The organism is Peribacillus sp. YIM B13481 (assembly GCF_042787985.1).
Lineage (GTDB): Bacteria > Bacillota > Bacilli > Bacillales > DSM-1321 > Peribacillus > Peribacillus simplex_A.
The window spans coordinates 1-57671 of the sequence record NZ_JBHZPE010000017.1 but is presented as its reverse complement, the minus strand read 5'-3'; the positions used below and the strand labels follow the sequence as shown (position 1 = coordinate 57671).

Sequence of the window (57671 nt, the reverse complement as noted above, 5' to 3'; positions counted from 1 at the left end):
GCCCTGTTCTGGTTGATATAATCCGAAAAGCACATTCATGAGCGTGGATTTACCAGCTCCATTTTCACCTAGCAATGCGTGAATTTCCCCTTTTTTCACTTGAAGGGTTATATTATCATTTGCAATAATACCAGGAAATTCTTTGCGTATATTAAGCATCTCAATTACATGTTCCACGTATAATCAACTCCTATAGAAATGAGGATTCTGATACCTAACTAGGAGATATGATAAATTCCTAATAGTTCTCATTAATTGGTTTTTTTTTACAAAAAACCAAATGAAAAACTACAAATTTTTTCATAGTCTTTCATTCGGCTTTTTTTCAGTATGAAAAGGATTTGAAGGCCTTTGACAGGCCTTCTTCTCTCCTTATCATGTTATGCTTGAATTATTTAAATCCTAATTCCTTCAACTCTTTTTCTGTTCCAGGAGTTTTTTGTTCACCAGATTTAATTTTTTCAACATATTCTTCAACCGCTTTTAATGATTCCTTGGTTACATTTTCTTGAGATTTTGAAATCATGATTCCGTTTTCTTCAAGACCATATTCAATGGTTTCTCCACCAGGGAAGTTACCCTCTTTTGTCTTTTTCGCTAAATCTTGTACTGCTACATCCACTCGTTTTACCATGGAAGTCAAAGTGACATTGTAGTCCTTGCCATTGACTTTCAATGCGCCTTCTTCTTTTTGGTCACGGTCTACCCCGATAACCCAAATGTCTTTTTTAGGATCTTTTTTCTTCAATTCCTTAGCAGATGTGAAGACGCCGTTTCCAGTTCCGCCAGCTGCTTGGTAAATGATATCAATTCCTGAAGAATACATGTTGTTGGCCATTTGTTGTCCTTTTGCCGCATCACCAAACGATCCTGCATATTGTGCTGTAATTTTTGCATTAGGATTAACAGAGAGAACACCAGCTTTAAAGCCTACTTCAAATTTCTTAATTAGTTTAGAATCCACACCACCGATGAAGCCAACTTTATCCGATTTTGTCTGCAAGCCAGCAATAACACCTACTAGGAATGAACCTTGCTGTTCTTTAAAAACGATGCTTGCTACGTTATCTTGTTTAACAACACTATCAACGATCGCAAAATGAGATTTAGGACGCTGTGTTGCTACTTCATCAACAGATTCGGCTAATGCATAGCCGATAGCGTAGATAAGATTGTAATCTTCTTTAACAAGAGTATTTAGGTTCGTCGTATACTCGGAATCTGATTTTGACTGAAGGTAATTATAGCCGTCTTTTCCTTTTTCCAATCCATTGTCTTTTCCAAACGCCTGAAGGCCTTCCCAAGCAGATTGGTTGAAGGATTTGTCATCGATACCACCAATATCGGTTACCATCGATACTGTGAAGTTATCTTTTTTGTCTTTTCCATTTGAAGATTTTTTATCATCATTCTCTGAATTACCACATGCTCCTAGTAGCGTTCCAGCTGCAAGAACAAGTGAAAGAGCTAGGCCTAATTTGCGCTTTTTCAAATTTTTATCCCCCTAAAATACATAGTTTTTTGAGCAGGAATGTTCTGAAAAGTCATTCATGTTGGCGTTTTCACTTCTCTTTAAATTTTTTTTTACAAGCGTTTGACCGACTTTTAAGGAATCGAACAAACGCTTGCATTCACCGTATGCAGACTAAAAGGACTACACCCGTTTACGAAGGACATGAAAACTGAACATATTGGCTTTAAAGTAGTTAACAGAATACAGGATAGGCTGGTCCCAATCATCCAGATGCATCTGCTTTAGAACGAGGAGTGCGGCTTCTGGCGAACATTTAAGGATAGGAGAAACTATCTCATGATATCCAATAGGCTCAATCTCTGCTACGGCATGCGTAATTTTTCGATTCGCATCTCTTTCCAAAATATCAAAAAGAGACTCATCATTACGGTCAAAATTTTCTGATAGTATTGATTCAGGAATTTTGTCAACACAGTAGACAACTGGTTCGCCATTCGCTGTCCTTACACGTTCAATGATGACGATGCGTTCATCTGGTGAACAAGAAAACCTTTGTATATCCTCTTCTGTAGCTTCTTGGGTCGTCGAGCTTAAGAAAATCGTACCCGGCTTCATTCCTGCCTCTTCAATCATGTTCGTGACACTTTTTAATTGCTCGATACCTGAAGTGAAGCGAGGTTTTGGATTGACAAAGGTCCCAACTCCATGGCGGCGAATGATGACGTTTTCTTCTTCTAAAATTCGCAGCGCTTCTCGAAGTGTCGCCCTACTCACTCCCAATTTTTTTGCAAGATCGAATTCTGAAGGGAATTTTTCATTTTCCTGATAGACTCCTGCTTCAATATCCTGCTTCAGGTAATCAATGACCTGCAAATATAAATGTCGACTATCTGATTTTATTGACATACAGTTTCCCCCAGCTAATTTCTTAAGACATCAGACCTCTGATGTTGAATCATTCCTACTAATCGAAAATAATATAACATTTTTTTTGATATAAATAAATAGTGTTTTACTATTTACTTTAAAAGAATTTAGGATAAATTACCCTCCTCTGTGTCTTTCCATCTAGGGATGGCCGCGAAAGTTGTACGATTATTCTCCTAAATCAGATATTTTTTTTTTTTGAAAATGCAAGATGAATGCAGCCAGCTTTCTTTTCAAGGCACCGTTTTCCTGTATAATAAGATTTATCTTCTTTGAAGGGATGTACACATGATGTTAAAGATTACAGAATACACGATTGAAAAATTGAATGATCCATTCGGAATTTTATCCGGGGAGCGTTACGAGTTGTTCTTGGATATTGAAGTGCCGGAAGAGGATGAGCTCTTTTCGGAAAATGGTTTATATATCCGGGTACTTTTTGTAGTGGAAGAACAAATAGGCAAGCTGATTAAATATGATATTTTTGAAAAAGGGAACGAAGCCGCACTCGAATTCGATTTAGAGGAAAATGAAGAAGTGATGATTTCCGACTTCTGTCTTAAACATTTAGATGAGGCGATGAAGAATTAAAAAACCGGGCAGCCGCCCGGTTTTTTTTTCCTATGATAAATGCGCTTCATCCTGTTCATCTTTAGTGACCAATACATTTCGTGGCTTACTGCCTTCATATGGCCCGACAATTCCCCTCGTTTCCATTTCATCAATCAATCTTGCTGCCCGCGTGTAGCCAATCCGGAAACGGCGCTGCAGCATGGAAACGGATGCGGTCTGCATTTCTATGATCAAGGACACGGCATCCCCGTATAAACTATCTTCGACTTCACCATTTGAAGTTTCTGCAATTTCATCCGGTATCATCTCTTCGTTATATTGGGCTTTTTGTTGTGAAATGACATATGTGACAACTTCCTCGACTTCATTGTCGGATAAAAAGGCCCCTTGGACGCGAACGGGTTTAGAAGCTCCTGCAGGCAGGAAGAGCATGTCACCCCGCCCTAACAGTTTTTCGGCACCGCCCATGTCCAGGATCGTTCTCGAATCGGTCATTGATGAGACACTAAAAGCAATCCGAGATGGGATGTTCGCTTTAATGACCCCTGTAATAACATCTACGGAAGGCCGCTGAGTGGCTATTATCAAATGGATGCCTGCAGCCCTTGCCATTTGCGCAAGCCGTGTTATGGCATCCTCAACATCATTCGAGGCGACCATCATCAAATCTGCCAGCTCATCGACAATGACTACGATATAGGGCAGGAGCGGTTGCTTTGCATCTTCTTCAATGTTATATCGGTTAATATAATCGTTGTAACCTTCAATATTACGCGTACCAGAATGTGAAAATAGCTCATAGCGCCTTTCCATTTCACTGACTACTTTTTGCAAGGCCTGTGCAGCTTTCTTTGGATTTGTCACTACAGGTGCGAGTAAGTGGGGAATTCCATTATAGACATTAAGCTCCACCATTTTTGGATCGATCATCATCATTTTCACTTCATGCGGTTTTGCCCTCATCAAGATACTCGTGATAATTCCGTTGATACAAACGGATTTTCCGCTGCCCGTAGCTCCAGCTACTAGTAAATGCGGCATTTTATTGAGCTCCGCCTTAACCGCTTCACCAGAAATATTCCGCCCTAGGCCTATTTGCAGTTTTGCATCAGGCTTGTCAACTTCTTTGGCCTCCAACACTTCCCTTAATGACACCATCGCCACTTCGGAGTTAGGAACTTCAATTCCTATAGCCGATTTACCGGGAATCGGCGCTTCGATCCTAATATCCTTCGCGGCCAGTGCAAGGGCTAAGTCATCGGAAAGGCTGACAATCTTACTTACCTTCACCCCTACATCCGGATGCACTTCATATTTGGTTACGGCTGGGCCTAAATGCACTTGAGTGACCCTCGCTTTCACTCCAAAGCTATGAAATGTGCGTTCAAGCTTTGCCGCATTTTCATGGATCAATTGGTACTCTCCGCTTTGGTCCGTTTTTTTGGGCTGTAATAATAATGAAAGCGGAGGTAAAAGATATTCTTTATTTTCCACTTCAGTAAAATTCATAGGCGGAACGGCATCTTCCTGCTCTTCTGCACTTTCAGCTGCAGGTTCCGTCGCAAAGGGAATTACTTCAGTTTCGTCGCTATAGGCTTTATCAGCAAAGCTGGAAATGATCCGTTCCGTCGCCATTTGCTGTGTCTCCTCTTCTTGATGAAGGGGCTGATCCGTTTCTTCCTCCGGATCTTTTTCTCGTTTCTTCTTTTTTACGGGATTTTTTTTCTTTTCTTTTTTGTCTTCATTCCACGTTTTCATATCAACACTGAATTCAGACCATTGCTTACTGAAAAAACCGCCAAGACCCATGAAAAACTTCCCGAGGGTTTCACCTAAAGTTTTCCCGGTCAATAATACAGCACCTACAATGATAAAAAGGAATGAGATGATTTTCGATCCAGCTTCGTCGAATAAAAAGTATGAGGAAGCGAATAATATCGCTCCAATCATACCGCCCCCGAGGTCCTTTGTGCTGGCCTTGCCGGTCACTTCCATCCAAAATAGTTCCCATGTATTCGAAATGACGCTGGGCTTCGTAAACGGGCCCCCATCTGCAAGCATGTTAAACAGCGTCACATGACTTAGTAAGAGCATGCTCGCGACAAGGAAGTACATCCCGATGAATTGCCGTTTCAACAGGAAAGGGACCTCCCTCCTTATCATCAAATAGAACCCAGCTGCAATCGCTCCCAACAAAAAGAGGATATACCATTCCCCCATGAAGAAGCGGATTAAAAAGACCGTCCCTTTTCCAACTGCTCCTAGCTTGGCAATGGCAATGATGGCCAACCCTATTAAAGTGAGGCCGATCAATTCATATTTAAGCGTTATTTTTAACTTCTCTGTACTTTTCTTTTTTCTGCGTTTCTTCTTTGCCATAATATCACCTGATTCTTCATGAAACTATTCTAACTTTCCTATTCAACATCACAACATGATTTCCCTTCACGAAACAAACGTTCGCTTATTGATTATACCAAATAAATATGTCCCTGTCCTTGATATATGTACCATTTCTTCTTAAGGCTGACAATTTGCCCGTATAATGAATAAAGCAGCCAAGCGGCTGCTGATTTTCATTCCAGTATATCATAATTTACCTCAGTTAGTCGTTTTTACTAGGTACTCATATGTTCGAACACATTGATGACAGCTCCCGGCTGAATGTGTACATTCATATAATCTTCTGGATCCGTGCTCACAATTCGATCAATGCGAAACGTGCGTCCACCGTCATGTTCAACCATAACATGTACACCATTATAAATCATTTCTATTAAGTTTGCCGTCTTTTCATGGTGATGAGGGAAAATGACATCATCAGGAACGATCGTATAAAGCGTCATTGCAGAAGCCCCTCCCCTTCCCCAGCTATTTTTGGCCTTCTTTCATCCATGAAGCTATTTAGTTTTCTCATGGCCTGGCCCACTCCTCCTACATCATCGATCATACCTATTTCAACTGCCTCGGCCCCGATTACATTCGTGCCTATATCACGGGTTAAATTTCCTTTAGCAAACATTAAATCCTTAAAACTTTCTTCCGTAACATTGGAATGCCGCGTAACAAACTTAATGACTCTTTCCTGCATTTTATCCAAGTATTCAAAGGTTTGAGGCACACCAATGACTAGACCGGTCAAACGAATGGGATGAATCGTCATCGTTGCTGTTTCTGCTATATAGGAATGATCACACGAAACTGCAATCGGCACACCGATTGAATGACCTCCCCCAAGCACAATCGAGACAGACGGCTTGGACAGTGAAGCCAGCATCTCTGCGATGGCCAGTCCCGCTTCGACATCTCCTCCAACTGTATTTAAAATGACAAGAAGCCCCTCAATATTGGGATTTTGTTCAATTGCCACAATTTGTGGAATAACATGTTCATATTTGGTCGTTTTATTTTGAGGCGGCAGCTGCATATGTCCTTCAATTTGTCCAATGATTGTTAAGCAATGGATTTTTGAGTCCTGAGATAGTTGCGGGACATTAGTAGCCCCCAGCTGCTGGATCTTTTCGACTAAAGTTGAATTCTTACCTTCCTGCCGGCCTTCGTTTTCATTTGGTAATGGTGCATTATCCACTATGCCAACCCCTTTCTTCTTAGCCTATAGCTTTATTATGTCTCGAGTCTCGGACTTCATTCTTCAAGATATAAGAGGTTTGAATCGAAAAAAAAGAACCCCTGTCAAATCAGGGGTTCTTTACTTAATATTCCATGATGATTGGTAAAATCATTGGACGGCGTTTCGTTTTTTCATAGAAGAATTGGTTCAATGCATCACGCATTTCCTGCTTCAAAGTGGACCAATCGAAGGGTTGGCGCGATCCATTTTTTTTCACGATTTCACTTACTATTTCAGTTGCTTCCCCAATCATTTTTTCTGATTCGCGTACATAAACGAATCCCCTTGTAATGATTTCAGGTCCTGCTGCAATGCTTTTATCCTGACGGTTCAATGTGACGACTACAATCAAAATGCCATCCTGGGATAACAAGCGACGATCACGAAGAACGATATTACCAACATCTCCAACACCACTGCCATCTATCAAGATATTTCCTGCAGAAACTTTGCCGGATAGACCCATTTTATTGCCCTTTAGTTCGATGACATCACCTTTTTCGGCAATTATGATGTTTTCCCGTTTAATCCCCGCGGCAATCCCAACTTTTTGATGGGCATATAATTGGCGGTATTCCCCATGTACTGGGATAAAGAATTTAGGATTCATCAAATTGATCATCATTTTCAGTTCTTCCTGGCTGCCGTGCCCGGTTACGTGCACTTTATATTTATTAGCAGATACCACTTCCGCACCTACCCTGTACAGCAAATCGACGGTTTTTGATAAGATAAGTTCGCCGCCCTGAAGTGGTGATGCACTGATTAGAACTGTGTCTCCCTTTTTGATCGTTACCTGCTTATGAGTCTGTTTTGCCATTTTTTGAAGGGCTGCAATTGGCTCCCCCTGATGACCTGTCGATAACACGACGATTTCACGGTCGTCATACTGGCTAATTTCATTAATTGGGATGATCAGCTCTTCTTCGACCTTCAGGTAGCCAAGATTCAAGGCTGTTTCATAAACGCGTTGCAGACTTTTTCCTACCACTGCAACTTTCCTGCGACTTGCAGACGCTGCATTGAAGACATGCTGAATCCGGTTGATGTTAGAAGCGAAGCACGCAACGATGATCCTTCCGGAGGCAGCAAGGAAAGCCTCTGTAATATCTCTGGCCACAACTGCTTCTGATGGCGTGTAACCTGGCCTCTCAGCACCCGTACTATCCGAAAGCAAGCATAGGACACCTTCTTCACCTATACTAGCCATTTTACCGATTTCGGGTTTATAAAGACCGGTCGCAGCTTGGTCAAATTTGAAGTCCCCTGTATATACGATTGCACCTTCACGCGTGTGGATCACGACTCCGACAGAATCAGGGATACTATGGTTAGTCCGGAAAAAAGACACGGCTGCTTGAGGGAAACTTAAAAGAGAATCGGAATCGATTTCAGTAAATGTTGCCCTGCCGTTAAAGCCATCTTCCTTTAATTTGGTTTTGATTAAAGCAAGTGTAAGCTTTGTTCCATAAACAGGAACCGGTAAGTATTTCAAAACATAAGCAAGAGCTCCCATATGGTCTTCATGACCATGTGTAATGAATATCCCCTGCACCCGTTCCTTATTATCCATCAAATATGATATATCAGGAATAACCGCATCGATTCCCAGCATTTCCTCTTCTGGCAGCATTAACCCTGCATCAAGAAGATAGATGTCCTCATTCACCTCAACGACGTACATATTTTTACCAAGTTCCCCTTGTCCTCCAAGAGAAATGACTTTTATCCCATTATTTTTATCTTTACCCAATCGAATATCCTCCTTAAAAAATCCCGTTCATAATTTCCCAATGATTTCATTATAACTGATGTTCAAAAAACATGACAACACTTACCATTTTCAGAGGGACTTTTTCTTTTATTCATTAATAAAACTTTGCATGTATGTATGGGACATTCATCCCATGTACTATTCGAATGGTTTTATCCTCTTTCGATCGAATTTTGGAGGAAATCACAATATACAACCAAAATGCGGAAAATATATCCTATTTCAAATACATCTTTATGTAAAAACAAGCCAATCTTCAACGATCAGCTTGTTCCGTGTATTTTTATTTTTTTAATATCGAAGTTAAGGCAAGACGCTCCTGCTCCGTCAATGGCACGATTGGAAGTCTGACCGATCCAACGTCTATTCCATATAACTGAAGAGCTGTTTTGACAGGTGCCGGGCTTGGCGCTGCAAACAAACCTTTAATAAGCGGTAACAGTTCCTGATGCAGCTGAGCCGCCTCTTTCAGGTTACCACTGATGAAAGCCTCCACTATTTTCTGCAACTCATTACCAGCAATATGTGAAGCAACCGAAACTACACCCACACCACCAATCGCTAGTACAGGGAGTGTTAAAGCGTCGTCTCCACTATATAATGCAAAATCATCATCCGTTCCTGCTATGATTTGAGACATAGCGTTTAAATCCCCGCTTGCTTCCTTTACGGCTACGATATTAGGAATTTGTGCAAGGCGGATGATCGTTTCCGGTTCAATGTTAACCGAAGCACGCCCAGGGATATTATATATCATTACAGGGAGAGTGGTGCTGGCTGCAATAGCTTTAAAATGCTGGTACAGACCTTCTTGATTCGTTTTACTATAATACGGGGCCACCAGCATAATTGCATCGGCGCCATTTTGTTCTGCTTTTTTTGTCAACTCAATGGAAGCATACGTATTGTTGCTCCCTGTACCCATGATGATGGGCACTCGTTTTTCAACCACCTTAGAAACATGACGCAATAATGCGATTTTCTCCTCCGAAGATAAAGTTGGAGATTCCCCTGTTGTTCCCGATAGCACAAGTGAATCCGTTCCATTCGTCAATAAGTAATTAACCAATGTAGTCGTTTTTTGAAAATCTACATTTCCCTTGCTATCAAAAGGGGTGACCATTGCGGTTGATACTCTACCAAATATCATCATCTAACACCTCTTTATTTTTTAAAACCTTTATTTATTAAAAAACCATGATTAGTGGACTTCATGCAGTTGAAATGCATCGTGCAGTGAATTAACAGCTTCAATTAAATCTTCTTCTTTTACGAGTACCCAAATAGTCGTATGGCTGTCTGCAGACTGAAGTATGGCAATTTCCTTCTCGGAAAGCGCTGTGACAATCTTCGCTGCAACGCCTGGTACTCCGTTGATGCCTGCACCGACTACGGAAACTTTGGCACAATTTCGTTCAATGACCGGTTCATGACCAAGCTCGGCCAAAATCGAGAGGGCCAGTTCTGTCATCTCTTCCGAAACTGTATAAACCACGCCACTTGGATAAATATTTATAAAATCCACTGAAATGGAGGCATTGGCCATTGCTTTAAAAACTTCTGCCTGTAGATTGTATTGATCTTTTTTTGCACGCACCTTGATTTGAGTGATTTTTGGAACATGGGCAATCCCGGTAACAAGCCTTTCACGTATGTCACTACCCTGGCTTTCCTTGTTCACACTTGTAACAAGTGTTCCCAAACCTTCGCTGTATGTTGACCTTATCCGAATCGGGACTTTGGCCTGCATGGCAATTTCAACAGCTCGCGGATGAATCACTTTCGCCCCTTGATATGCCATATTGCAAACTTCCGTATATGAAACGATTGATAATGGACGAGCTTGATCGGCAATACGTGGATCTGCCGTCATGATTCCTTCCACATCCGTATAAATATCGACCCGCTCAGCTTGCAAAGCCGCACCTAATGCAGCAGCTGAAGTGTCACTTCCACCACGACCAATGGTGGTGATATCCCCATTTTTAGCTGCTCCCTGGAATCCTGCTACAACGACAACATCCTTCACTTCCAGTTCTTTCATGAGACGGTCACATTTCATTTCGATTATTTTCGCACTGGAATAGTCGGAATTCGTCAAGAACCCCGCTTGAGCTCCAGTATAGGCGACGGCTTCAATACCGTGTTCCAATAGCATGTTCGTAAACACGACAGAAGATATCGTTTCCCCTACTGACATAAGTAAATCCTGTTCTCGTTTTGAAAGGCTGGCTTTTGCTCCATTTACTAAAGAAAGTAAGGTATCCGTTGCATAGGGATCGCCTTTTCTTCCCATTGCTGAAACCACAACCACCACTTTATACCCTTCTTTGATCGCATTTTCAATATGCCCTTTTGCAAATGAACGGCTTTTCTCATCACGAACGGATGTCCCACCGTATTTCTGGACGATAATTTTCATAATATGCACCCCAAATATAAGCCAGCTTCCCGATTAGGGAAGCTGACAAAAACTCTCTATCCTATAGGAAATTAATTTTCAAGTTCGTTAAGAATAAATTAATCCTTAACTGTAACTAAACCTAATTTCAAAAGGCTTTCTGCAATTTGAACAGAATTCCAAGCTGCTCCTTTTAATAGATTATCGGAAACCACCCATAAATGGAAGCCTTTATCTTCATCCAAATCTTTGCGGATCCGACCGACGAATACATCATTCTTGCCGACGGATGAAGCAGGCGTTGGGTAAATTTGTTGTTCCGGTTCATCTTCTAACACTATTCCAGGTGCCATCCTCATTAAATCTTTGATTTGAGAAGCCGCTACGCCTTCTTTTTCAACTTCAATGTAAACAGATTCTGAATGACCTGTTACAACAGGAAGCCTTACGCATGTTGCAGCTACTGGAAGGTCATGCATATGCATGATTTTCTTTGTTTCATTGATCATTTTCATCTCTTCGAATGTGTACCCATTTTCTTGGAATTTATCGATTTGGGGAATGACGTTAAAAGCGATTTGATAATGCTTTTCGTCCCCTTTTACCGGTAAAATTTTCGGATCTATTTCTTTTTCATCAAGCAAGTCGCGAGCTTGTTCTTTTAATTCATTTATCGCTGCAGCCCCTGCACCCGAAACAGCCTGATAGGTAGAGACGACAACTTTTGATAATCCGTATGTCTGACGGATAGGTTCTAATGCCACAACCATTTGGATAGTTGAACAATTCGGGTTCGCAATGATCCCATTATGCAGTTTCAAGTCTTCAGCGTTTACTTCAGGCACGACTAGCGGCACATTTTCATCCATGCGGAACGCGCTGGTGTTATCCACTACTATTGCTCCGCGTTTCACTGCTTCTGGAGCCAATTCCTTAGACACGCTTCCTCCAGCACTGAATAATGCGATATCAATGCCTTCAAAGCTTTCAGGTTTTGCTTCCTGCACTTCGATTTCTTCGCCCTTAAACTTAAGTTTGATTCCAGCGGAACGAGCCGATGATAAAAAGATGATTTTCTTAATCGGTAAGTTCCTTTGTTCGAGTGTTGAAATCATTTGTTGTCCTACTGCTCCAGTTGCTCCCACAACTGCAATACGCAATCCCTGTGTCTCAGTCATTTATACATACTCCTTTTCTATCTCTTAAAATTAGTTTATAGTTGGATTTACTCTTCTTGTTCAGAATATCATTTATTTTATCACATTAACATTCCAAAGGGTCGGACTTTAACAAAATATTCTGGTAGTGGAGTGGTTTTTTATAACTTTACACTACAAAGTTATGCATATTTGTGAAAATGGGAGCGTGCCTGAAAACTTGTTTTAGTCTAAATCATCCTTGAACCTTTCGACGATGACCGGTTGAACCTGTTCCCTTTCCAGTGCCGCAACGATCGTATCCCTTATCATACTCATCCTTGCAACCATGGAACTTGGCTTTCCTATTGGATTATCCTGGCCATATGGAACAAAATAAATATCTTTTGCTGCCATCAGCCTCATTAGATTGACACCATTTAACCCAAGTGCATCATTCGTTGATATAGCGACCACAACTGGACGGTGATTTCTCATCGTCGCTTTTGCAGCCATAAGTACAGGCGAATCGGTAAGAGCATTTGCCATTTTACTCATTGAGTTACCTGTTAAAGGAGCGATTACCATGCAATCAAGTGGCAATCTAGGCCCTAATGGCTCTGCTTTGACGATTGTATCAACGACATGATTCCCCGTCAATGTTTCAATCCTTTCGATCCAGTCCTCGCCCTTTCCAAAACGGGTTTCCGTGTTCTGTACAGTCGATGTTACGATTGGAATGACTTCCGCCCCTTCATTTACAAGTTTTTCTATTTCAGGAAATACTTCATCATATGTGCAATGTGATCCTGTTAATCCGAAACCGATCCGTTTCCCTTGGAGACTCATAGTTTTTTCCCCTTCCTTTTCATAAACTCGCCTTGAATCAATAGTCCCAGTGCATTTGCTAATATCTGACCAGCCGTTTTCGGGGCAACTATACCCGGTAGGCTCGGTGCCAACAGCGCTTTAATTCCCCTTTTTTCAGCGTAGCGAAAATCCGTCCCCCCTGGTTTTGAAGCAAGGTCGATGATTAATGTATGAACGGGCATATTGGATATAACTCTTGCGGTAATTATCGGAAAAGGAATCGTATTGATACATATATCAACATTTTTCATTTCTTCAGCAAGATCATTTAAATGAAAAGGGGTTAGTGCCATTTCACTGATCCTCGCAATATCTTCGCTTTTTCTTGCCCCCACCTTCACTTTTGCTCCAAGGGCCTGGAATGACCGGGCTACACTCATACCGACCCTTCCCAGCCCAAGAACAGCTACATTCGATCCATGGATAGTAAAATCCGTATGTTGAATGGCCATCATGATCGCACCCTCTACAGTGGGAATGGAATTATAAATAGCCACATCATCACGTTCGAACAATAGCACCAGTTTGCGATCCGCTTTCTTAAATATCCCATTGAGGTAATCGTTACTGATTCCTGCATAAAAAATGCAATGTGCCGGGGTCTTTTTTATCATTTCTTCAGTCAAAACAACCTCTTCACTGGAAAAGATCGTTTCCACTTTTCCATCTGAATCCGTGCCCCGGACAGGTAAAATAACTGAATCAATTTCCTTGAAATTTATATCTTTCATTTTTTCCTTAACCGCACCGGTAAAAGCATGGTCGAGCTGTTCAAACCCTACCAATAATAGCTTCGCATCAAGCTCCGTCAGTTTACGGACAACTTCAAGCTGACGCGCATCTCCACCAATTACAGCGATTTGCATGCCTGTGAGCATTAAAACCGTCACCTTCTTTATATAAAAGATCCTAAACATTCCCCGCCTCATGATAAACTTCCCTCAAGAAGCAACTCGGTTTTTGCTACATTCTCTAGTTACCCTGCCATCTTATGTTTTCACTTAAAAAACGGTGATAAGAAAAGAAAAAACGCCTTAGCCATTGCCAGCTAAGGCGTTTTCGAGAGACCATATCCAGACATTCCAAGGAGAATGGTGTGTGAGGTCTTCACCCGTCCATTTGCTCTCCATCTTTAAGTGAAAGTCCTTCCTGAAAATCAATGATGACCATATCTGATCCGATTTTTTTTATATGTTCCCATGGCACTCTTATTTCACTGCCATTCCTTAAAAGGCCGAACCATTTGACAGAAGGGATGATCAACGTGGTAATTTGTCCAGTTTCATCTATTTCCAAATCCGTCTGACCAAGGATTCCCAATCTTTCCGCCCTATTCACATCGACTATTTCCTTACCGCTCAGTTCGCTCAATCTCAATTATAGCTCCCCCTTTTTCACCTTCTATTCAATCTATATCCGAAAAAGGGAAACTTAGAAGGCATTTATCCAAATATTGTCCATAACACCGGCCCGGCCCTTCCATTATAAAAAAAGCCTGACCTCCCATTAATAAAAGGGAAGGCGCAGGCTTGTTCGTTTTTATTTGTCCCAGTTTTCCAACGGGCTCACTAATGACAAGGAATGTTCCGTAAAGATCTGGTTTGCCAGTTCATTGACGGTATCCTCTGTCACCTCGTCAATTTTGATGATAATATCATCAAGGGAACGGTGCTCACCCAACATAAGTTCATTTTTTCCGTTTCGGCTCATCCGGCTATTCGTGCTTTCAAGGCTGAGCATCAAGCTTCCTTTAAGCTGTTCTTTACTATTTCGTAATTCCTTTTCTGTAATGCCATCCCTCTTTAATGTATCCAGTGTTTCCTGAATGGTTTCATATAGGCTGTCTAGTTGATTTGTGCCTGTCCCCCCATAAACTGTCACCAAACCGCTATCTTGATAGCTGGAATGATAGGAGTACACGGAATAGGCAAGGCCGCGTTGTTCCCTGACGTCCTGGAATAGGCGGCTACTCATGCTTCCTCCAAGAATATTATTCAAGGTAATTAAGCTGTATGTTTTATCATTGCCGATTTCCAATCCTTTGTAACCAAGGCATAAATGGGCTTGTTCCGTTTCTTTTTTACGGGTGATCCTATTTTGTTGAAAGGAAGGTTTCACCAACTCAAGACGATCTTCCCCACCTTGATACGACCCAAAGTAGCTTTCGACCTCTTGAATCAATTTTTCATCCACATTACCAGCAATTGAAACCACTACTTTATCAGGTGTATACATATCATGGACGTATTTTTTCAATGTATCACTATTGAATGTTTCAAGGGTATTTTCCGTCCCTAGTATTGGATAGCCCAGAGGATGATTTTCATAAACCGCCTTGCTTAAGAGGTCATGGACAATGTCATCCGGTGTGTCTTCGTACATTTTAATTTCTTCGTAGACTACATTTTTTTCTTTTTTCAATTCTTCCCCATCAAATGTTGAATTGAAGAACATATCGGCAAGTATTTCAAGCGCATAGCTTGCATGGTTATCCATTACTTTAGCATAATAGCATGTATACTCTTTTGAAGTGAATGCATTAACCTGTCCGCCAATACTATCGAACGACTCGGCAATTTCGCGCGCATTCCTCGTAGTTGTCCCTTTAAAGAACATATGCTCCAGGAAATGTGAAACCCCATTCAATTCAGGTGTTTCATTTCGTGAACCTGTTTTGATCCATACTCCAATTGCTGCTGAGCGTACTGTTGGAATATTTTCCAATACAATTCTAACTCCATTTTGACACGTGTATTTCTTAACCAACTAACATTCCTCCCAATCATTCTATGCTGCTATCGTAACCAAAACATTATGGATTCGATCGCTCTTCATCTACAGCTTCCGAAACGGTAACAACATCCAGGTCTTTCTTTTTTATTTCAATTATTAACGTTTCCAATGATTTTGCAGTAGATTCCGTCGGATGCATTAAAATAAATGCTCCTGGGTGTACCTTAGAAAGCACTCGTTGTTGTAGGACTTCAGGGCTTGGTTTTTGCCAGTCGATCGTATCCACACTCCACATGACCGTTTCCAGACCGAAAGAATCCGCGATTTTCACCGTTTCATCCCGGTAGCTGCCACTTGGTGGCGCGAACCATTTCATCTTCGAACCTGTCACCGCTTCAATGACTTCGTTCGTTTTTCGAATTTCCTCACGTGTAGCTTGTGCGGATATGTTTTTCATATCGGGATGTGAATAAGAATGATTTCCTATTTCATGCCCGCCACCCTTAATCATCTTGGCCAAATCTGGATTTTTCTTGGTCCAATTACCTTCAAGGAAAAAAGTGGCCTTGACATTATTCTCTTTCAGCACAGCCAACATATCTTGTAAGTATTCATTCCCCCAGGCCACATTGATTAAAAATGAAACCACCGGCTTTTTGGGATGGGCCCGGTAAATCGGAGCCGGATCCAGATCCTCTAAGTGTATCTTTGCAGGGACCTGCTGAAATACCAGCTTATCCTTATCGAACACACCCTCCTTCTTCATGGCTTTATACGAATCATCAATATTTACCTTCAGGCCATTATATGCAGGAATGGTTTTCCATACCGAATCTATTCGTGCATCCTCTGGTGCAATCTCATATTTTTTTGTTGATTCTTTTATTTGTAAAAGAAGCTCATCTTCTTGCTTCATTGAAGCAACTGAATGATCTGTTAATTGGGTCAAATAAATTTGTGTATATGGATTTTGCACTAATAACCATGATATACCTGCAATGGCACTTATCGCAACTATCTGCTTCCATTTATTATTCATTTTTTACGCCCCCTTCATACCAAAATGTATGAAGAAAACGGACAAGGTAGAACATGACATACTATTAATGCCATTCATGCTATGTATTATCCCAATGCTTTTTACAAAAAAAAGCATGCAGATTCACAAGGAATCGCATGCCGGAATTTCATTTCTATTACGATTGAGAAGGGTTAGCTGCCTCTTTTTGCTCTTTCAGGACCGCTTTACGGGAAAGGTTTACCCTTCCTTGCTTATCAATCTCAGTAACTTTAACCAATAACTCATCGCCAAGTGAAACGACATCTTCCACTTTTCCGACTCTTTCTTCAGCCAGTTCGGAAATATGCACCAAACCGTCTTTACCATTGAAGATTTCAACGAAAGCACCGAACTTTTCAATACGTTTCACTTTACCTAAGTATAGTTCGCCGACTACGACTTCACGTACGATATCCTCAATGATTTTCTTCGCTTTTTGAATCATTGGTTCATCTGTAGAAGATATGAATACCGTTCCATCTTGCTCGATGTCGATTTTCACGCCAGTTTCTTCAATGATTTTATTGATATGTTTTCCGCTCGGTCCAATGACATCACGGATTTTATCCGGATTTATAGACATTGTAACGATTTTAGGAGCATATTTGGATAACTGCTCACGCGGTTGATTGATTGTTGACATCATTGACTCCAAAATATGCATCCGGCCGTGTTTGGCTTGAAGTAAAGCTTCTTCAAGGATCTCTCTTGATAGACCTTCAATCTTAATGTCCATTTGTAGGGCAGTAACACCTTTTGAGGTACCTGCGACTTTAAAGTCCATATCTCCAAGATGATCTTCCATACCTTGAATATCGGTTAAGATTGTATAGTGCTCACCAGTTTTGACAAGGCCCATTGCAATACCGGCAACTGGAGCCTTCAATGGAACACCAGCATCCATCATTGCCAAAGTGCTTGCACAGATACTTGCTTGTGAAGTTGAACCGTTTGATTCAAGCACTTCTGAAACAAGTCTGATTGTATAAGGGAAGTCTTTATCGTTTGGAATGACAGGTTCCAATGCTCTTTCACCAAGTGCACCATGACCAATTTCACGGCGACCTGCTCCACGGATAGGACCAGTTTCACCAACACTGAAATGTGGGAAGTTATAGTGGTGCATGAAACGTTTTGACTCTTCGGTTCCAAGCCCATCCAGAATCTGCACATCACCAAGTGCACCTAAAGTACAGATGGATAGTGCTTGGGTTTGTCCGCGTGTGAACAATCCAGAACCATGTGTACGGGGCAGGATGGTAACTTCTGATGATAATGGTCTGATTTCGTCAGGATTACGGCCATCCGGACGCACTTTTTCTTCCGTAATTAAACGGCGTACTTCAGATTTGACCAATTTATTCAAGATTTCTTTGATTTGTTTTAATTTAGCTTCATCAGTCTCTTCTTCATAATGAGCCAATACACGATCTTTCACTACTTTAATCGCGTCTTCACGAGCATGTTTTTCCTGAACTTGTACAGCTTTGTTCAAGTCGGCTTCACATAGGCCTTTCACTTCTGCTTCCAGCTCTGCATCCACCTGATATAAAGCGATCTGCATTTTTTCCTTGCCGATTTCAGCAACGATTTTCTCTTGGAATGCAATGATTTTCTTGATTTCATCATGTCCAAACATGATTGCTTCAAGCATGGTTTCCTCTGGTACTTCATTAGCTCCGGCTTCAACCATGTTGATAGCATCTTTAGTACCGGCAACCGTCAAATTGATGTCACTTTTTGCAAGTTGGTCAACAGTAGGGTTAATCATGAATTCATTATTGATTCTTCCTACTACAACTCCAGCAATTGGCCCTTCGAATGGAATATCGGAAACTGAAAGTGCAAGGGATGATCCAAGCATCGCTGCCATTTCAGAAGAGCAATCTTGATCAACACTCATGACCATGCTGATGATCTGAACATCGTTCCTGAAGCCGTCAGCAAATAGCGGGCGGATTGGCCGATCAATTAAACGGCTTGCAAGAATTGCCCTTTCACTTGGTCGGCCTTCACGTTTGATGAAGCCACCTGGAATTTTGCCGACTGCATAAAGTCTTTCTTCGTAGTTGACTGTCAAAGGGAAGAAGTCGACATTTCTAGGCTCTTTCGAAGCTGTTGCTGTACTTAATACAGCAGTTTCTCCATAACGGACTAAAACTGCTCCGTTCGCTTGTTTGGCCAATTGCCCTATCTCTACCGTTACATTACGGCCGGCCCAGTCAAATGAATACGTATGTTTTTCCTGTCCCATTTATTAAACCCCTCTCTGAATCTTCACTTAAAGGCTTAGTTTACCTAAACCTGTATTGGATTAAATCATTTATATGTGAAAGTAACTGAACTCGAGTTAAAACCAAACTATTCCTATTATGCACGAAAAAAACAAGCATTAACAGTAAAATGAATAAAAATTTCATTCATTTGATTATGTATATCCTGATCATTTATAAATGGAAAAGGACCCGGCTCCTGCCGAGTCCCAAGGACGAAGGCTCAGCCTTTAAGTAGAACACGTCCAAATCATTTGATTAACATCAAAAAAGCGGGAAATTTCCCGCCTTCCTGAAAAAAATTATCTACGTAGACCTAATTTGTTAATTAGTGTACGGTAACGAGTAACGTCTGTGTTACGTAGGTAAGTTAAAAGATTACGACGTTTACCTACCATTTTAAGAAGACCGCGACGTGAATGGTGGTCCTTTTTATGTGTGCGTAAGTGACCGTTCAAGTTGTTGATTTCTTCTGTTAAAACTGCGATTTGAACTTCTGGAGACCCAGTGTCAGTATCGTGAGTTCTGAACTCAGCGATAAGTTCGTTTTTGCGTACTTGTGTAATTGCCATGTTATTATTCCTCCTAAAATTCTGTAAAATCACCTATTACCGAGCCAGCGTCGGAGTCTCGACTAGCCAAGCAATGGTTATTTTCATACATACAATAGAATACATGTTTTTCATTAAAATTGCAAGTCTTGTCTATTACTGCCCTTTTTAAGCTTTCAGTTTTGAAAAATAGGCTATTGCATTTTGCTTATCCGTTTCAATCTGAGCGACCAATGCTTCAAGTCCGGAAAATTTCTGCTCACTCCGAAGCCTTGTATGCCATTCAACCGAAACCTGATCGCCATAAATATCTCCTGAGAACTCCAAGGCATGGACCTCCACAGTAGGGTATTTAGGCTTTTCTTCGTGGAACGTAGGTTTGTAACCGACATTGCAAACTCCGCAATACCATTTACCGCTTATTTTGATCCTGACGGCATATACGCCTGCAGCAGGGAAGATATAATCGTCGCTTACTTCAATATTAGCGGTGGGGAATCCCAACTTCCTGCCCCGTTTTTCACCGTGGATTACATGCCCTTTCGTTAAAAAGCGCCGGCCAGCCAAATGATAAAAGTCGGAAAAGTTGCCATTACCGAGAGTTTCCCTGATTCTCGTCGAACTAACCTTTTCATCTTCAAGTGTCTGTTTTTCAACGACAGTCTGCGAAAACCTTCCTTGGGCGTAAACAGGCAAATCTTTCATTGACCCTTGACCATAGCGACCGTATGAATAATCAAAGCCTGCTACGACGTGACGGACATTCAGCCCGGCAATGTATTCGTCAACGAACCGTTCCGGCAGTACCGAAGCAAATTCCTTGCTGAAATGGACTATGAATAAATAATCTATCTCCATCGACTCTATGATATCCACCTTATCTTCAAGTGGAGTAATATAGCGGATATTTTCCGTTTTCCTCCCCAGTACTGCTGAAGGATGCGGGTCAAATGTCATGACTGCTGACTTAAGATTCATTTCATCGGCTTTTTGCTTGGCGGTTTGAATAACAATCTGATGACCTTTATGTATACCATCAAAAAATCCAAGCGCCATTACAAGCTCAGGAAAATCATCCGATTTAAATTGATGAGGATGCTCTATTGCGATCACTTTCACCTTTCAATCTCCTCTTTCCGACGGTAAAACGGTCTATAATTCTTGTGCCAATACTTTTACAGGTTTAATTAACCCCACTTTTGTCGGATGTATTTGATAAATGGCAATCGCCTTACCGGATGGGTCGACCATCACAAAAGGCTTACCTTTTTCAACAATGACATCCTCTGTTTGTTCCAATACCGCACCGTTAAGTACTTTCTTTGCTACTTTATCACTAATCTGAAATTTGGGCAAATGAAATAATCCCCGCTCCAAGGGCAACAGAAAACCATCAGTTCGTTCGGTTTCCATGAATGCTTCCACCTCAGCAAATGTAAAACAATCCTCTTGCTTAAAACCTGCTGATTCAATACGGGTTAAATCTGACATATGGGCAGGAAACCCCAATTCTTCACCCATCATGACTGCAAGTGTCCGAATATACGTACCTTTGCTGCACTTGACGCGAAAACGGAAAGAAATGGTTTCCCCTTTGAATTCAGAACGATCATCGAGAAGGATAATTTCATAGATGGAGACCTCCCTTGTCGGCCTCTCCACTTCTACTCCTGCACGAGCATATTCATATAACTTCTTCCCGTTTACCTTAACAGCCGAAAACATTGGCGGAGTCTGTTCAATTTTCCCAGTCAATGATTCGAGCATCTCTAGAATCCGTTCACGAGGAATCACTTGTTCAACCTTTTTCTCTTCCACTTTTTCACCGCTTGCGTCTTCAGTTGTCGTTGAAAAACCAAGGGTCACTTCCCCTTCATACGCTTTGCCGGCTTCTGTCAAATATTCAGCAATTTTAGTTGCCCTGCCAATACAAATAGGTAAAACCCCTGTTACATCGGGATCTAAAGTACCTGTATGCCCAACCTTTTTCGTCTTTAAAATCTTTCTTAATTTAAAAACACAATCATGGGATGTCAATCCCTTGGGTTTCCATAATGGAAGAATACCGTTCACGCTTTCACCTCATCATTTATAAAACACCTTAAACGGTTATCATGAAGCAAAATAAATTTCAATTCCGAAAGGTGTTTTTTGATTTTTAAATATTTCATTTTCAAAAAAAAGAGACCGACTTCAAGAAGTGCAAAGCACTTTTTGAGTCGGCCTCCTTTTACTGCTTGCTTATTCTTCGTCTTTTTCAGCCGGTTTGTCCTCTGAATTGATTTGGGAAATCAACGACTCGATACGATTACCATAATCAACTGATTCATCAAATTCAAAAAACAGCTCTGGGGTCTTGCGCAGGCGGATTCTTTGCCCAATTTCTGAACGCATGAATCCTTTTGCCTTTGCTAGGCCTTGCAGGGTTTTCTCCCGTTGTTCCTGGTCACCCAAAACGGAAATATAAACTGTTGCCTGCTGTAAATCGCCTGTAACCTCAACATCCGTCACAGTTACAAATCCGATTCTTGGATCTTTAATTTTTCGGCCGATAATTTCACTCAGCTCTTTTTTCATTTGTTCGCCAACACGATTTGAACGAAGGCTCATAATATCACCTCGATAGCCTAAAGCCAGTCTATATCTGTTATTGTTCGCTCTAGTTCCGGAAAAGAATCTAGAAATTTAAGGGCATTTTGAAGTTCCCGCTCTGTAGCCTTCCTTGAGGATGTTACGGTTACGATAGTAATCTTTGTCCGCTGCCATAAATCCTGAAAATCGGTCTCGGCTACAGAAATATTGAACTTCTGTTTAAGCCGTGTCATGACACGCTGAAGCACGGCCCGTTTTTCTTTCAAAGAATGGGTGTCATGAATGATGCATTCACATTGGACAGAGCCAACGATCATTTACGTTCAATCTCTTCCATTACATACGCTTCGATTACATCGCCTTCTTTAAGGTCGTTGTAATTTTTAATAGTAATACCGCACTCATAGTTTGTTGCCACTTCTTTTACATCATCTTTAAAACGTTTCAATGCATCAATTTCACCTTCGTAAATGACGACACCTTCACGAATTAAGCGAATACCGCTATCACGTGTAATTTTTCCTTCTGTGACATATGAACCGGCAATCGTACCTACTTTAGATACTTTGAAAGTAGTACGAACTTCAGCCTGACCGATAATTTTTTCTTCGAATTCAGGGTCAAGCATCCCTTTCATAGCCGACTCGATCTCTTCGATCGCTTTATAGATGATGCGGTGAAGGCGGACATCAACATTTTCTGATTCAGCTGCACGCTTTGCATTCACGTCAGGACGGACGTTAAATCCGATGACGATTGCATTGGAAGCTGTAGCAAGGATGATGTCAGACTCTGTAATTGCACCGACGCCAGTGTGAATGATTTTCACTTTAGCGCCTTCCACTTCTATTTTATTCAGGGAAGCGGCTACTGCTTCCGCAGAACCTTGAACATCCGCTTTTAGAATGATGTTCAATTCTTTAATTTCCCCTTCTTTCATTTGCTCGAACAATGTATCAAGCGTTACACGGGATTTTTCATTACGTTGTGAAGCAAGTTGTCTCTGTGCACGCACTTCCCCAACTTGACGGGCCGTTTTCTCATCTTCAAAGACGATGAAACGATCACCGGCTTGTGGTACTTCGTTCAATCCAGTGATTTCAACCGGTGTTGAAGGACCTGCATCCTTAACACGGCGTCCAAGATCGTTAAGCATAGCACGGACACGGCCGAATGTATTACCGATAACAATCGGATCTCCGACTTTCAACGTACCGTTTTGAACAAGCAAAGTAGCAACCGATCCGCGCCCTTTATCCAAACGCGCTTCGATAACCGTTCCATTTGCTTTACGAGATGGATTCGCTTTATACTCCTCCACTTCACTGACAAGAAGAATCATTTCAAGCAAGCTATCGATACCCTCACCGTTTTTAGCTGAAATTGGTACGAAAATTGTGTCTCCGCCCCAAGCTTCAGAAACTAAACCATGTTCAGTCAATTCTTGCATGACACGGTCCGGATTGGCAGCTTCTTTATCCATTTTATTGACAGCGACGATTATTGGTACTTCTGCCGCTTTAGCATGGTTAATCGCTTCAATCGTTTGAGGCATAACACCATCATCCGCCGCAACAACCAGGATCGTGATATCAGTAACTTGTGCACCGCGGGCACGCATTGTTGTAAAAGCAGCATGGCCTGGTGTATCTAGGAATGTTATTTTCTTATCGTTTACTTTAACTTGATAAGCACCGATATGCTGAGTTATTCCGCCTGCTTCGCCTTCTGTAACTTTTGTATGGCGTATAGAATCAAGCAATGTCGTTTTACCATGGTCAACGTGCCCCATGATCGTTACGACAGCCGGACGTTCAATCAAATCTTCAGAAGCGTCTTCAGTGACTAGTGACTCAAGGTCGGTCAGGTCAACACGAATCTCTTCTTCGGCCACTACACCGTATTCTGTACAAATCAATTCAATTGCATCTTTATCCAAAGTTTGGTTGATTGTAGCCATAACACCAAGCATAAAGAGCTTTTTAATGATTTCAGAAGGTTCACGATGAAGTTTTTTACCAAGTTCCATAACGGTCAAAGACTCATAAAACGTAATTTTCTCTGGAAGTTCTCTTTCCTTACGCTTTGTAACGGGAGCCTGTGGGGCTTGTTGTCTTTGTTTATTATTTTTATTCTTATTATTGCGACCCCTGTTAAACTGCCCCGTTGGTTTTTTCGTACCTACAGGTTTAACTGGTGGTTTCTTCTTCAGTTTTTCTTTATTAACTGTGCTCTTTTCATCCGCTTCAGCTTCGTACTTCGCAACCGTAGCGTTTGCCTTTGGTTCAGCAGCTTGGCTTTTATCTTCGTTTTTAGGTTTAATTGAATCGTTTAATTTATTTACAGTTGAATCGTCTAATGCTGTCATATGGTTTGTTACCTCTATATTCATTTCTTTAAGTTTATTTATTACATCCTTGCTTGAAACGTTCTTTTGTTTTGCATATTCATATACACGCAATTTTGTCATACGTTCACCCCCGTAAAATTTAATCGAGCAGCGTTCGGAGTTTTTGTGCAAAACCTTCATCCAGAACTGCGACGGCAACTCTAGCATCCTTACCTATCGCATGGCCGAGCATAGACCTGCTTTCGACTCTTTTTAAAGGAACCTGATAAAATGCGCACTTATCAGATATTTTTTTTTCAGTGTTTTTTGAAGCGTCCGCGGATAAAATAACAACTTTGGCATTACCGCTTCTAATCTCTTTAACCACTAATTCTTCACCCGAAATTAGCTTGCGTGCCCGATTGGCCAAACCTAATAGAGACATCCATTGTTGTTGTTGGGTCATGGTGTTAGTTTTTCTCCTTATTCACTAATTCAAGCAATTGTTCATAAAGGGAAGAATCGATTTGGGTACTAAGGTGATTAGCCAGCACGTTTTTCTTTTTGGCCAGCTCGATAACATCCCGATCAAGAGTCAAATAAGCTCCCCTTCCCGATTTCTTTCCGGTCGGATCAAGGCTGACTTCCCCTTCTTTAGATCGAACGATGCGAATGAGTTCTTTCTTCGGCTTCATTTCACCTGTAGCCACACATTTACGCATCGGGATTTTTTTTCGGCTATTCATCTTTTTTCACCTCTGAATTACTCGTTATCCTCTTCGAAATCTGTTTCCTCTTCATTAACATAACTATCTCTGCTCAAAAGGAATTCCTGTTCTTCCACAGGATAAATTCCAGCTTCGCGGGCTTCCGTTTCACTCTTGATATCAATTTTCCAGCCTGTAAGTTTGGCAGCTAAACGGGCATTTTGTCCGCGCTTACCAATTGCCAGGGAAAGTTGATAATCCGGAACGATCACAGTCGTCGCCTTTTCCTCTTCTTTTACGATAACTTCAAGTACTTTTGAAGGGCTTAAAGCATTCGCAACGAAAATGACCGGATTCTCCGACCATTTAACGATATCGATTTTTTCACCCTTCAACTCATTGACGATGGCCTGAACACGTTGTCCTTTTTGGCCTACACATGAACCGACAGGATCGACTTCTTCGTTATCTGAGTGCACGGAGATTTTTGAACGGTCGCCTGCTTCGCGGGCAACTGACTTAATTTCTACTGTTCCATCAAAAATTTCAGGCACTTCGATTTCGAATAAACGTTTTAAAAGGCCAGGATGTGAACGGGATACAAAAATTTGCGGGCCCTTAGAAGTTTTTTCAACTTTAGTGATGAAAACTTTAATGCGATCATGAGGTTTATACTGTTCATTCGGCATTTGCTCATTCACCGGGAGCAAAGCTTCGATTTTACCTAGGCTCACATAGATGAATCGTGAATCTTGGCGTTGAACGATGCCAGTCATGATATCCTCTTCCCGATCAATGAATTCGGCATAAATGATGCCTCGTTCTGCTTCACGCACTCTTTGAGTAACGACTTGTTTAGCAGTTTGTGCAGCAATACGGCCGAAATCCTTTGGTGTTACTTCCATTTCGACAATATCCTCTAACTGGTAGTTGGGGTCAATTGCTCTTGCTTCTTCAACAGAAATTTCCAGACGTGAATCGAATACTTCGTCAACAACGTCTTTTCTGGCAAATACACGCATAGTTCCTTTACCAAGATTCAAGTCGATACGTACATTTTGTGCTTGGTTAAAGTTACGGCGATATGCCGATATAAGAGCAGCCTCAATCGCGTCGATCAAAACTTCCCTGGAAATTCCTTTTTCGTTTTCTAAAATATAGAGAGCATCCAATAACTCATTGCCCATGGTGATCCCCCTTACGGATATTTAAATTAATGATTTGCTTGACTTAAGAGAAGGTAATCGCCAATCTTGCTTTGGCCACCTTTTCAAATGGTATGACGATGGTTTTCTTTCTTGTCTTGATTCTGACTTCGAGTGTCACTTCTTTACCATCGAAACTGGTTAAGATTCCTTCGAATTCTTTTTCATCTAAAATGGGCTCGTATGTTTTTATGTAAACATTTTTACCGATAGCTTTAAGGAAATCCTTCTCTTTTTTCAGAGGCCTTTCAGCTCCGGGAGATGAAACTTCGAGAAAATAATTTTGTGGAATCGGATCAACCTCATCAAGCTTTTCACTGAGTTTTTCACTCACATTTCCGCAATCTTCAATATCTACGCCTGTTTCTTTATCAATGTACACTCGAAGGAACCAGCTTTTACCTTCCTTCACATACTCCACTTCGACTAATTCAAGCTGCAATTCTTCAAGAATTGGTAATGCAAATTCCTCTACAACTTCCGTTACCTTTTTACTCATTTGTTTCCTCCATACGTGCGTTGTATGCGCTTGGTTTCGGATTCAAAATTAAATGGTCAATACAACACGAAAGAGTGGGTTTCCCCACTCTTGCCATTGGTTCCTCTTAGTATTTCCAATAAAAATATACCATAATCAAGATATTTATGCAAATACCATGTCTGTTTCTTCCTTTTTGACAACAGTTTCCTCTTTAAAATAATGATAACTGATTTTGTTCAGGCAATGACTCCAGACAGCCTTGTTTATCCAGGTATTCAAGGATGGTCTTCGAAACCTTCCCCCGTTGTTGTAGGTCTTCTTTCGAGAGGAATTCACCATTCTTGCGTGCGTTGACGATATTGATGGCGGCATTCGTTCCAAGACCAGGTATTGAATTGAAAGGCGGTATCAAAGAATTTCCTTCAATTAAGAATTGATCAGCACTTGATTTGTACAAATCCACTTTAGCGAACGCATACCCGCGTTCACACATTTCCAAAGCTAGTTCAATAACCGTCAATGTATTCTTTTCCTTTGTGGATGCATCTAATCCCTTTACGGTAATTTCTTCCATTTTGGTTTTTATTGCTTGTGGCCCCCGTGTCATGGCATCGATTTCAAAATCATCGGCACGCACTGTGAAATAGGCTGCATAATACAATAAAGGCAGATGCACTTTAAAATAGGCTATCCGGACAGCCATTAAGACGTATGCTGCAGCATGGGCTTTCGGGAACATGTATTTAATCTTCTTACATGAATCGATGTACCATTCCGGCACCTCATTTTTCCTCATTTCCTCTTCAAACTCCTCCGAGAGCCCTTTCCCTTTACGTACAGATTCCATAATTTTGAACGCCAGGGATGGATCGAGTCCTTGATAAATCAGATAAACCATAATATCATCACGACAGCCTATAACCTCACTTAGTGTGCATATCCGGTTGTGGATCAGTTCCTGTGCATTGCTCAGCCACACATCGGTACCATGAGAAAGCCCTGAGATCTGAACAAGCTCAGAAAATGTCGTAGGTTTCGTATCTTCAAGCATCTGCCGGACGAAACGCGTTCCAAATTCGGGAATGCCGAGTGTACCCGTTTTACACATGATCTGTTCTTCTGTAACTCCTAAAGATTCGGTACTGCTGAATATTTTCATTACTTCAGGATCATCTGTGGGAACGGTCTTTGGATCGATGCCGCTTAAGTCTTGAAGCATCCGGATCACAGTCGGATCATCATGTCCAAGGATATCTAGTTTCAAAATATTATCGTGAATGGAATGGAAATCAAAGTGAGTTGTTTTCCATTCGGAATTCCTGTCATCTGCAGGGAATTGAATAGGTGTGAAATCATAAATATCCATATAATCAGGAACAACGATGATTCCGCCTGGATGCTGTCCTGTCGTCCGTTTCACCCCAGTACAACCGGCAACAAGTCGATCAGTCTCAGCTCCGCGCATATGGATGTTATTATCAGCGGAATACCCTTTTACATATCCATAGGCCGTTTTTTCAGCGACAGTACCAATCGTTCCCGCACGATATACATATTCTTCACCGAATAAGACTTTAGTGTAGTTATGGGCCTTTGGCTGATATTCACCAGAGAAGTTCAAATCGATATCAGGAACCTTATCTCCTTTAAATCCAAGGAAGGTTTCAAACGGGATATCATGCCCGTCTTTTGTATAAGCTATGCCACATTCGGGACAGTCCTTATCTGGGAGGTCAAACCCCGAACCTACAGAACCGTCATTGAAGAATTCGGATTTCTTGCACTCCGGACATACATAATGTGGCGGAAGAGGATTTACCTCCGTAATTTCAGTCATCGTGGCAACGAAAGATGATCCAACCGATCCCCTTGAGCCAACGAGATAACCATCATTCAATGATTTTTTTACTAGTTTATGAGAAATTAAATAAATAACGGCAAAACCATGGCCAATGATGCTTTTCAATTCTTTCTCAAGACGGGCTTCCACGATTTCCGGCAGGTTCTCTCCATAGATCTTCCTTGCCATGCCATAACTCATCTCACGCATCTCTTCTTCGGCACCTTCAATTTTAGGTGTATATAGCTCATCCTTGATTGGCTTGATTTCATCAATCATATCAGCGATTTTATTGGTGTTGGTTACCACGACCTCTTTGGCTTTCTCTGAACCAAGGAAGGAAAATTCCCGTAGCATTTCATCAGTTGTCCGAAAATGTACGTCAGGAAGCTTATGACGATTCAGCGGGTTTGCTCCACCTTGTGAATTTACAAGGATTTTCCGGTAAATTTTATCATTCGGATCCAAATAATGTACATTTCCCGTCGCTACGACTGGCTTATCCAATTTTTCACCAAGCTTGACGATATTGGAGATGATCGTTTCTAACGATTTATCATCCCGGACATATTCAAGATCAATCAGATGCTGATATACTTCCTTCGGATGAATTTCAAGATAATCGTAGAATTCTGCGATTTCGACGACTTCCTCAAACCCCTTCTGCATCATCCCTTCAAAAACTTCCCCTTTATCGCATCCCGATCCGACCAAAATTCCTTCACGATACTTTTTAAGTTGTGAACGCGGTATCCGGGGAACACGATAAAAATAATCGATGTGCGATATTGAAATTAACTTGAAAAGGTTTTTTAAGCCAGCCTGTGTTTGCGCGATCAACGTACAATGGGATGGCCGGGAACGCTGATAAGCGTTTCCTTTACCCATATTGTCATTAAGCTGATCATGATGGGTAATCTCTTTTTCCATTGCATCCTTCAGCATCTTCAGCATAAGGTAACCTGTAGCTTCGGCATCATAAATGGCCCTATGATGCTGGGTCAAATCAATATCGAACTTTTTACATAATGTATTTAACCGGTGGTTTTTAAACTCCGGATATAAGAAACGGCCAAGTTCCAATGTATCAAGAACAGGATTGGAAGCTTTAGGATATCCCATGTTTTTATAACCTATATTCAAAAAGCCCATATCGAAGGCTGCGTTGTGGGCAACAAGGATCGCATCGCCTGCCCAGTTCTTGAACTTTTCTAGTACTTCCGAGACTTCTGGAGCATTTTCCACGAGATCATCAGTGATTCCAGTCAAGTCTATCGTCGTATTGGATAATGGGTGATGCGGATTCGCAAATGACTCAAATCTATCAATGATGTCCCCGTCACGAATTTTCACTGCAGCAAATTCAATGATCGTATCATAAACAGCTGACAGACCAGTCGTCTCTACGTCAAACACAACGTAGGTGGCATCTGCCAAAGGAATATGCGCCTCATTATAAACAATGGGCACCCCATCATTCACAAGGTTCACTTCGACGCCATAAAGGATTTTAATACCATTCTTTTTCCCGGCACTATAAGCTTCAGGGAATGATTGTGCACCTGCGTGATCCGTAATGGCAACAGCCTTATGCCCCCACTTGGCAGCCTGGGCAACAAGAGCAGAAGTAGGCGTCACTGCATCCATCTGGCTCATCGGGGTATGCATATGCAGTTCTACACGCTTTTCACCTTCAGGTGCCTTATCCTGCCGTCCTTGTTTAGAAATTTCATTTATATCATTTGCGATCATTACCAGGTCACGTACGAATGTATCATTTTGGATACTGCCTTGGGCACGTACCCACATCCCTTTTTTCACTCGGGCAAGTATGGCAGCATCCTCTTTATCACGCGAAAACATTTTGACTAATATTGAGCTTGTATAATCCGTGACTTTAAATGTCAAGAGGCTCCGTCCGCTGCGTAACTCACGGACTTCTGCATCAAAAACGAATCCTTCGACAGCAATCCTGCGTTCTTCATCGATAATCTGTTCGATTCTGCGGAAATCCGCATCTTCTTTAATCGTATAGCCAATTTTAACCGGTCCTTCGTAGACGCCTTCGTCGCCGCCTTTTTCCGATTCTTTTTTCTGCATTTCCACTAAGGCAGCAAGTCCCTTTTCCGCGTCTTCCTTTTGTTTCTCTTCTAAAAACTTCTGGTAATCAGGATTCGAAACCGTTTCCTTCACTTCCGCTTCCAGAGTCAACGGGGGAAAACCGAAAGTTTGGTAGATATTCGAAATGATGCCGGAGTACTTACGTTTCAATTGGCCAGCCTCCGTATCATTCCGGGCGCTTACGATAAGTTTATATCCATTCACTGCGGGCTCTTGTTCCTTCAGAAGTGACAACAGGGCTGGAGACATTCCTTCAAGCTCGCCAATGCAGTTTTTCCAATATTCTTTTACCAATTGTTCCGTCACTTGCGGATTGGCCACATTTAAGTTGAACGTTACCTTCGCAATATGGGAAAACGTACTTGCTAGTTGAGTAGCAAGTCTTGTATGAACACTGCAAGGAATTAATGCAGGTATATTAAAGGCAAAATGCCATTTTTTGGACTCCCTCTCGATTGAGAGTTTATCAATTTCGGCACCTATGAAATAATTCACAAAGGCATCCTCAGTCAAGTCCATTTGCTGGAGCAAGAGTTGAAATCTCTCTCTACCGCTATTTGGATTTTGATCCATTTCCTCTCTCCCCTATCTACTATCTCTAAGATATTATTCATTATCATTTTCACTATGATATCAGAGGCTATTATAACATATCACGAGTGTTTCACTAGTATCTAAATCCATGAAAAAAAAGGCATCATCCAATTGAATGATGCCTAATTCCCCAATTTTTAAAATTACCCAAGTATTTCTTGAAGCTTTTGAATAAGTTCAGCTCTTTCTATTTCAAGAACCTCACCCGTTTTACGGATTTTCACTTCGACGATTCCCTCGGATGCCTTTTTACCGACCGTCACCCTGACAGGAAGACCGATCAGGTCAGAGTCGGCAAATTTTACGCCAGCACGTTCTTGACGATCATCCATAAGAACATCCATGCCTTGTGCCTTTAGATCATTATACAAATCTTCTGCCAGGACAGCCTGAGCCTCATCCTTCATATTGATTGGAATCAAATGGACTTGGTATGGTGCCAAATTCGCTGGCCAGACCAATCCTTTTTCATCGTTGAATTGTTCAGCTACAGCTGCAAGCGTGCGTGAAACACCAATTCCATAACAGCCCATTATCATAGGCTGAGACCGTCCATTCTCATCTAGGAATGTTGCATTCATAGCTTCGGAATATTTTGTTCCCAGCTTGAATACGTGGCCTACCTCAATTCCTTTGGCAAATTTAATTTTTCCGTTCCCGTCCGGTGATGGGTCACCCTCTTGAATGAAACGAAGGTCTATAAAATTGTCCACGTTAAAATCACGAGTGGGATTTACGTTCATATAATGATGGTCTTCTTCATTTGCACCACAGATTCCATTAACCATTGCTTCTACGGCAACATCGGCTATCACTTCCACTTCAGAAGTGACATTGATTGGTCCAAGGGATCCAATAGCACATCCTAAGACTTCTTTCGTTTCATTCGGATCGACCAATTCAACGATTGAAGCGTTATAGAAATTCTTCAGCTTGATATCATTGACTTCATGATCCCCTCGTACCAATACAAGCACATACTTTTCATCCACTTTAAATAATAGCGATTTGATTAGTTTCTCTGCATCTGTATTTAAGAATGAAGTCACGTCTTCAATAGATTTTTGGCCAGGTGTATGAATTTTTTCAAGTGCAATTTGTGCTTCGGAACTTTTTTCATATTTTACACTCACCGGTGCCATTTCAATATTCGCTGCATATTCGGAAGTATCAGAATAGGCGATGGTATCTTCCCCTATTTCGGATAGGACCATGAATTCGTGTGTATCCTTTCCGCCCATCGCCCCAGAATCAGCAATGACGGCACGGAAGTCCAACCCACAACGGCTAAATATATTTGAATATGCCGAATATATATTTTTATAAACAGCATCCAGGCTTTCTTGATTGGCATGGAAAGAATAAGCGTCCTTCATGATGAACTCACGTCCACGCAACAATCCGAAACGCGGTCTTTTTTCATCACGGAATTTGGTTTGGATTTGGTAAACCGTTAAAGGAAGACGCTTGTATGATTTCACCTCATCACGAACTAAGCTGGTTATCACTTCTTCATGTGTGGCACCTAGCGCAAATTCACGGTTATTGCGGTCCTTAAGGCGCATCAACTCTGGACCATAGGTATACCAGCGTCCAGATTCCTGCCAGAATTCAGCTTGTTGTAAAGCAGGCATCAATAATTCTACTGCACCAGCATTCTCCAACTCTTCCCGGACGATCGCTTCAACCTTTTGAAGCACCTTTTTTCCAAGCGGCATAAAACTGTAAACCCCGCTGGAGTTTTGTCTCATAAATCCTGCACGTAATAGAAGCTGATGACTTTTGATTTCAGCATCTGCAGGCACTTCTCTCAATGTAGGGATTAACGTCATACTTTGTTTCATATCTGCACCTCTTCAATATTTCCTTTAAATTAAACTGCGGCTGCGGTAAAAATTCATACTGCAGCATGAATACGGTCATATCATACAAAAAAGTCTTTCTGCGCTATTCAGAAAAGCTAATTTAATATACTCATTCTCGATTATACTTACGATTTCCTTAGAAAACAAACTATTTCCCTAAAACGGTTAAAAAACTAGGAAATGACTATTCCTTCTTGGAGATAAGAAAACAGCCAACAGAAAAATCTGCTGGCCTGTTTTACCTTATCCAAACATGTCTTATAAGAAGAACCGCTGAATGTCATTCCATGTAACGACTATCATCAATAACATCAGCAAAGCAAAGCCGATGAAGTGAACCATTCCTTCTTTTTGGCGATCGATCGGTTTTCCTCTTAAGAATTCGACAACAAAGAATAACAGTCTTCCTCCATCCAATGCCGGTAGCGGCAGCAAGTTCATGATTCCCAAGTTAATGCTCAGCAGCCCTGCCCATTTCATTAACGTGAATAAACCTTGTTTCGCTACTTCTTCAGTTGATTTATATATTCCTACAGGACCGGATAGGCTGTCAATCGTAAATCCACCTGTTACGAGGTCACCAAGGATGATGAAAATTTGTTTTGTCCAAAAATATGTTTCCGTAAAACCGTATTGTATAGCTTTAATCGGTGCTTTTTCAACTGGAGGGTAAACTCCGATAATCCCAATTTTCTTACCTTCCCTCTCCACTTCTTGTGGAATGACCGGCACTTCTAACGTTTTCCCGTCCCTGTCCACGACAAACTCGATCTCTTGCCCAGGGTTCTTTTGAATGCTTTCCTGAACATCTTCCCAAGATGAGACTTCCGTCCCTTCTATGGATTGAATGACATCACCAGATTTTAACCCGGCATTAACAGCCGAACCGTCTGCAGTCAGCTCACCAAGTTTCGCTTCATCCACCACGACCCCTTGAAACAGGCCGATCAACACAAAAATGACAAAAGCCAAAACAAAGTTCATTGCTGGTCCAGCTACTATCGTCAGGAAGCGATGCCCAAGCGACTTTGAAGCAAATTGCCGGTCATATGGAGCAATCTGGTTCTCTACACCATTTTCAACGATTACCGCTTCTTCATGAATGGTAAACGTTTTTAGATTATCTTCCTCACCTTCTTCATAACCAGTAAGGATAAGCTTATGATCAAGGTCGATCACTTCAACTTCCACAAGACGAATATCAGGATATTTATCTTTATTGTTCAAAATGATTTTTGTAACATTCTCTTCATTATCAAACATCAATCCTACTCGATAGCCGGGCTTCAATTCTATATTTTCTGCATCTTCACCAGCCATACGTACATACCCGCCCAGCGGAAGCAATCGAATGGTATAAACGGTTTCCTTCTTTTTATATGTGAATACTTTTGGGCCGAAACCGATTGCGAACTCACGGCATAAAATTCCGGCACGCTTTGCAAACACTAAGTGTCCAAGCTCATGGAAAAATACAAGAGCGCCAAAAATGATGATGAACGCTATAATCGTTTCTAAAGTCTGCATGTTCCGGTCACCTATCTTTCACTAAGGATTCTATATACTGCCTTGTCATATTATCCACTTCCTGAATCGTTTCTAAATCCGGAAGGGCCATCACGGAATGCTGATTCAGCGCTCTTTCAATTAACGTTTCAATTTCAAGGAAGGATACCTTTCCAGATAAGAAAGCAGCGACTGCCGCTTCATTGGCGGCATTCAGCACGGTAGTCATCGTTCCGCCCATTTTACCCGCTTTATAGGCGAATTGCAAACAAGGATATCTCGTGAAATCCATATCGCTAAAATGCAGTTTGCCTGCTTCAGCCAAATTCAGGCGCTTGCGTCCTGCCAACGGAATACGGTCCGGATAAGTAAGTGCATATTGAATCGGCACTCGCATATCCGGTGTTCCCAGTTGTGCAATCACGCTGGAGTCATGAAACTCAACCATGGAATGGATGATACTCTCCTTATGTAGCAATACATCAATTTTATCGTATGGAAGATCAAATAGCCAGTGGGCCTCAATCACTTCCAAACCCTTATTCATCATTGATGCTGAATCAATCGTGATTTTAGCTCCCATTGACCAGTTCGGATGGTTCAATGCCTCTTCCACCGTTACATCCTTCAATTCTTCCCTGGTCCGATCGCGAAAACTGCCACCTGAAGCAGTAATGACAAGACGTTCTATATTTTTTTCCTTTTCACCCTGCAATGCCTGAAAAATAGCGGAATGCTCGCTGTCAACCGGCAGCAAACGAACCCCCGCTTTTTTAGCTTCACTTATGACCAAATGACCTGCCGTTACCAAAGTCTCCTTGTTGGCGATAGCAATATCTTTTTTAGCCTTTATCGCTTGAAGCGTCGGATAAAGGCCCACGCTTCCGATGACGGCATTGACCAATATTGTCGCCTGATCATATACAGCAACAGCAGACAGTCCCTCATCGCCATACATGAACTCGATATCTTTGCGGCTGAAGAATTCACTTTTCAAAACATGATAATCTTCTTCCGTCTGGACCGAAACTAGTTTCGGTTCAAACTCTTGTATATAAGTCCTGACCAATTCTATATTCTTTCCAGCAGAAAGAGCCACTATCTTGAATTGGTCAGGATGTGACCTCACCACATCCGCTGTTTGTTGACCAATCGAACCTGTCGCGCCCAAAAGACTGATGTTTTTCAAATTGCTCATCTCCTAATTCATATAACACTGCCTATTTTTATATTATAAAACATGCAATAAATGCAAAATCGGTAAAATGAATATCAAGCTATCAAGCCTGTCCAAAATTCCGCCATGTCCCGGGAGAAGCTTGCCGGAATCCTTAACCCCATAATGACGTTTATACGCCGATTGGACGAGATCCCCCAATTGGCCGAATACCCCAATGATTAATGAAATCAATAATAATTGTAATAACGTGTAGTCAAGACTCGAGAAGATGTAAAATAGCACACCCACTACCATCGCAGAAAATAACCCGCCGATAAATCCTTCCACAGTCTTGTTTGGACTTATTTCTGGCCATAGCTTCCTTTTACCAAGTGATTTACCTATGAAGTAAGCTCCGGAGTCGGTTGCCCAGATCGTGAATAGGGTAAGCAAGATATAAATCAGACCCAGTCCTAAAGAGTCACGTGTTTCAAATAGGAAGTAGAAACCCATTCCCAAGTATAAGATTGAAATCACTAAAAAGCCTGCGTCATCAAAAGTAAAACGGTTTTTAGAAACAACTGTATAAAGTAACAGCAGCAAAACCCCGATTAAGAAGACTTGCACTTTATCGTAATTTATTTCTGCTAAAAAAGCGGTATGTTCATTAGGCAATAAAAGTACCCACAATAATATATGAGAAAGTAACGCCTCAAAAGATACAACGCGTAAATTTTTCATTTTCATCAGTTCATACAAACCAATGGACCCTAACAGATAAACTGTCAGTAAAAAGGGAACTCCCCCTAAAATGACTAGTGGAATGAAGATAGCGGCAACTACGACCGCCGTAATAATTCGTTGTTTCATTATTCCATTTTCCTCGCCTTCTAAATTAAACGCCACCGAATCTTCGTGAACGTTTTTGATACTCCTCAACTGCCTGCAATAAATGCCCCTCACTAAAATCCGGCCATAGCACCTCTGTAAACCACAGCTCAGTATAAGCCGCCTGCCAAAGCATGAAATTACTCAAACGGATTTCACCACTTGTACGGATCAGTAAATCAGGATCCGACAAATGTTTGGTCATCAGGTAACTGGATATAATTTCCTCTGTTGCATTTTCCTTTATTATACCATTCTTAACATCTTGAATAATGCTATTCACTGCAGATACAATCTCCCCACGGCTTCCATAGTTCAGGGCAAAATTCAGAATCATCCCATCATTATCCTTCGTGTCTTCCATTGCCCGTTTAACGGCATTTTGAGTATGTGAGGGAATGAGTGACAGGTCCCCGATCGTTTCAACTCTTACATTTTCAGAAATGAGCTCGGGTAAAAATGTCCCAAGAAATTCCTGGGGAAGCTTCATCAAAAAGTCGACTTCACTTTTCGGGCGTTTCCAATTTTCAGTGGAAAACGCATAGACTGTCAAAGTTTTGACCCCTAATTTATTGGCAACTTTCGTAATTTTACGAACGGTTTTCATTCCTTCATGATGACCTGCCACACGTGGCAATGCACGCTTTTTGGCCCAGCGGCCGTTTCCATCCATAATGATGGCGATATGCTGAGGAACATCAAACTGTTTAATATGCTGAATCCTATTAGTTACATCGGAAGAAGCATCTTTTTTAACGAAACGCTTCCATAGTGAATACATATGTTAGTCCCCCATCAGGTTGTACTTATCTCTCTACAAAGGCAAAGTTAACGTGCACTATGTATATCAAGCTTTCTGCCGCTTAAAAAGAATCTATATCATAATATCAAAAAAAAACTGGTTCTCATATTATTATTATGAAAATTATTTCTTCATTAGAAGCTAGAAAGGGAGAAATCATTACTTCTTTTTTTCTAAAACCGGTTATGATTACCGTGAAAAATGCAAAAAAAGGACCACCTCCAACGTTTGCATGCAACATACTAACTCAAGGAGTAATCATTATCGGAGAAACCTTATTATAACAGTTTTCTCTTTTAAGCACACCTATATGTTAGAATCAAGACATGACCCAGTATGGATTCGGCCCTCTTTATTTAATCAATTCTTTAAGTAAAATTATACTTCCAGAATTTCTTTTTCTTTATCTTTTGTAATATCATCGATTTTCGTGATATTGCCATCTGTCATCTTTTGGATGTCATCCGCATAGCCACGTAAGTCATCTTCAGTGATTTCACCATTTTTTTCAAGCTTTTTCAAATCATCATTAGCATCGCGACGCACATTACGGACAGCTATTTTCGCTTCTTCCGCTTCTTTTTTAACAACTTTCACAAGTTCTTTTCTGCGTTCTTCAGTTAACGCGGGGATGGCTATCCTGATGATTGAACCATCATTAGAAGGATTCAAGCCTAAGTCTGATTTCAAAATCGCCTTTTCGATTTCACCCAATACCGTTTTATCATATGGTTGAATGACTAAAAGCCTAGCTTCCGGGACAGAAATACCAGCCACCTGATTAACCGGTGTCGGCGAACCATAATAATCAATCGAGATTTTATCAAGCAATGAGGCATTTGCCCTTCCGGCACGGATGCTGGCTAATTCACGTGTATACGCTCCAATGGCTTTTTCCATTTTCGTTTTCGCATTCGAAATAACTTGTTTCGGCATCTTTTATTTCCCCCTTACAATAGTTCCAAGCTTTTCGCCTAGTACGGCTCGTTTAATATTACCTTTTTCCATAATCGAGAAGACGATCAATGGAATATCATTGTCCATGCATAGTGAGGACGCGGTCGAATCCATTACTTCTAAGCCTTCTTTAATCACATCAAGATAGGAAAGCTTATCATACTTCACTGCATTTTTGTCCTTAACCGGATCAGCATTGTATACGCCATCCACATTATTCTTCGCCATCAAGATGACATCAGCTTCAATTTCAGCAGCACGCAGGGCGGCAGTGGTATCCGTTGAGAAGTATGGATTACCTGTACCAGCTGCAAAAATCACCACTCTCTTTTTCTCTAGATGCCTGATTGCACGTCGTCTAATGTATGGTTCTGCAACTTGTCTCATCTCGATGGAAGTTTGTACACGCGTTTCAATTCCAAGCTGATCAAGGCTGTCTTGTAACGCCAATGAGTTCATGACTGTAGCCAGCATCCCCATATAATCGGCATTAGCACGATCCATGCCCATTTCGCTGCCTATTTTGCCGCGCCAAATGTTTCCGCCGCCAACCACAACAGCCACTTCCACATCAAGCTCAGCCACTTCCTTGACTTGTTCAGCAATAGATTTAATTACTGCAGGGTTAATTCCAAATCCTTCTTCACCGGCTAATGCTTCGCCACTTAATTTTAGAACTACACGTTTATATTTAGCGCTACTCATGAGAACCTCCAACTATGTAATCTTTTCATTCGTTCATCATGCTTTCTTGCAATATTACCAAAAATTCATGACATTTCAAAAAATAGGGAACACCAGAGTGTTCCCTATTATTAATTATCTGACAATTAGTCTTTTTTAACTTGGTTCATTACTTCTTCAGCAAAGTTTTCTTGACGTTTTTCAAGACCTTCCCCTACTTCATAACGAACGAATGATAGGATTTTTCCGCCTTTTGATTCAACGAATTGTCCCACTTTTTGATCAGGGTTTTTAACGAAAGCTTGTTCGTTCACACAGATTTCTTCGTAGAATTTATTGATACGTCCTTCAACCATTTTTGCAACGATTTTTTCTGGTTTACCTTCGTTAAGCGCTTGTTGAGTAAGAACTTCGCGTTCGCGATCTAATTCACTAGCATCGACTTGGTCACGAGAGATATATTTAGGGTTAATTGCAGCGATGTGCATTGAAACGCCTTTTGCTGCATCTTCGTCAGTTGTACCTTCAAGAACTGATAGTACGCTGATACGTCCACCCATGTGAAGGTATGCACCAAATGCGTCGTTATCTGTTTTAGTAACAACTTGGAAACGGCGAAGAGTTAATTTTTCTCCGATTTTAGCAACTGCAGCATTGATATGATCTGCAACCTTTTCTCCATTTTCCATTGTTTGTTCAAGAGCAACTTCAACGCTTTCAGGTTTGTTAGCAAGAAGGAATGAAGCCAAGTCTTTAACAAGTGTTTGGAATCCTTCGTTTTTTGCAACGAAATCTGTTTCTGAGTTCACTTCAAGAATAACCGCTTGGTTTCCTTCTACAACGATTGAAGTTAAACCTTCAGCAGCAATACGGTCGCCTTTGTTAGCAGCTTTTGCAATTCCTTTTTCACGTAGGAAATCGATTGCTTTTTCCATATCGCCTTCTGTTTGTACAAGTGCCTTTTTACAGTCCATCATACCGGCACCAGTTTTTTCACGCAATTCTTTAACTAATTGTGCAGTGATTGCCATAATATATATCCTCCTCAAATTAAATGCAGTTTATTCAATCTTTACCCATTTTTACCAAAAAATACTTGTTATCATCAAAGAAAATAACGAGCAAAGGCAATATTCCAGAAAAGCCATCCACTTAGTCAGTCAATTTGACGGAACTAAATACTTAATGATTTCTTTTCCTTAAAAATCGACTATACCTTTTAAAAAACATTCCGTACAGTGATTTATGTACGCTTATTTAGTGCAAAAAAAAGGGATAAAAGGCATTATCCTCTTATCACCTTTTTTCTTACTGAATAAGCAACCTTTTTTGCTTATTAAGCAGTAGTTGTTTCAGTTGCTGTTTCTTCGCCTTGTTTAGCTTCTAAGATAGCATCTGCCATTTTACCTGTTAATAATTTAACAGCACGGATTGCATCGTCATTCGCAGGAATAACTACATCGATTTCATCCGGATCACAGTTTGTATCAACGATACCTACAAGTGGAATGTGTAATTTGTGTGCTTCCGCAACAGCAATACGCTCTTTGCGAGGGTCGATAACGAAGATCGCATCTGGAAGAGTCTTCATATCTTTAATTCCGCCTAAGAATTTTTCTAAGCGATCCCATTCTTTTTTAAGTTGGATAACTTCTTTTTTAGGAAGGACTTCGAAAGTTCCGTTTGCTTCCATTTTTTCGATATCTTTAAGACGAGTAATACGTTTTTGGATTGTTTCAAAGTTTGTTAAAGTTCCACCTAACCAACGTTGGTTTACATAGTACATACCAGAACGGATAGCTTCTTCTTTAACAGATTCTTGAGCTTGTTTTTTAGTACCAACGAAAAGAACAGTTCCACCGTTAGCAGCTAGTTCTTTCACGAAGTTATAAGCTTCTTCAACCTTTTTAACTGTTTTTTGAAGGTCGATGATGTAGATGCCGTTACGCTCAGTGAAGATATATTTCTTCATTTTCGGGTTCCAGCGACGTGTTTGGTGTCCGAAATGCACACCAGCTTCAAGCAATTGTTTCATAGAAATGACTGACATTTTAGTTCCTCCTAAATGGTTTTGTTTTTCCTCCGCACCGATCATTTTCATACAGAAACTGTCGAAACAGCACCATCTGCAAGAATCACGGGGCGTGTGTATTAACACCATTTCATAATATACCATAATGATCCTTCTCAATCAAGTAATATCTATCTATTCATGCGAAACTTTAGTAATAGCTCTATTTCCGTTTGACCGCGACCTAGCCTTTTGGCGATTTCTTCAATTGAATGACCTTGATCAGCTAACATATCTACTTGTTCATTTAATGAATGTTCATTTACCGAGGCCTGTAACATGTCCGCAAATTCTTTACCCGTCGCCTTCCCCTCGTTCGGAAGGGTGGTGGCAGCTGATGAAAGTTCCAATTTGTCCTCAACTATTACGGGTAAAGCATTATCCTCATCGTCTTCAGGCATTATTTTGTAAGCGTCGGTCGCCTGCTTTTTAGCCGCGGCACTTCTTCCCTCTTTATACTCTTTCAGCATGTTTTGTTCTTGTTTTACTTCTTTATCTTCCATGGTTTCTCTAATTGCGCCATGTTCTTTTATTTTTTGATCCTGCTCGGAATCCATTGCAACCGATTTGGTGAATGCCTTTACCAATATCTCGTTGTCCTGTTTCATCTCAATCAAAAAACCAGACAAAAGTTGTTCCATTTCATCAATCATGGCTTTTTGGTCTTTTTCCACCTTACTTAAACGGTTTTGCCGAAGATATAAAACGATGATGGCGAAAATGGTGAATATATTTAATACAAACAACAGAAACATAAAAAATACTGACATGTTGCCTCCTAATTAACCGGAATAGTCAATCCAGTTTCCTTTATACGGATGGGGATCATTTTTCAATGTTGTTTTTTAGGGGATTTCTTTCTGTTTATATTTTTTTTGAGACTGTCCCTTGTCTGCATTTCTTTCTTTTTCATAGGCTGTTTTCACATACTTTGTTGCTATTTACCAGGTAGTGAGTTGTGGTTGATTTCCCCTCCAGATGCTCGCTTTCCGCTCCAATCAACCTTAAATAGTTTCGTTTTAAAAACAACAATCTTTACGAAAAGAGCCTTTTCATAAAAATGGGCCGGAAGCTTTCGTTCTTCACCTACAACGGTCCTTTGTTTTCGTTCTGAATCCTTTTGGACTTGATGGGCAGCATGATCTTGTTGGATTAACTTCTTTTGTTGATTTTGCTCTTGGATTTTCCCTGCATCCTGTGTTCGTGGGATTGCAATTTGCATCTCAATCGCTTTTAAACTCATATGGAAACCGCCTTTCCATTTCCAATAACCAGACAAAACCGAGCTGAAAGTGAGTTCTCATTGGACTTCTTAATAATATTTATGATTACCTTACAATGGAGTAAGGGACACTTGAACTGCTCTTCGTGACCAAGTTCAGTTCGAAATTCTGTGATTTCGAAACATTTATTGAAGTGATGGGTTCCTAAGTCCTTTCAGGCTGCCCCTGACTTTAAAGAAGGCATTTTTCGTTCAACCGGATCTATGATCAACTGGATGCATCTCTGGCTCCATTCCCTTTTCAAACAAAATATGATTAATTCTTTTAATTTTGCATCGAGTTTCTTAATTTATATATCGCTTTCGAGTGAATCTGGGATATCCGAGACGTAGATAGGCTCATCACTTGTCCGATTTCGGTTAATGTCAGTTCTTCTTTATAAAAAAGTTGTAAAACCAACTGTTCTTTTTCATTAAGCGTTTCTATGACTTTGGCTAATTCCACATTCAGTTCTTCCCTTAAAACATGTTCCTCAGGTAAATCCGCCTTTTCATCTTTAATATGAAAATTCGTGCTTTCTTTGTCGTCTTGTTCTTGGGGATTTTCATCCATCGAAAGTACATTGGCAAAGAAATTCCCATTTAACGCAGCATATACTTCATCTTCCGGAATATTCAATTCCGCAGCAATCTCGTTTGGAGAAAGGTTTCTCATATATCGCTGTTCTAGCTTTTCTATTGCAGATTCAATTTTCTTGGCTTTATCTCTTGCACTCCGTGGAAGCCAATCCTCTTTTCTTAATCCATCTAAAATAGCACCACGAATTCTAAATGAAGCATATGTATCAAATTTCAGGTCACGCTTCGTATCAAAACGTGCCAGGGCATCGAATAATCCCATCATCCCTAAACTCCTTATATCATCCCGGCTCACATTTTTAGGAAGGCTTACTGAAATGCGTTGAACATGATACGATACGAGAGGGGTGTATTTCTTAACTAAAATGTCCCCGGCTTGCGGATCCCTGCAATCAACCCAATTTTTCCAATATATCTGCTCTTCTTCGATGGTCAGACGAGACATTGGACATCCTCCTTACATTATAAACGTCATGTGATCAAAATTGCTCTTAAAGGCCATAAATGCAACAATAATTTGATTGCAAGTGTCCTGTCATATTTTCAGCTGTTCTTTTTAAGTAAAGCCTAATCGTTACTATATGTTTTTTGTCCCTTTATTAGCGGTCCGTATATTCAGTAAACAATCGTTCAAATTGAACTCGATCGTTCTCCCGCTATTACCGCCTAAATCTTCTGCAACGACTTGAATGCGCAAGTCAGATAACTCTTTCCGGACAGCATCCACATTTCGGGGTCCTATTCTCATTAAATCTCCTCCTGAAGCAAATTGAAACATTTGCGCACCACCAGCCAACTTCGCTTTTAGGAATCGAATTCTTGCTCCTTCATTTACTAAAAGCTGCACTAATTCCTTTATCGCCGTATCAGCAAATTTGGCAGCGTTGATCTGTCCTGATTTAGCGAGTGAAGAGTCAGGCAGCATAATGTGAGCCAAACCGGCAATCCCCTTTTTTTGGTCATATACTACAACACCAACACATGACCCCAGCCCTGAAGTGCGAATCGAATATGGAGGTTTTATAATATTCATATCCGCTATTCCAACCTTCACAACCTTGACCTTTATCAATTCAGTCATTAAGTGACACTCCTAAAGCGGAAAAAATGGTATCAAAAAATCCGGGATCAGGTAAAAGAAAGAAATGACCGTCAATGGATTCAGCAAAATGCTGATCTTTTTCAAGTACAGTATCAATGACAATGGCTGCGTCACTTACTTGAGATAATTCCAATAAACCATAACTGATTGTGGCCCCTACCATATCAATGCTCAATGACGGTACGGATGGATAGATATTCAATCGAGTGAAATCAGAAAGTGAAGAAAGATAGGATCCAGATAAAATATTCCCTAATTCCAAAAGGCAGGAGAGTGCCAATTCGGTATAGGGTGTGGAATCTATCAAAAAGGTTCCATCACCAGTCATTTGACGAATCAAGTATTCAGCTACTTGAAGCGAAAGGATAAAAAACATACTCCCGGAAGCATCTCCTTCTATTCTAAGGAAAACGCTGGCAACGACGTGATCGGCCCCGCCAGCCATTTCCATCATTTCATCAAAGGAAACGACCCGAGCATTTGGAACATTCATATCAATTTTCCTATTAAGGATGGCAGAAAGAGCCGTTGCTGCGTTGCCTGCACCTATATTGCCAATTTCCTTCAAAATATCGAGTTGAAGAGGATTGATTTTCTCAATGAACGACATGTGATTATCCTTCTTTTAACATATTTTCAGTCACTTCTAGACTTAAAGCCTTTTCCAAATTAATCAGGACGAGCAGACGCTTTTCAATTTTAGCCACTCCGCTTATGTATTCTGAAGCTAAATGTCCCACAACTTCAGGCTGCGGCTCGATACTATCCACCGGAATATCCAAAACATCATTGGCAGAGTCCACTATCAACCCAACTTCCATATCATCCAAAATGACGATGATGATCCTTGTTGATTCATCATAAGCCACCACTTCGAAACCAAAACGTACCCGTAAATCAATGATTGGAGTGATAACACCCCTTAAATTTATGACTCCCTTAACAAACTGAACAGCCTTTGGAACTCTGGTAATATGCAGAAGCTTTTCGATACCGCTGACCTTTTCCACCGGAATGGCATATTCTTTATCCTTAATTTGAAAAACGATTACTTTCATATCCTGCGACATCCGTTCCCCTCCTCTAAAAAAACTTCATGATGACAGGTATAACCTTAATGAGAACCTGAATGCGGCACGGGCGAGCAAACGTCCCATTACCTTGCCCTCTTCATCTATCATTCAATGAATCAATGTGTTGCAATCTATGATTAAAGCAACTTGTCCATCTCCAAGAATCGTTGCCCCCGATATTGCAAATGCACTTGTTAAATAATTCCCCAGTGATTTCAATACAATTTCCAGCTGCCCGATAAATGAATCAACGACTAACCCAGCTAATTTATCTCCTTTTCTTACAATGACCACAGAGAGAAACTCTTCTTCTTCCTGACTGATAGGCACTTCAAAAATATCTTTCAGTAACAGAAGTGGCAGCACCTTCCCCCTGAAGTCAATAACTTGTTGATTATGGGCATTCATGATATCTTCTTTTTTTATGATCGCTGTTTCTATAATGGATGAAAGCGGTATGGCATATTTTTCGTTTTGGATTGCAACCAGCATGACAGAAATAATAGACAATGTAAGTGGAAGCTGAATAAGGAAAATGGACCCTTCGTTCTCCCTGGAATCAATCGTGACAGATCCACCGAGAGACTCAATAGTATTTTTAACTACATCCAGACCCACACCGCGCCCCGATACATCCGAAATGGTTTCCGCTGTTGAGAAACCAGAAGCGAATATCAATTCATAGATTTGCTTATCCGTTAGAGTGGCAGCAGTTTCCTTAGTTAATATCCCATTGGAAAGCGCCTTGTTCAAGACTCGCTCTTTATTGATGCCTGCACCATCATCATCGATTTCAATGAAGACATGATTGCCGCTGTGATATGCTTTTAATAGGATTTTACCTTCTTCATTCTTCCCTTTCGCCAACCGTTCTTCAGGCGTTTCAACTCCATGGTCCATGGCGTTTCTTAATAAATGGACGAGAGGGTCACCGATTTCATCAATGACTGTACGATCAAGTTCCGTTTCAGCTCCGATGATTTCCAAATCGACTTTCTTGTTTAAATCCCTTGCTAATTGACGAACCATTTTAGGAAAACGATTGAATACCGTTTCCACGGGAACCATCCGCATATTCAATACGATTGTTTGTAAATCACTTGTTATACGGGACATTCTTTCAACTGTTTCATGCAATTCTTGATTATCCAAATCACTAGAAATTTGATCAAGCCTGCCTCTATCGATTACAAGTTCCTCGAATAAATTCATTAATATATCAAGCCGCTCAATGTTCACCCGAATGGTCTTGCTTGATGCCGGCTTAAAGGATGCCTGTTTTTTCTTCTCATTATTATCAGTTGGGAGCTTTGCATTGGTTGTCTCTTGTTCCTGAACTTCAGCAACTTTATCCTCTTTAGCATTGGCGGTATGTCGCAAGCCTTCAAAATCAATGTCATTTATAACAACGTGACCCACTTCTGAAACCTTCATGATTTTTTTCTTTATCTCTTCACTCGATTCTTTTGATACCATCGTGACTGTAAATTGCTGATCGAACTGCTCTTCTTCCAAAACTTCAACAGGTGGGTGTGACTTGATTATTTCACCTGATTTTTCAAGCACCTCAAATACCATAAATACCCGGGCAGCTTTTAAAAGACAGTCTTCACGCAAAGCTATCGAAATTTCAAAGCTGTTGAAGCCTTGATCTTTGGACTGCTGAAGCACTGTCCATTCAAATTCATCATACTGTCCCGCAGTCATTTCCTCCTTTTCAAGAACGACAGAAGCTGCTGCAATCTCTGCACTGGATGAAGAAACCAGCGACTCTCCTTTTCCAATCAATTCCAGCTGCCGAACAACCCTCTTCACATCTCTCTTTCCATCTCCACCTTCAGCAATGGACATGACCATCGCTTCTAAATCATCAACCGCTAAAAATATCACATCAAACAATTCAGGTGTAAGGATGATTTGACTGTTTCGGATCGCATCCAAAACATTCTCCATTTTATGAGTTAAATTAGCTAAGTCCTCATATCCCATAGTTGCCGACATCCCTTTTAGGGTATGGGCTGAACGAAAGATTTCGTTCACAATCGAGAGGTCTTCCGGGTTCTTTTCGAGTACCAGCAACTGTTCGCTGCACGTTTGAAGATGTTCTTTACTTTCCTCTATAAATACCTCTAGATACTGGTTCATATCCATACAAACTCCACCTCCATATGTTAACAAAAGCTTATTATCGTTTTAGCTATTTTTTCTACATCCTCTATGCAATCTATTAAATTGGTTTTGATTGCCGCTTTCGGCATACCAAAAATGATTGATTTCTCCTGTGATTCGGCTATAGCTTTTAAAGGACCCCTTTGCTTCAGCTTAATAAGCCCCGCCGCCCCATCCATGCCCATCCCGGTCATGATAACGGCTATTTTCGCAAGATCCTTCATTTCACTTACCGATTCAAATAGCACATCAACCGACGGCCGATGTCCATTTCGCAATTCGGATTGATCCAAAAGGACTGCCAAGCTCATTCCGACTTTTTTCACTTTTAAGTGAAAACCTCCAGGTGCGATGTAGGCGACACCTTTTTGTATCAGTTCACCCTCTTCTGCTTCCTTCACTTTAATCTTGCATAATGAATTCAGGCGTGTTGCCAAAGATTTTGTAAAACCGGGGGGCATGTGCTGGACAATGAGTATGGACGCATCAATATCTAGTGGGAGTTCTGTCAAGACGGTCTGAAGCGCTTTTGGACCTCCAGTAGATGGACCAATGACTATTATCTTCCCGTTCCTATAGGACCATGTTTTATTATTTTTTTCTTTTTTTGTCGTTACTATTGAATCTATTTTACTATATTTTTCCCAAAATGATGGGCTTATCTCCATATTCAACGCATTTTTTTGTAGTTTGTGAACATTTGCCCTGCAGGCAGCCATAACTTTTTCAAGGAGTTCTGTCTTAATTTTATGTAAATCCAATGAAATGGCACCTGTTGGTTTAGCCATAAAGTCAAAGGCTCCACTGTCCATGGCAGCAAATGTATTTTCCGTTCCTTCTTTCGTTGTGCTCGATAACATGACTACAGCGGTTGGACATTCATTCATGATCCGGTTTAATGCTTCCAATCCGTCCATAACCGGCATTTCTACATCCAAAGTCACGACATCGGGTTTTAAAGCCTTTATTTTATCTAAAGCATCTCTTCCATTCCTGGCAGTCCCGATGACTTCAACTCTGCTATCTTCTGTTAAAAACTCTGAAATTAACTTTCTCATAAACGCAGAATCATCCACTATCAGCACTTTTACGATATCCATGAAAGGAGACCTACTTTCCAAGAAAATATCTCTTCATATTTCGGAGGAAATGGCTTCTTTGCAAAGTCAATTCTCCCCCAAATGAATGATTTGCATATCTCGACGCAATGTCCATAATAGCTTTGGAAACATCTGCTTCAGAATCGAAAAGAATGAAGGGCATTTGTTTGGTAACAGATTTTGATACTATTCCATCGTTTGGTAAGTACCCTAGAGCAACTGTTTCCAGACCCAAAAATTTCACTAGTGCATTTTGGAGCCGCTTAATCGCTTCTTTGCCGTCCTTACTCGTGAAAACCCTATTGCAAACAAGGAACAACGGAACCTCTTTATTTACTGAATTAATATATTTCATTGCGGAGTATGCATCCATAATAGAAGTAGGTTCAGTCGTCGTGATAACGACTAATTCATCCACACATAACATGAATTTCATAGAATCCTGAGTAATACCTGCTCCCATGTCAAATAAAATATAATCGTAGTTCGCCAACAATAAACTGAATTCTTCATTAAAACGGGTATACTTATCTTCATCAAGTGAAAAGAGATTCGTCAGTCCCGTTCCGCCGTTAATGATTGAAATATTCCCCGGTCCTGCTGTGATGATATCTTTTAAACTACAATCACTTTCAAAGAAATCAATAATACTGTAGGGGGAGTGTTCCCCAATCAAAATATCAATATTCCCCATACCAATATCCATGTCGAACAACAGGACCTTTTTCCCCCTCTGGGATAAGGCAATGGAAAAATTCAAGGAAAAGTTTGATTTTCCCACTCCTCCTTTACCGCTTAAAACGGCAATCGTCCTGGCCATTGATTGATTATGGCGGGCTTCCAATCTTCTTCGTAAGTTCTCAGCTTGATCTTTCATATTTTTTAGCCCCAAAAGCCATTTTCAATAGCTGTGATGATGTAGCTATTTCCATATCGTCTGGCACATTCTGTCCATCTGTTATATAAGCGGCTCCTACTTTATGAGAGTGTATAAAATTGAATATCGCCCCGAAAGTGGAGGTTTCGTCCGCTTTTGTAAAAATGACCTGTTTAATCGGTATGGTAGCAAACTGTCGATAAATATCTTCCATATCCTTTTGTTTTGAGGTTAATGACAACACTAAATAGGTTTCCATCTCATCTGTAAAATGAATAATTTCATTAAGATCCTTGACGTATTGCGGGTTACGGAAATTCCTCCCGGCCGTATCTATAAAAACATAATCATAATGGGAGAAACGTTCAGTCGCCCTTTTGAAATCCTCCAAATTATAAGCGACTTCGATCGGAACGTTCAAAATCTTCGCATATGTCTTAAGCTGATCTATTGCAGCAATCCTGTAAGTATCCGTCGTAATGAATGCCACCTTCTTATCATGCTTCAACATGGTTTCCGCAGCTACTTTTGCTAAGGTCGTTGTCTTTCCCACACCTGTTGGACCAACAATATTAATATATTTTTTTTGGAGCCCGGGTTTTCCGTTTTCAACCTTTTCCAAAATATCGAACATGGCTTCCTCCAACCAAACTTGAATCTCTTCATCCGTTGATTGTTGTTTGTAAACGAACCATTTCTCAAGTAGTACATCCATGATTTGCGACCGAAGTGATATATCTACTTCTTGCTCCATTAGGTAATCGTGGATTACCTGCAGTTTCCCCGGATATTCTCTATCAGGTGAATAGATTTGTATACTCTTGATCATATCTTTCAAACCTTCTATTTCTTTTAATAAATCGGCACTTTCCTTATTGCCCTCATTAATATGACTTGCCATTTTCGGCTTCGATGGCAACTTCTTCGATTTCTGTTTCACTATCGTTTCGATAGGCTGGGAAACCGGATCTATGGCTGCAATGACTTCAATACTCCTCTTTTTGAATAATCCTAGGAAACCGCCATTATACACAGCCTTTGAACTTAAGATGACCGCATCACTGCCTAGTTCCCCCCTTATTCGCTTCATCGCCTCGTTCATTGATGGTGCCAAATATTTTTTTACCTTCAATCGATATTCACCACCCCTACACTTTGTACTTCTACATTCGATTCTAGTTCATTGTATGAAAGAATCGGTACATTTGGAAAATAACGTTCAGTTAATTGCCTGGCATACATCCTTACCGCAGGAGAGCATAGTAAGATCGGTTGGTGATCCATTAACGTCAGCTCTTCCAATTTGGCTGCAATTGCCTCCAATATGGATTGCGATATAGTTGGATCCAATGATAAAAAGTTACCATGCTCGGTTTGCTGCACACCATCGGCAATGGTCTTTTCCACTTTCCCCGATAATGTTATGACTTTAATTCTATTTTCATCCGCAATAAAAGAATTCGTTATCTGTCTGGCTAAATTCTGCCTTACATATTCAGTCAGCAAATCTGTGTCAGTCGATAACTTTCCATAATCAGCAAGTGTTTCAAAAATGACCGGTAAGTTCCTTATAGAAACTTTTTCCTTCAATAATTTTGCCAATACCTTTTGAACATCACCTATAGACAAGGGATTCGGAGTGACTTCCTCTACTAGTATAGGTGAGGATTCATGGAGGTGATCGATTAATTGTTTCGTTTCCTGCCTGCCCAATAGTTCCTGTGCATTGGCCTTTATGACTTCCGTCATGTGTGTGGATACTACACTTGGCGGGTCTACTACCGTATAACCCATCATCTCCGCATGTTCTTTCATTTCATCCGTGATCCATTTGGCTGGTAAACCGAAGGATGGTTCTATCGTATCGATTCCTTCTATTGACTCATCCTCGTTCCCTGGACTCATGGCCAAGAAATGATTAAGGAGCAACTCCCCCTTTGCCATGACACTTCCTTTAATTTTCAGCCGATACTCATTAGGATTCAACTGAATGTTATCACGTATTCTGACGACAGGAATCACGAGCCCCAATTCAATTGCAAGCTGCCTGCGAATCATGACGACCCGGTCCAGCAGGTCCCCGCCTTGGTTGGCATCCGCAAGTGGAATCAAACCATATCCAAACTCAAATTCGATCGGGTCGACATTTAAAAGGTTAACGACGCTTTCTGGACTTTTCATTTCATCCGTTTCCAGCACTTCTTCCATTTCTTGTATTTCACTTTCGTCCTGCTGTGGTATCCTTGAAATCGTATAACCTCCAACGACTAATAAAGCAGCAATCGGCATGGTGAATAAGTCGGAAATGGGAGTGAATAATCCTAAAAGGAAAATGGTCGCTGCTGTCAGGTAAAGCATCTTAGGAAATTGAAATAACTGTTCAACAATATCCGCTCCGAGGTTTCCATTTGAGGCAGCCCGGGTTACGACGATTCCCGTAGCTGTGGAAATCAATAAGGCAGGTATCTGACTTACGATACCGTCACCAACCGATAACATAGAAAAATGTACGGCGGACTCTCCAAAACTCATGTCCAATTGCATGATGCCAATGATCATACCAAAAATCAAGTTAATGATGACAATGATGATTCCTGCTATGGCGTCACCTTTAACAAACTTACTCGCTCCATCCATGGATCCATAAAAGTCTGCTTCGTTACTTATTTTTTCCCTTCTGGCACGTGCTTCGTTTTCGGAGATCATCCCAGCATTTAAATCTGCATCAATGGCCATCTGTTTCCCTGGCATCGCATCCAGCGTAAATCTTGCGGCAACCTCCGAGACCCGTTCGGATCCTTTCGTGATGACGATGAAATTGATGATGACCAAAATGATGAATACAACTAATCCAACAATCACGTTTCCTCCGACTACAAACGAACCAAAGGTTTCTACAACTCCACCAGCATCACCATAGGTCAAAATGGCACGGGTCGTCGAAACGTTCAACCCCAGCCTGAACAATGTAAATAAAAGGAGCAAGGAAGGAAAGATTGAAAATTCGAGAGGTTCTTTCATATTCATCGTAGTCAATAGAACCAGCAGCGCAAGAGAGATATTTAAAAGGAGTAAAATACTTAACAACCAGGTTGGCAATGGAATGATCAACATGGCAACGATCATAATGACGCTCGAAATAACAACTAAATCTCTTGCTCGCATGTTTTTTCTCTCCTAACTAGCGGGTTACCCTGTTACTTCTTTACAGTTTACCTTTGGTTTTATATACAAAGGCTAATATTTCAGCGACCGCCTTAAAGAACTCCTCAGGTATCGCTTGACCTAATTCAGTTTGATCATATAAAGACCTGGCCAAAGGCCGATTTTCTACCATGATCACATCATTTTCTTTAGCAATGAATTTAATTTTCTGAGCGACAAAATCAACGCCTTTTGCCACTACATACGGAGCCTCTGCCTTATCTTCATCATATTTTAGAGCAATTGCAAAATGCGTCGGGTTAGTGATGACGACATCCGCATTGGGAATTTCCTGCATCATTCTTTGAGCGGCCATCTGCCTTTGCTTTTGCTTAATCTTGGATTTGATAAGCGGGTCCCCTTCGGAATTTTTATATTCATCCTTAATATCCTGTTTGGACATACGGATGTTTTTTTCAAAGTCATATTTTTGATACAAATAGTCTAATAGAGCAATGAACAATAAAGCCACGGCAGCATAAAATCCTGCTTTAATCGTAATATCCGCCAATGTTGCCATCGCTGCTTCCAAAGAAATCTGTGATAACATCATAATCTCGCCCATGCGCTGCCATAGTACATAAAAGGCAACAAAACCAACAAAAGATATTTTGAGAATGGATTTTAATAATTCAACAATGGCCCGCATTGAAAAAATACGTTTGAACCCTTTAATGGGATCCAATTTTTCAAGTTTAAACTGAATGGATTCAGTCGAAAACAAAAAACCAATTTGCATGACATTAGCCAATACCCCAGCCACTATCGCGGCAGCAAAAACGGGTCCAAGGACGAGACCCATCTCCTTTAAAACCTCAATCATGATAATTTGTACATTCTCCTCGCTGAATCCAGTCAATGTAAAATGTTGCAGATATTCTTTCATTAGACCCAGCAAATGATTATACATGTACGGCCCCATCAGCAATAGCACTGAAAACACTGCAATTAAATTTACAGAGGTATTTACATCCTGACTCTTTGCCACCTGACCCTTTTTCTTCGAATCCTGACGTTTTTTTGGAGTCGCCTTTTCGGTCTTCTCACCAGCAAAAAACTGTAAATCCAGCTGAAACCTCTCCATATCAAACGCCTCCAATCAACTGCATTAGATGACGCATCGTCAAAAGCAAAAAATTGAAAAGTTGGGTGACAGCCGTCATCATCATCCCCATCACCAGTACTATAACCGCTAACCCGGCTATGATTTTCACTGGAATTCCGACCACGAACACATTTAATTGAGGGACTGTCCTAGCAAGGATTCCTAGCGTGACATCCACTAAGAAAATACTTCCCACTACTGGTATGGACATTTGAAAAGCAATCATGAAAGCTTTACTGAATGCTTTCGCCAAATATTCCATTAGTGTATGATCTCCGAATGTCACAAATAATTGGTCAATCGGGATGAACTGATAGCTATAAAAGATTCCATCCAAAAGCAAATGATGGCCGTTAGTACTCAATAGGAATAATAAGGCGATTGTATAAAGGTATTGTCCCATCAACGGGCTTTGAGCCCCAGTTTGGGGATCGATGACATTGGCAATTGAAAAGCCCATTTGAAAATCAATCAATCCACCAGCGATTTGAACGGCCGATAAAATCATATAGGCTGCAAACCCAATGAAAAGCCCAACAAGCGCTTCCTTTATGATTAATAAATAAAATGTGACATCCAAGTCCAGAACCGGGGCTTCAATGGCATAGTACATGATCCAGGCAAGGAAGATTCCTAGCCCCACTCGATGTTGTACCGGTATAGAACGGTAAGAAAAAATCGGCATGGCCACGAAAAACGTAGTGACCCTTACTACAATTAATAAAAAGGCGGGAAAGTGCAGAAATATTTCCTCCATGCCCTACCCTACAAATCGATTCAGATTACCGAATATTTCATTTGCGTATGATAATAGATGGCTCAGCATCCATGGAGCCAATATTATGAGTCCCAATAAGACTGCCACGATTTTTGGAACGAATGCCAAGGTTTGTTCCTGAATCTGTGTAGTCGCCTGAAAGATGCTTACTAATAGCCCTACAATAAGAGCAATTACCATCAATGGACCAGCGATAATTAAAACTGTATAAATTCCTTTTTCTGCTACATCAATAACAAACTCTGCACTCACTTTTTCTCACCTGCTTAAAAACTCTGTAATAATGACTTCACTACTAAATACCATCCGTCAACAAGAATGAAAAGGAGGATTTTAAATGGAAGGGAAATCATGACTGGCGGCAACATCATCATCCCCATCGACATCAGGACACTTGCAACGACCATATCAATAACCAAAAATGGAATGAAAATCATAAAACCTATTTGAAAAGCCGTTTTGATTTCACTGATTGCAAAAGCTGGTACAAAGGCAGTCAAGGGAATGTCCTGTATCGTTTCCGGTTTATCCATCTTGGCATACTCCAAGAATAACGCCAGATCCTTTTGCCTTGTATGGGCACTCATGAATTCCTTAAAAGGTATCGAGGCCTGTACATATGCCTCTTCTAAATCTATTTCCTCATTAAATAACGGGGTTAATGCCTTTTCATTCACCTCCTGAAAAGTCGGTGCCATTATGAAGAATGTCATGAAAAGAGCCAGGCCGACCAGCACCTGATTCGGCGGCATCTGCTGTGTAGCTAGCGATGTTCTCACAAAGCTCAGGACAATGATGATTCTTGTAAAACAGGTCATCAAAATCAATATGCTAGGGGCCAGTGATAAAACGGTCATTAGTAGAACAAGTTTGACGGAAGTAGAGACATTGGCGGGGTCACTGTTATTAAAAAACTCCATGAACTCATTCATTCATTGCCTCTTCCTTTCCTATCAAGCTCGTTCAACAGCTTCTTCCTGCTATCAGACATTTGATCGAGTTGATTTTTGAACTCTGCAGGGAAACTGGCGGTTTCGGATTCTCTTTTATTCAACCACTTATTTTTCAACTTCATTGCAAATTCCCCAGGCTGGATCATTTGATCGATCTTATCGTTGTAATCTCTCAAAAGCTGTTCATATTCCTCAGGATTATCTATTTCTTTCAAGAGTTGAATATTTTCGCCAACCCCAATCACCAATATTCGCCCGCCGACTTTAACAAGCTGGACAGAACGATTTGCACCAAGGCTCGTGCCGCCTAAATTCTCAACTGAATTTGCTTTTTGATACGATTTACTTTTTTTATTGATGAACTTTAAAAGGATATATAGAAGAGACACTACAAAAATAGTAGCAAATATCATCCTAAGAAACTCCCAAACGGTTATCCCAACTTTATCCGGATTCGAAGCCTGTTTGGTAGATTGCAAGTCTTTTGATTCACCCTTATCCACTTTTAAATCATCAGGCTTTTTATAAACATCCTTCACTGTTTTTTCAAGATCTTCCGCATAGGCCTGTATGGCCCCAGAGAAGAATACTGCAATCATCAGTGAGACCTGAAGCCATTTTTTAATAAAAAACAATATGAAGACACCCTCTTAACTTAATGCTTTATTTATGGCTTCCAATACCCGGTCTGCCTGGAATGGCTTCACGATAAAGTCTTTTGCGCCCGCCTGGATTGCATCAATGACCATGGCTTGTTGCCCCATCGCTGAACACATAATGACCTTAGCTTGAGGATTTACCTTTTTAATTTCCTTTAATGCAGTAATTCCATCCATTTCAGGCATGGTAATATCCATCGTTACAAGATCAGGAAGCGTTTCTTTATATTTGTCCACTGCTTGGGCTCCATCTGCTGCTTCCCCTACAATTTCAAAGCCATTTTTAGAAAGGATATCCTTTATCATCATTCTCATAAATGCTGCATCGTCCACAATTAAAATTCTATTAGCCATTATTTTCGTCCCCCAAATTATCTGATTTTATTTAATCGGTCACTTTGACTCATGATATCCGTAACACGTACGCCAAAGTTTTCATCAATCACCACAACCTCACCTTTTGCTATCAAGCGACTGTTTACCAGGATATCCACTGGCTCGCCGGCTAATTTATCCAATTCGATGATAGATCCGGAGGACAGCTCCAGAATATCCTTGACAGAGCGCTTCGTTCTCCCAAGCTCCACAGTTACCTGTAGAGGGATATCCATCAGCATGCTGAGATTTTTCGTTTCAGCCTCTTGAAGCTGAAAGGGCTGAAAACTAGTGAAACTAGCAGGCTGAACATTTACCGGCTGCCCTGTTGGTACGGATGAAACTCCAAAATGTTGCGGCATATTCGGTATTTGGTTCGTAGGGTGGGTTTGGTAACCGACTTGCCCAAAAGATTCATTTGCCGATTGATTAGACCCGGCGTCTTGGAATGGGGCCGGCTCCCGAGGTGGAATGTTCGTTACTGGATCACTTAGTACTTTTTCCATTTTCATATCGGTCGGTTCACTATCGCCCGTTCCATTCAATAATTCAGAGACTAACCCTTTAGCAAATTCTAAAGGCAACAATTGCATAATACTGGAATCAATTAAGTTACCGACACGGAGTCGGAACGAGATTTTTGCAAATAAATCTTCGTCCGGTATCGCATTTTCCCCTTCACCATTTAAAAAGTTAAGTAAATCTATGCTAGGAGGGGAAATATCCACTTTTTTACTGAAAATGGACGACATTGATGTAGCAGCAGAACCCATCATTTGGTTCATGGCTTCCTGGACTGCACTCAATTGAATTTCTCCCAGTATGTCAGAAGGATTCTCCCCATCACCGCCAAGCATCAAATCTGCAATGATTGCAGCATCGCTCTGCTTGATGACCAGCATATTAATACCTGAGAAACCCTCGGTATATTGCACTTGAATCGCTACATACGGATGCGGAAACTCTTCCACAATCTGTCCCCTTTCAATTAAGGTAACCGTCGGGGTGGTGATATCCACTTTCTGATTCAACAAAGTGGATAAGGCAGTGGCCGAACTTCCGAAAGAGATATTACCAATTTCCCCGAGGGCGTCGAGTTCCATAATTGATAAATAATCGTCAATCATATGAGACTTCATCTCATCTTCTATATCACTTGTACCTTTTAAAAGGGCATCTATTTCGTCCTGTGAAAGCATTTGATCACTTAC

General features: G+C 40.9%; 55 protein-coding genes (1 of these 55 running past the window's edge). 1 reads left to right on the top strand and 54 read right to left on the bottom strand.

From position 1 onward, the window contains the following. From ACFX4X_RS12205 to ACFX4X_RS12195, 3 genes are all read right to left on the bottom strand, one after another. A protein-coding gene (locus tag ACFX4X_RS12205) for an ABC transporter ATP-binding protein (RefSeq protein ID WP_089364408.1) crosses the window boundary here: on the bottom strand, positions 1-177 show its start. Its footprint begins 1359 nt before the window's first position; only the first 177 of its 1536 coding nucleotides appear in the window; it begins with the start codon at positions 175-177; the stop codon falls past the left edge of the window. Between the two features lie 214 nt (positions 178-391). Beyond that, a complete protein-coding gene (locus tag ACFX4X_RS12200) occupies positions 392-1492 on the bottom strand; it encodes a BMP family lipoprotein (protein ID WP_089364407.1) in 1101 nt (366 codons plus the stop codon). Between the two features lie 162 nt (positions 1493-1654). Then, positions 1655-2380, bottom strand: a complete 726-nt coding sequence (locus ACFX4X_RS12195) for a GntR family transcriptional regulator (RefSeq protein WP_377383746.1) — start codon at positions 2378-2380, stop codon at positions 1655-1657. A 312-nt stretch (positions 2381-2692) separates the two neighbouring features. On the opposite strand from ACFX4X_RS12195, the gene ACFX4X_RS12190 reads away from it, so the two are divergent. Beyond that, the gene (locus tag ACFX4X_RS12190; protein ID WP_377383743.1) at positions 2693-2992 is read left to right on the top strand and encodes a DUF6509 family protein; all 300 of its coding nucleotides are present in this window, start codon (positions 2693-2695) and stop codon (positions 2990-2992) included. 30 nt (positions 2993-3022) lie between these two features. Here ACFX4X_RS12190 and ACFX4X_RS12185 read toward each other — a convergent pair whose 3' ends face one another. From ACFX4X_RS12185 to fliY, 51 genes are all read right to left on the bottom strand, one after another. Beyond that, on the bottom strand, positions 3023-5353 hold the full coding sequence (locus tag ACFX4X_RS12185; RefSeq protein WP_377383740.1) for a DNA translocase FtsK: 2331 nt from the start codon (positions 5351-5353) through the stop codon (positions 3023-3025). 239 nt (positions 5354-5592) lie between these two features. Then, positions 5593-5820, bottom strand: coding sequence for a YlzJ-like family protein (locus tag ACFX4X_RS12180; protein WP_061462460.1), 228 nt, complete (start codon positions 5818-5820; stop codon positions 5593-5595). Beyond that, complete coding sequence (locus ACFX4X_RS12175) at positions 5817-6563, bottom strand: ClpP family protease (RefSeq protein ID WP_061462459.1); 747 nt, start codon at positions 6561-6563, stop codon at positions 5817-5819. Before ACFX4X_RS12175 ends, ACFX4X_RS12180 begins: the two co-directional genes overlap by 4 nt. Before the next feature lie 124 nt (positions 6564-6687). Further along, entirely contained in the window at positions 6688-8358 is a 1671-nt protein-coding gene (locus tag ACFX4X_RS12170; RefSeq protein WP_089364985.1) for a ribonuclease J, read from the bottom strand. Positions 8359-8662: 304 nt separating this feature from the next. Then, positions 8663-9532, bottom strand: coding sequence for a 4-hydroxy-tetrahydrodipicolinate synthase (dapA, locus tag ACFX4X_RS12165; RefSeq protein WP_061462457.1), 870 nt, complete (start codon positions 9530-9532; stop codon positions 8663-8665). Positions 9533-9580: 48 nt separating this feature from the next. After that, positions 9581-10801, bottom strand: a complete 1221-nt coding sequence (dapG, locus tag ACFX4X_RS12160; RefSeq protein ID WP_317776822.1) for an aspartate kinase — start codon at positions 10799-10801, stop codon at positions 9581-9583. Positions 10802-10899: 98 nt separating this feature from the next. Continuing rightward, positions 10900-11958 carry an aspartate-semialdehyde dehydrogenase gene (gene asd / locus ACFX4X_RS12155; RefSeq protein WP_284471255.1) on the bottom strand — a complete coding sequence of 353 codons (1059 nt, stop codon included), beginning with the start codon at positions 11956-11958 and terminating at the stop codon, positions 10900-10902. 204 nt (positions 11959-12162) lie between these two features. Then, positions 12163-12765 carry a dipicolinate synthase subunit B gene (locus ACFX4X_RS12150; RefSeq protein WP_125161963.1) on the bottom strand — a complete coding sequence of 201 codons (603 nt, stop codon included), beginning with the start codon at positions 12763-12765 and terminating at the stop codon, positions 12163-12165. Beyond that, positions 12762-13664, bottom strand: coding sequence for a dipicolinic acid synthetase subunit A (gene dpaA, locus ACFX4X_RS12145; protein ID WP_284472095.1), 903 nt, complete (start codon positions 13662-13664; stop codon positions 12762-12764). The genes ACFX4X_RS12150 and dpaA overlap by 4 nt, the downstream gene beginning before the upstream one ends. 229 nt (positions 13665-13893) lie before the next feature. Then, positions 13894-14163, bottom strand: coding sequence for a YlmC/YmxH family sporulation protein (locus ACFX4X_RS12140; protein ID WP_061462452.1), 270 nt, complete (start codon positions 14161-14163; stop codon positions 13894-13896). A 162-nt stretch (positions 14164-14325) separates the two neighbouring features. After that, on the bottom strand, positions 14326-15552 hold the full coding sequence (locus ACFX4X_RS12135) for a M16 family metallopeptidase (RefSeq protein WP_377383731.1): 1227 nt from the start codon (positions 15550-15552) through the stop codon (positions 14326-14328). A gap of 46 nt (positions 15553-15598) precedes the next feature. Next, the gene (locus ACFX4X_RS12130) at positions 15599-16558 is read right to left on the bottom strand and encodes a polysaccharide deacetylase family protein (RefSeq protein ID WP_061462450.1); all 960 of its coding nucleotides are present in this window, start codon (positions 16556-16558) and stop codon (positions 15599-15601) included. Positions 16559-16715: 157 nt separating this feature from the next. Then, positions 16716-18833: a polyribonucleotide nucleotidyltransferase gene (gene pnp, locus ACFX4X_RS12125; protein ID WP_377383727.1), complete on the bottom strand. Its 2118-nt coding sequence runs from the start codon at positions 18831-18833 to the stop codon at positions 16716-16718. A gap of 321 nt (positions 18834-19154) precedes the next feature. Further along, the gene (gene rpsO, locus ACFX4X_RS12120; protein WP_061462448.1) at positions 19155-19424 is read right to left on the bottom strand and encodes a 30S ribosomal protein S15; all 270 of its coding nucleotides are present in this window, start codon (positions 19422-19424) and stop codon (positions 19155-19157) included. Between the two features lie 147 nt (positions 19425-19571). Continuing rightward, complete coding sequence (gene ribF / locus ACFX4X_RS12115) at positions 19572-20522, bottom strand: bifunctional riboflavin kinase/FAD synthetase (RefSeq protein WP_377383724.1); 951 nt, start codon at positions 20520-20522, stop codon at positions 19572-19574. Between the two features lie 33 nt (positions 20523-20555). After that, positions 20556-21476 carry a tRNA pseudouridine(55) synthase TruB gene (gene truB / locus ACFX4X_RS12110; protein WP_377383721.1) on the bottom strand — a complete coding sequence of 307 codons (921 nt, stop codon included), beginning with the start codon at positions 21474-21476 and terminating at the stop codon, positions 20556-20558. Positions 21477-21644: 168 nt separating this feature from the next. Further along, positions 21645-22013, bottom strand: a complete 369-nt coding sequence (gene rbfA, locus ACFX4X_RS12105; RefSeq protein WP_061462445.1) for a 30S ribosome-binding factor RbfA — start codon at positions 22011-22013, stop codon at positions 21645-21647. Positions 22014-22030: 17 nt separating this feature from the next. Beyond that, positions 22031-22312 (bottom strand): DUF503 domain-containing protein, encoded by a 282-nt coding sequence (locus ACFX4X_RS12100; protein ID WP_057913375.1) that lies wholly within the window; start codon positions 22310-22312, stop codon positions 22031-22033. Next, positions 22309-24465 (bottom strand): translation initiation factor IF-2, encoded by a 2157-nt coding sequence (gene infB, locus ACFX4X_RS12095; RefSeq protein WP_061462444.1) that lies wholly within the window; start codon positions 24463-24465, stop codon positions 22309-22311. The genes ACFX4X_RS12100 and infB overlap by 4 nt, the downstream gene beginning before the upstream one ends. Before the next feature lie 19 nt (positions 24466-24484). Next, positions 24485-24790, bottom strand: a complete 306-nt coding sequence (locus ACFX4X_RS12090; protein ID WP_061144653.1) for a YlxQ family RNA-binding protein — start codon at positions 24788-24790, stop codon at positions 24485-24487. Positions 24791-24794: 4 nt separating this feature from the next. After that, positions 24795-25070 (bottom strand): RNase P modulator RnpM, encoded by a 276-nt coding sequence (gene rnpM / locus ACFX4X_RS12085; protein ID WP_061462443.1) that lies wholly within the window; start codon positions 25068-25070, stop codon positions 24795-24797. A 17-nt stretch (positions 25071-25087) separates the two neighbouring features. Continuing rightward, positions 25088-26218, bottom strand: a complete 1131-nt coding sequence (nusA, locus tag ACFX4X_RS12080; protein WP_061462442.1) for a transcription termination factor NusA — start codon at positions 26216-26218, stop codon at positions 25088-25090. A 43-nt stretch (positions 26219-26261) separates the two neighbouring features. Further along, a complete protein-coding gene (gene rimP, locus ACFX4X_RS12075; protein WP_061462441.1) occupies positions 26262-26735 on the bottom strand; it encodes a ribosome maturation factor RimP in 474 nt (157 codons plus the stop codon). A gap of 193 nt (positions 26736-26928) precedes the next feature. Next, positions 26929-31251, bottom strand: a complete 4323-nt coding sequence (locus tag ACFX4X_RS12070) for a PolC-type DNA polymerase III (RefSeq protein ID WP_284471258.1) — start codon at positions 31249-31251, stop codon at positions 26929-26931. Between the two features lie 164 nt (positions 31252-31415). Then, positions 31416-33116 (bottom strand): proline--tRNA ligase, encoded by a 1701-nt coding sequence (locus ACFX4X_RS12065; protein ID WP_377383714.1) that lies wholly within the window; start codon positions 33114-33116, stop codon positions 31416-31418. Between the two features lie 279 nt (positions 33117-33395). Then, positions 33396-34664 carry an RIP metalloprotease RseP gene (gene rseP / locus ACFX4X_RS12060; protein ID WP_125161957.1) on the bottom strand — a complete coding sequence of 423 codons (1269 nt, stop codon included), beginning with the start codon at positions 34662-34664 and terminating at the stop codon, positions 33396-33398. 7 nt (positions 34665-34671) lie between these two features. Further along, positions 34672-35832: a 1-deoxy-D-xylulose-5-phosphate reductoisomerase gene (gene dxr / locus ACFX4X_RS12055; protein WP_061462437.1), complete on the bottom strand. Its 1161-nt coding sequence runs from the start codon at positions 35830-35832 to the stop codon at positions 34672-34674. A 42-nt stretch (positions 35833-35874) separates the two neighbouring features. After that, positions 35875-36672, bottom strand: coding sequence for a phosphatidate cytidylyltransferase (locus tag ACFX4X_RS12050; protein WP_377383710.1), 798 nt, complete (start codon positions 36670-36672; stop codon positions 35875-35877). 25 nt (positions 36673-36697) lie between these two features. After that, positions 36698-37471, bottom strand: a complete 774-nt coding sequence (locus ACFX4X_RS12045; protein WP_061462436.1) for an undecaprenyl pyrophosphate synthase — start codon at positions 37469-37471, stop codon at positions 36698-36700. Between the two features lie 399 nt (positions 37472-37870). After that, on the bottom strand, positions 37871-38428 hold the full coding sequence (gene frr / locus ACFX4X_RS12040; protein WP_061462435.1) for a ribosome recycling factor: 558 nt from the start codon (positions 38426-38428) through the stop codon (positions 37871-37873). Positions 38429-38431: 3 nt separating this feature from the next. Further along, complete coding sequence (gene pyrH / locus ACFX4X_RS12035; protein WP_284471262.1) at positions 38432-39154, bottom strand: UMP kinase; 723 nt, start codon at positions 39152-39154, stop codon at positions 38432-38434. Positions 39155-39279: 125 nt separating this feature from the next. Continuing rightward, positions 39280-40164: a translation elongation factor Ts gene (gene tsf / locus ACFX4X_RS12030; protein WP_377383705.1), complete on the bottom strand. Its 885-nt coding sequence runs from the start codon at positions 40162-40164 to the stop codon at positions 39280-39282. Positions 40165-40469: 305 nt separating this feature from the next. Continuing rightward, positions 40470-41183, bottom strand: coding sequence for a 30S ribosomal protein S2 (gene rpsB / locus ACFX4X_RS12025; protein WP_056526825.1), 714 nt, complete (start codon positions 41181-41183; stop codon positions 40470-40472). Positions 41184-41335: 152 nt separating this feature from the next. Continuing rightward, positions 41336-41974 (bottom strand): hypothetical protein, encoded by a 639-nt coding sequence (locus tag ACFX4X_RS12020; protein ID WP_377383703.1) that lies wholly within the window; start codon positions 41972-41974, stop codon positions 41336-41338. Between the two features lie 167 nt (positions 41975-42141). Next, the gene (locus ACFX4X_RS12015; RefSeq protein WP_377383700.1) at positions 42142-42447 is read right to left on the bottom strand and encodes a hypothetical protein; all 306 of its coding nucleotides are present in this window, start codon (positions 42445-42447) and stop codon (positions 42142-42144) included. Positions 42448-42751: 304 nt separating this feature from the next. Next, entirely contained in the window at positions 42752-43510 is a 759-nt protein-coding gene (locus ACFX4X_RS12010) for a FliA/WhiG family RNA polymerase sigma factor (RefSeq protein WP_377383697.1), read from the bottom strand. A gap of 132 nt (positions 43511-43642) precedes the next feature. Further along, entirely contained in the window at positions 43643-44146 is a 504-nt protein-coding gene (locus ACFX4X_RS12005) for a chemotaxis protein CheD (protein ID WP_377383694.1), read from the bottom strand. Next, entirely contained in the window at positions 44139-44777 is a 639-nt protein-coding gene (locus tag ACFX4X_RS12000) for a chemotaxis protein CheC (protein ID WP_284471266.1), read from the bottom strand. Before ACFX4X_RS12000 ends, ACFX4X_RS12005 begins: the two co-directional genes overlap by 8 nt. Before the next feature lie 4 nt (positions 44778-44781). Next, positions 44782-45237: a chemotaxis protein CheW gene (locus ACFX4X_RS11995; protein WP_377383691.1), complete on the bottom strand. Its 456-nt coding sequence runs from the start codon at positions 45235-45237 to the stop codon at positions 44782-44784. A gap of 111 nt (positions 45238-45348) precedes the next feature. Continuing rightward, positions 45349-47391 (bottom strand): chemotaxis protein CheW, encoded by a 2043-nt coding sequence (locus ACFX4X_RS11990; RefSeq protein ID WP_377383688.1) that lies wholly within the window; start codon positions 47389-47391, stop codon positions 45349-45351. Between the two features lie 20 nt (positions 47392-47411). Next, a complete protein-coding gene (locus ACFX4X_RS11985) occupies positions 47412-48509 on the bottom strand; it encodes a protein-glutamate methylesterase/protein-glutamine glutaminase (RefSeq protein ID WP_377383685.1) in 1098 nt (365 codons plus the stop codon). 10 nt (positions 48510-48519) lie between these two features. After that, positions 48520-49386 carry a MinD/ParA family protein gene (locus ACFX4X_RS11980; protein ID WP_377383683.1) on the bottom strand — a complete coding sequence of 289 codons (867 nt, stop codon included), beginning with the start codon at positions 49384-49386 and terminating at the stop codon, positions 48520-48522. Then, positions 49370-50518 (bottom strand): flagellar biosynthesis GTPase FlhF, encoded by a 1149-nt coding sequence (flhF, locus tag ACFX4X_RS11975; RefSeq protein WP_377383680.1) that lies wholly within the window; start codon positions 50516-50518, stop codon positions 49370-49372. The genes ACFX4X_RS11980 and flhF overlap by 17 nt, the downstream gene beginning before the upstream one ends. Then, positions 50515-52551 carry a flagellar biosynthesis protein FlhA gene (gene flhA / locus ACFX4X_RS11970; protein ID WP_377383677.1) on the bottom strand — a complete coding sequence of 679 codons (2037 nt, stop codon included), beginning with the start codon at positions 52549-52551 and terminating at the stop codon, positions 50515-50517. Before flhA ends, flhF begins: the two co-directional genes overlap by 4 nt. A 40-nt stretch (positions 52552-52591) precedes the next feature. Then, complete coding sequence (gene flhB, locus ACFX4X_RS11965; RefSeq protein WP_377383674.1) at positions 52592-53674, bottom strand: flagellar biosynthesis protein FlhB; 1083 nt, start codon at positions 53672-53674, stop codon at positions 52592-52594. A 1-nt stretch (position 53675) separates the two neighbouring features. After that, positions 53676-54452, bottom strand: coding sequence for a flagellar biosynthetic protein FliR (gene fliR / locus ACFX4X_RS11960; RefSeq protein WP_377383672.1), 777 nt, complete (start codon positions 54450-54452; stop codon positions 53676-53678). A 3-nt stretch (positions 54453-54455) separates the two neighbouring features. After that, positions 54456-54725 (bottom strand): flagellar biosynthesis protein FliQ, encoded by a 270-nt coding sequence (gene fliQ, locus ACFX4X_RS11955; RefSeq protein WP_061462420.1) that lies wholly within the window; start codon positions 54723-54725, stop codon positions 54456-54458. A 14-nt stretch (positions 54726-54739) separates the two neighbouring features. Next, positions 54740-55405 carry a flagellar type III secretion system pore protein FliP gene (fliP, locus tag ACFX4X_RS11950; RefSeq protein WP_089362477.1) on the bottom strand — a complete coding sequence of 222 codons (666 nt, stop codon included), beginning with the start codon at positions 55403-55405 and terminating at the stop codon, positions 54740-54742. Beyond that, positions 55402-56061 (bottom strand): flagellar biosynthetic protein FliO, encoded by a 660-nt coding sequence (locus ACFX4X_RS11945; RefSeq protein WP_377383668.1) that lies wholly within the window; start codon positions 56059-56061, stop codon positions 55402-55404. Before ACFX4X_RS11945 ends, fliP begins: the two co-directional genes overlap by 4 nt. Before the next feature lie 15 nt (positions 56062-56076). Next, the gene (gene cheY / locus ACFX4X_RS11940) at positions 56077-56439 is read right to left on the bottom strand and encodes a chemotaxis protein CheY (protein ID WP_125161940.1); all 363 of its coding nucleotides are present in this window, start codon (positions 56437-56439) and stop codon (positions 56077-56079) included. Between the two features lie 17 nt (positions 56440-56456). After that, the coding region (fliY, locus tag ACFX4X_RS11935; protein ID WP_377383665.1) for a flagellar motor switch phosphatase FliY at positions 56457-57671 on the bottom strand (1215 nt) is incomplete at its 5' end.

What these genes read in the sequence shown, in the direction of transcription:
- ACFX4X_RS12195 (WP_377383746.1), bottom strand. Translation starts at nt 2,380, where the DNA reads ATGTCAATAAAATCAGATAGTCGACATTTATATTTGCAGGTCATTGAT.
- ACFX4X_RS12190 (WP_377383743.1), top strand. Translation starts at nt 2,693, where the DNA reads ATGTTAAAGATTACAGAATACACGATTGAAAAATTGAATGATCCATTC.
- ACFX4X_RS12185 (WP_377383740.1), bottom strand. Translation starts at nt 5,353, where the DNA reads ATGGCAAAGAAGAAACGCAGAAAAAAGAAAAGTACAGAGAAGTTAAAA.
- ACFX4X_RS12180 (WP_061462460.1), bottom strand. Translation starts at nt 5,820, where the DNA reads ATGACGCTTTATACGATCGTTCCTGATGATGTCATTTTCCCTCATCAC.
- dapA (WP_061462457.1), bottom strand. Translation starts at nt 9,532, where the DNA reads ATGATGATATTTGGTAGAGTATCAACCGCAATGGTCACCCCTTTTGAT.
- dapG (WP_317776822.1), bottom strand. Translation starts at nt 10,801, where the DNA reads ATGAAAATTATCGTCCAGAAATACGGTGGGACATCCGTTCGTGATGAG.
- asd (WP_284471255.1), bottom strand. Translation starts at nt 11,958, where the DNA reads ATGACTGAGACACAGGGATTGCGTATTGCAGTTGTGGGAGCAACTGGA.
- ACFX4X_RS12150 (WP_125161963.1), bottom strand. Translation starts at nt 12,765, where the DNA reads ATGAGTCTCCAAGGGAAACGGATCGGTTTCGGATTAACAGGATCACAT.
- dpaA (WP_284472095.1), bottom strand. Translation starts at nt 13,664, where the DNA reads ATGCTCACAGGCATGCAAATCGCTGTAATTGGTGGAGATGCGCGTCAG.
- ACFX4X_RS12130 (WP_061462450.1), bottom strand. Translation starts at nt 16,558, where the DNA reads ATGAATAATAAATGGAAGCAGATAGTTGCGATAAGTGCCATTGCAGGT.
- pnp (WP_377383727.1), bottom strand. Translation starts at nt 18,833, where the DNA reads ATGGGACAGGAAAAACATACGTATTCATTTGACTGGGCCGGCCGTAAT.
- rpsO (WP_061462448.1), bottom strand. Translation starts at nt 19,424, where the DNA reads ATGGCAATTACACAAGTACGCAAAAACGAACTTATCGCTGAGTTCAGA.
- rbfA (WP_061462445.1), bottom strand. Translation starts at nt 22,013, where the DNA reads ATGAGCCTTCGTTCAAATCGTGTTGGCGAACAAATGAAAAAAGAGCTG.
- ACFX4X_RS12100 (WP_057913375.1), bottom strand. Translation starts at nt 22,312, where the DNA reads ATGATCGTTGGCTCTGTCCAATGTGAATGCATCATTCATGACACCCAT.
- infB (WP_061462444.1), bottom strand. Translation starts at nt 24,465, where the DNA reads ATGACAAAATTGCGTGTATATGAATATGCAAAACAAAAGAACGTTTCA.
- ACFX4X_RS12090 (WP_061144653.1), bottom strand. Translation starts at nt 24,790, where the DNA reads ATGACCCAACAACAACAATGGATGTCTCTATTAGGTTTGGCCAATCGG.
- rnpM (WP_061462443.1), bottom strand. Translation starts at nt 25,070, where the DNA reads ATGAATAGCCGAAAAAAAATCCCGATGCGTAAATGTGTGGCTACAGGT.
- nusA (WP_061462442.1), bottom strand. Translation starts at nt 26,218, where the DNA reads ATGGGCAATGAGTTATTGGATGCTCTCTATATTTTAGAAAACGAAAAA.
- rimP (WP_061462441.1), bottom strand. Translation starts at nt 26,735, where the DNA reads ATGAGTAAAAAGGTAACGGAAGTTGTAGAGGAATTTGCATTACCAATT.
- ACFX4X_RS12070 (WP_284471258.1), bottom strand. Translation starts at nt 31,251, where the DNA reads ATGGATCAAAATCCAAATAGCGGTAGAGAGAGATTTCAACTCTTGCTC.
- ACFX4X_RS12065 (WP_377383714.1), bottom strand. Translation starts at nt 33,116, where the DNA reads ATGAAACAAAGTATGACGTTAATCCCTACATTGAGAGAAGTGCCTGCA.
- rseP (WP_125161957.1), bottom strand. Translation starts at nt 34,664, where the DNA reads ATGCAGACTTTAGAAACGATTATAGCGTTCATCATCATTTTTGGCGCT.
- ACFX4X_RS12050 (WP_377383710.1), bottom strand. Translation starts at nt 36,672, where the DNA reads ATGAAACAACGAATTATTACGGCGGTCGTAGTTGCCGCTATCTTCATT.
- ACFX4X_RS12045 (WP_061462436.1), bottom strand. Translation starts at nt 37,471, where the DNA reads ATGTATTCACTATGGAAGCGTTTCGTTAAAAAAGATGCTTCTTCCGAT.
- frr (WP_061462435.1), bottom strand. Translation starts at nt 38,428, where the DNA reads ATGCCGAAACAAGTTATTTCGAATGCGAAAACGAAAATGGAAAAAGCC.
- pyrH (WP_284471262.1), bottom strand. Translation starts at nt 39,154, where the DNA reads ATGAGTAGCGCTAAATATAAACGTGTAGTTCTAAAATTAAGTGGCGAA.
- tsf (WP_377383705.1), bottom strand. Translation starts at nt 40,164, where the DNA reads ATGGCAATCACTGCACAATTAGTTAAAGAATTGCGTGAAAAAACTGGT.
- rpsB (WP_056526825.1), bottom strand. Translation starts at nt 41,183, where the DNA reads ATGTCAGTCATTTCTATGAAACAATTGCTTGAAGCTGGTGTGCATTTC.
- ACFX4X_RS12020 (WP_377383703.1), bottom strand. Translation starts at nt 41,974, where the DNA reads ATGTCAGTATTTTTTATGTTTCTGTTGTTTGTATTAAATATATTCACC.
- ACFX4X_RS12015 (WP_377383700.1), bottom strand. Translation starts at nt 42,447, where the DNA reads ATGAGTTTAAAAGCGATTGAGATGCAAATTGCAATCCCACGAACACAG.
- ACFX4X_RS12010 (WP_377383697.1), bottom strand. Translation starts at nt 43,510, where the DNA reads ATGTCTCGTCTGACCATCGAAGAAGAGCAGATATATTGGAAAAATTGG.
- ACFX4X_RS12005 (WP_377383694.1), bottom strand. Translation starts at nt 44,146, where the DNA reads ATGACTGAATTGATAAAGGTCAAGGTTGTGAAGGTTGGAATAGCGGAT.
- ACFX4X_RS12000 (WP_284471266.1), bottom strand. Translation starts at nt 44,777, where the DNA reads ATGTCGTTCATTGAGAAAATCAATCCTCTTCAACTCGATATTTTGAAG.
- ACFX4X_RS11995 (WP_377383691.1), bottom strand. Translation starts at nt 45,237, where the DNA reads ATGTCGCAGGATATGAAAGTAATCGTTTTTCAAATTAAGGATAAAGAA.
- ACFX4X_RS11990 (WP_377383688.1), bottom strand. Translation starts at nt 47,391, where the DNA reads ATGGATATGAACCAGTATCTAGAGGTATTTATAGAGGAAAGTAAAGAA.
- ACFX4X_RS11985 (WP_377383685.1), bottom strand. Translation starts at nt 48,509, where the DNA reads ATGGATATCGTAAAAGTGCTGATAGTGGATGATTCTGCGTTTATGAGA.
- ACFX4X_RS11980 (WP_377383683.1), bottom strand. Translation starts at nt 49,386, where the DNA reads ATGAAAGATCAAGCTGAGAACTTACGAAGAAGATTGGAAGCCCGCCAT.
- flhA (WP_377383677.1), bottom strand. Translation starts at nt 52,551, where the DNA reads ATGCGAGCAAGAGATTTAGTTGTTATTTCGAGCGTCATTATGATCGTT.
- flhB (WP_377383674.1), bottom strand. Translation starts at nt 53,674, where the DNA reads ATGGAGAGGTTTCAGCTGGATTTACAGTTTTTTGCTGGTGAGAAGACC.
- fliR (WP_377383672.1), bottom strand. Translation starts at nt 54,452, where the DNA reads ATGGAGGAAATATTTCTGCACTTTCCCGCCTTTTTATTAATTGTAGTA.
- fliP (WP_089362477.1), bottom strand. Translation starts at nt 55,405, where the DNA reads ATGAATGAGTTCATGGAGTTTTTTAATAACAGTGACCCCGCCAATGTC.
- cheY (WP_125161940.1), bottom strand. Translation starts at nt 56,439, where the DNA reads ATGGCTAATAGAATTTTAATTGTGGACGATGCAGCATTTATGAGAATG.